41 protein-coding genes, 1 tRNA gene, 2 rRNA genes and 1 pseudogene (2 of these 45 cut by a window edge) are annotated in these 57671 nt (G+C 72.2%); 19 read left to right on the plus strand and 26 right to left on the minus strand.

Annotated features, from left to right (window positions below; all coding sequences use genetic code 11):
• Window positions 1–998: the 5' end (the start) of a glycoside hydrolase family 38 N-terminal domain-containing protein gene (locus AC3IX6_RS09070; protein WP_489369713.1), read on the minus strand. It extends 3331 nt beyond the left edge of the window; 998 of the gene's 4329 nt are visible here — the first part of the coding sequence; the start codon lies at window positions 996–998; its stop codon lies off the left edge, out of view.
• A gap of 248 nt (window positions 999–1246) precedes the next feature.
• Between AC3IX6_RS09070 and AC3IX6_RS09075 the strand changes: the two genes are divergently transcribed.
• The 3 genes from AC3IX6_RS09075 to AC3IX6_RS09085 all read left to right on the plus strand — a co-directional run bounded on the left by AC3IX6_RS09075 (window position 1247) and on the right by AC3IX6_RS09085 (window position 8032).
• Window positions 1247–2533 (plus strand): glycoside hydrolase 5 family protein, encoded by a 1287-nt coding sequence (locus AC3IX6_RS09075; RefSeq protein WP_489369714.1) that lies wholly within the window; start codon window positions 1247–1249, stop codon window positions 2531–2533.
• 370 nt (window positions 2534–2903) lie between these two features.
• Window positions 2904–4994 carry an endo-beta-N-acetylglucosaminidase gene (locus AC3IX6_RS09080; protein ID WP_489371382.1) on the plus strand — a complete coding sequence of 697 codons (2091 nt, stop codon included), beginning with the start codon at window positions 2904–2906 and terminating at the stop codon, window positions 4992–4994.
• Window positions 4994–8032 carry an alpha-mannosidase gene (locus AC3IX6_RS09085; protein ID WP_489369715.1) on the plus strand — a complete coding sequence of 1013 codons (3039 nt, stop codon included), beginning with the start codon at window positions 4994–4996 and terminating at the stop codon, window positions 8030–8032. The genes AC3IX6_RS09080 and AC3IX6_RS09085 overlap by 1 nt, the downstream gene beginning before the upstream one ends.
• A 40-nt stretch (window positions 8033–8072) precedes the next feature.
• Here AC3IX6_RS09085 and AC3IX6_RS09090 read toward each other — a convergent pair whose 3' ends face one another.
• Together AC3IX6_RS09090 and AC3IX6_RS09095 are read right to left on the minus strand one after the other, a co-directional pair.
• Complete coding sequence (locus AC3IX6_RS09090; protein WP_489369716.1) at window positions 8073–9491, minus strand: sensor histidine kinase; 1419 nt, start codon at window positions 9489–9491, stop codon at window positions 8073–8075.
• 12 nt (window positions 9492–9503) lie between these two features.
• Window positions 9504–10265 carry a response regulator transcription factor gene (locus AC3IX6_RS09095; protein ID WP_489369717.1) on the minus strand — a complete coding sequence of 254 codons (762 nt, stop codon included), beginning with the start codon at window positions 10263–10265 and terminating at the stop codon, window positions 9504–9506.
• A 284-nt stretch (window positions 10266–10549) separates the two neighbouring features.
• Between AC3IX6_RS09095 and AC3IX6_RS09100 the strand changes: the two genes are divergently transcribed.
• The 8 genes from AC3IX6_RS09100 (at window position 10550) to AC3IX6_RS09135 (ending at window position 16887) form a co-directional block, all read left to right on the plus strand.
• On the plus strand, window positions 10550–11335 hold the full coding sequence (locus tag AC3IX6_RS09100; RefSeq protein WP_266903977.1) for an amino acid ABC transporter ATP-binding protein: 786 nt from the start codon (window positions 10550–10552) through the stop codon (window positions 11333–11335).
• Window positions 11336–11438: 103 nt separating this feature from the next.
• Window positions 11439–12296, plus strand: coding sequence for a glutamate ABC transporter substrate-binding protein (locus tag AC3IX6_RS09105; RefSeq protein WP_489369718.1), 858 nt, complete (start codon window positions 11439–11441; stop codon window positions 12294–12296).
• A gap of 116 nt (window positions 12297–12412) precedes the next feature.
• Window positions 12413–13087: an amino acid ABC transporter permease gene (locus AC3IX6_RS09110; RefSeq protein ID WP_489369719.1), complete on the plus strand. Its 675-nt coding sequence runs from the start codon at window positions 12413–12415 to the stop codon at window positions 13085–13087.
• Complete coding sequence (locus AC3IX6_RS09115; RefSeq protein ID WP_489369720.1) at window positions 13084–13974, plus strand: amino acid ABC transporter permease; 891 nt, start codon at window positions 13084–13086, stop codon at window positions 13972–13974. Before AC3IX6_RS09110 ends, AC3IX6_RS09115 begins: the two co-directional genes overlap by 4 nt.
• A gap of 212 nt (window positions 13975–14186) precedes the next feature.
• Complete coding sequence (locus AC3IX6_RS09120) at window positions 14187–15770, plus strand: FAD-dependent oxidoreductase (RefSeq protein WP_489369721.1); 1584 nt, start codon at window positions 14187–14189, stop codon at window positions 15768–15770.
• 43 nt (window positions 15771–15813) lie between these two features.
• Window positions 15814–15900 (plus strand): putative leader peptide, encoded by an 87-nt coding sequence (locus AC3IX6_RS09125; protein ID WP_311318651.1) that lies wholly within the window; start codon window positions 15814–15816, stop codon window positions 15898–15900.
• Between the two features lie 70 nt (window positions 15901–15970).
• Entirely contained in the window at window positions 15971–16510 is a 540-nt protein-coding gene (locus tag AC3IX6_RS09130; protein WP_489369722.1) for a cupin domain-containing protein, read from the plus strand.
• The gene (locus AC3IX6_RS09135) at window positions 16501–16887 is read left to right on the plus strand and encodes a rhodanese-like domain-containing protein (protein ID WP_489371383.1); all 387 of its coding nucleotides are present in this window, start codon (window positions 16501–16503) and stop codon (window positions 16885–16887) included. The genes AC3IX6_RS09130 and AC3IX6_RS09135 overlap by 10 nt, the downstream gene beginning before the upstream one ends.
• Before the next feature lie 632 nt (window positions 16888–17519).
• On the opposite strand, the pseudogene AC3IX6_RS09140 reads toward AC3IX6_RS09135, so the two are convergent.
• The 3 genes and pseudogenes from AC3IX6_RS09140 to recA form a co-directional block, all read right to left on the minus strand.
• Window positions 17520–20073, minus strand: a pseudogene (locus AC3IX6_RS09140) (FtsX-like permease family protein).
• A gap of 115 nt (window positions 20074–20188) precedes the next feature.
• Window positions 20189–20851 (minus strand): recombination regulator RecX, encoded by a 663-nt coding sequence (recX, locus tag AC3IX6_RS09145; protein ID WP_489369723.1) that lies wholly within the window; start codon window positions 20849–20851, stop codon window positions 20189–20191.
• Window positions 20852–20854: 3 nt separating this feature from the next.
• The gene (recA, locus tag AC3IX6_RS09150; protein WP_489369724.1) at window positions 20855–21976 is read right to left on the minus strand and encodes a recombinase RecA; all 1122 of its coding nucleotides are present in this window, start codon (window positions 21974–21976) and stop codon (window positions 20855–20857) included.
• Window positions 21977–22160: 184 nt separating this feature from the next.
• Between recA and AC3IX6_RS09155 the strand changes: the two genes are divergently transcribed.
• Window positions 22161–22739: a 2'-5' RNA ligase family protein gene (locus AC3IX6_RS09155; RefSeq protein WP_489369725.1), complete on the plus strand. Its 579-nt coding sequence runs from the start codon at window positions 22161–22163 to the stop codon at window positions 22737–22739.
• Between the two features lie 110 nt (window positions 22740–22849).
• Window positions 22850–23608 carry a Clp protease N-terminal domain-containing protein gene (locus AC3IX6_RS09160; protein WP_489369726.1) on the plus strand — a complete coding sequence of 253 codons (759 nt, stop codon included), beginning with the start codon at window positions 22850–22852 and terminating at the stop codon, window positions 23606–23608.
• On the opposite strand, the gene AC3IX6_RS09165 is transcribed toward AC3IX6_RS09160, so the two are convergent.
• Together AC3IX6_RS09165 and AC3IX6_RS09170 are read right to left on the minus strand one after the other, a co-directional pair.
• Window positions 23562–24674, minus strand: a complete 1113-nt coding sequence (locus AC3IX6_RS09165) for an AI-2E family transporter (RefSeq protein ID WP_489369727.1) — start codon at window positions 24672–24674, stop codon at window positions 23562–23564. The two genes, AC3IX6_RS09160 and AC3IX6_RS09165, sit on opposite strands and share 47 nt — an antisense overlap.
• 313 nt (window positions 24675–24987) lie before the next feature.
• Window positions 24988–25182, minus strand: coding sequence for a DUF3046 domain-containing protein (locus AC3IX6_RS09170; protein WP_254386113.1), 195 nt, complete (start codon window positions 25180–25182; stop codon window positions 24988–24990).
• A gap of 81 nt (window positions 25183–25263) precedes the next feature.
• Here AC3IX6_RS09170 and AC3IX6_RS09175 point away from each other — a divergent pair, with 81 nt between their 5' ends.
• Window positions 25264–26262: a hypothetical protein gene (locus AC3IX6_RS09175; protein ID WP_489369728.1), complete on the plus strand. Its 999-nt coding sequence runs from the start codon at window positions 25264–25266 to the stop codon at window positions 26260–26262.
• On the opposite strand, the gene AC3IX6_RS09180 is transcribed toward AC3IX6_RS09175, so the two are convergent.
• Together AC3IX6_RS09180 and AC3IX6_RS09185 are read right to left on the minus strand one after the other, a co-directional pair.
• Complete coding sequence (locus tag AC3IX6_RS09180; RefSeq protein WP_266881444.1) at window positions 26231–26539, minus strand: AzlD domain-containing protein; 309 nt, start codon at window positions 26537–26539, stop codon at window positions 26231–26233. The two genes, AC3IX6_RS09175 and AC3IX6_RS09180, sit on opposite strands and share 32 nt — an antisense overlap.
• Window positions 26536–27273: an AzlC family ABC transporter permease gene (locus tag AC3IX6_RS09185; protein WP_489369729.1), complete on the minus strand. Its 738-nt coding sequence runs from the start codon at window positions 27271–27273 to the stop codon at window positions 26536–26538. The genes AC3IX6_RS09180 and AC3IX6_RS09185 overlap by 4 nt, the downstream gene beginning before the upstream one ends.
• Window positions 27274–27339: 66 nt before the next feature.
• Between AC3IX6_RS09185 and AC3IX6_RS09190 the strand changes: the two genes are divergently transcribed.
• Window positions 27340–28140, plus strand: coding sequence for a nucleotidyltransferase domain-containing protein (locus AC3IX6_RS09190; RefSeq protein ID WP_489369730.1), 801 nt, complete (start codon window positions 27340–27342; stop codon window positions 28138–28140).
• Here the strand turns inward: AC3IX6_RS09190 and AC3IX6_RS09195 are convergent.
• A complete protein-coding gene (locus tag AC3IX6_RS09195) occupies window positions 28137–29408 on the minus strand; it encodes a DUF2716 domain-containing protein (protein WP_489369731.1) in 1272 nt (423 codons plus the stop codon). The two genes, AC3IX6_RS09190 and AC3IX6_RS09195, sit on opposite strands and share 4 nt — an antisense overlap.
• Before the next feature lie 10 nt (window positions 29409–29418).
• Window positions 29419–30267, minus strand: coding sequence for an AraC family transcriptional regulator (locus tag AC3IX6_RS09200; RefSeq protein ID WP_489369732.1), 849 nt, complete (start codon window positions 30265–30267; stop codon window positions 29419–29421).
• Between the two features lie 80 nt (window positions 30268–30347).
• Here AC3IX6_RS09200 and AC3IX6_RS09205 point away from each other — a divergent pair, with 80 nt between their 5' ends.
• Window positions 30348–34958: an Lhr family ATP-dependent helicase gene (locus tag AC3IX6_RS09205; protein WP_489369733.1), complete on the plus strand. Its 4611-nt coding sequence runs from the start codon at window positions 30348–30350 to the stop codon at window positions 34956–34958.
• Here the strand turns inward: AC3IX6_RS09205 and AC3IX6_RS09210 are convergent, their stop codons facing one another.
• Complete coding sequence (locus AC3IX6_RS09210; protein ID WP_489369734.1) at window positions 34959–35603, minus strand: dihydrofolate reductase family protein; 645 nt, start codon at window positions 35601–35603, stop codon at window positions 34959–34961.
• A gap of 442 nt (window positions 35604–36045) precedes the next feature.
• Here AC3IX6_RS09210 and AC3IX6_RS09215 point away from each other — a divergent pair, with 442 nt between their 5' ends.
• Window positions 36046–36903 (plus strand): DNA-formamidopyrimidine glycosylase family protein, encoded by an 858-nt coding sequence (locus AC3IX6_RS09215; protein ID WP_489369735.1) that lies wholly within the window; start codon window positions 36046–36048, stop codon window positions 36901–36903.
• 36 nt (window positions 36904–36939) lie between these two features.
• Complete coding sequence (locus tag AC3IX6_RS09220; RefSeq protein WP_489369736.1) at window positions 36940–37707, plus strand: SDR family NAD(P)-dependent oxidoreductase; 768 nt, start codon at window positions 36940–36942, stop codon at window positions 37705–37707.
• Between the two features lie 801 nt (window positions 37708–38508).
• Here AC3IX6_RS09220 and AC3IX6_RS09225 read toward each other — a convergent pair.
• From AC3IX6_RS09225 to AC3IX6_RS09260, 8 genes are all read right to left on the minus strand, one after another.
• On the minus strand, window positions 38509–38886 hold the full coding sequence (locus AC3IX6_RS09225) for a helix-turn-helix domain-containing protein (RefSeq protein ID WP_274549825.1): 378 nt from the start codon (window positions 38884–38886) through the stop codon (window positions 38509–38511).
• A 109-nt stretch (window positions 38887–38995) separates the two neighbouring features.
• The gene (locus tag AC3IX6_RS09230; RefSeq protein ID WP_489371384.1) at window positions 38996–39484 is read right to left on the minus strand and encodes a CinA family protein; all 489 of its coding nucleotides are present in this window, start codon (window positions 39482–39484) and stop codon (window positions 38996–38998) included.
• 122 nt (window positions 39485–39606) lie between these two features.
• The gene (pgsA, locus tag AC3IX6_RS09235) at window positions 39607–40263 is read right to left on the minus strand and encodes a CDP-diacylglycerol--glycerol-3-phosphate 3-phosphatidyltransferase (RefSeq protein ID WP_250751772.1); all 657 of its coding nucleotides are present in this window, start codon (window positions 40261–40263) and stop codon (window positions 39607–39609) included.
• Entirely contained in the window at window positions 40260–41768 is a 1509-nt protein-coding gene (gene rimO / locus AC3IX6_RS09240; protein WP_489369737.1) for a 30S ribosomal protein S12 methylthiotransferase RimO, read from the minus strand. The genes pgsA and rimO overlap by 4 nt, the downstream gene beginning before the upstream one ends.
• 125 nt (window positions 41769–41893) lie before the next feature.
• The gene (locus AC3IX6_RS09245) at window positions 41894–42790 is read right to left on the minus strand and encodes a helix-turn-helix domain-containing protein (RefSeq protein ID WP_489369738.1); all 897 of its coding nucleotides are present in this window, start codon (window positions 42788–42790) and stop codon (window positions 41894–41896) included.
• Between the two features lie 204 nt (window positions 42791–42994).
• Window positions 42995–45802 carry an FtsK/SpoIIIE family DNA translocase gene (locus AC3IX6_RS09250; protein ID WP_489369739.1) on the minus strand — a complete coding sequence of 936 codons (2808 nt, stop codon included), beginning with the start codon at window positions 45800–45802 and terminating at the stop codon, window positions 42995–42997.
• A 246-nt stretch (window positions 45803–46048) separates the two neighbouring features.
• Window positions 46049–46735 (minus strand): response regulator, encoded by a 687-nt coding sequence (locus tag AC3IX6_RS09255; RefSeq protein WP_250751754.1) that lies wholly within the window; start codon window positions 46733–46735, stop codon window positions 46049–46051.
• 229 nt (window positions 46736–46964) lie between these two features.
• The gene (locus AC3IX6_RS09260) at window positions 46965–52475 is read right to left on the minus strand and encodes a HAMP domain-containing protein (RefSeq protein ID WP_489369740.1); all 5511 of its coding nucleotides are present in this window, start codon (window positions 52473–52475) and stop codon (window positions 46965–46967) included.
• A gap of 256 nt (window positions 52476–52731) precedes the next feature.
• Between AC3IX6_RS09260 and AC3IX6_RS09265 the strand changes: the two genes are divergently transcribed.
• Window positions 52732–55254, plus strand: a complete 2523-nt coding sequence (locus tag AC3IX6_RS09265; RefSeq protein WP_489369741.1) for a SpoIIE family protein phosphatase — start codon at window positions 52732–52734, stop codon at window positions 55252–55254.
• Between the two features lie 20 nt (window positions 55255–55274).
• On the opposite strand, the gene AC3IX6_RS09270 is transcribed toward AC3IX6_RS09265, so the two are convergent.
• From AC3IX6_RS09270 to AC3IX6_RS09290, 5 genes are all read right to left on the minus strand, one after another.
• Window positions 55275–55475: a hypothetical protein gene (locus AC3IX6_RS09270; RefSeq protein WP_489369742.1), complete on the minus strand. Its 201-nt coding sequence runs from the start codon at window positions 55473–55475 to the stop codon at window positions 55275–55277.
• 198 nt (window positions 55476–55673) lie between these two features.
• Window positions 55674–56312 carry a hypothetical protein gene (locus AC3IX6_RS09275; RefSeq protein ID WP_489369743.1) on the minus strand — a complete coding sequence of 213 codons (639 nt, stop codon included), beginning with the start codon at window positions 56310–56312 and terminating at the stop codon, window positions 55674–55676.
• A 109-nt stretch (window positions 56313–56421) separates the two neighbouring features.
• Window positions 56422–56497, minus strand: a tRNA-Thr gene (locus tag AC3IX6_RS09280).
• Window positions 56498–56502: 5 nt separating this feature from the next.
• A 5S ribosomal RNA gene (gene rrf / locus AC3IX6_RS09285) occupies window positions 56503–56620 on the minus strand.
• Window positions 56621–56694: 74 nt separating this feature from the next.
• Window positions 56695–57671: ribosomal RNA gene (locus AC3IX6_RS09290) — 23S ribosomal RNA — on the minus strand; it runs 2147 nt beyond the window's last position.

Consider the following 57671-nt stretch of genomic DNA (forward strand, 5'->3'; position numbering starts at 1 on the left):
CCCTGTCCGCCGGGGGCGATCCACTCGTACTCGGCGGGCAGCTGCATGGCGGCGGGGGCGCGCAGCTCGTCGCCCCAGGTGTCCATCATCGGGCCCCACTGGTGGTGGGGGCCGCGGGCCAGGACGGCGGAGTCGAGTCCGGCGCCGGCCATCAGGGCGGGGAAGGAGGGGTCGTGGCCGAAGACGTCGAGCTGCCAGGCGGTGCGCGGGTCGGCGCCGAGGGTGCCGCGGTGCAGGGCGAGGCCGTGGACGGCGGAGCGGATGGTGGTCTCGGCGGAGGTGAGGTTGGTGGAGGGCTCGTTGTAGGTGCCGCCGACGATCTCCACGCGGCCTTCGGCGATGAGCGCGCGCAGCTCGGCGCGTTCGGCGGGGTGGGTGTCCCAGTAGGGCTTGAGGTAGTCGACCTCGGAGAGCACGAAGCGGTACGCGGGGTCCTCGCGCGCCTGCTGGAGGTGGAGCGGGATCAGGGTGAAGGCCGGGACGCCGGTGTACTCCCAGCCGCGTTCGGCCTCGCCGGGTTTCAGCGGGGCGTCCCAGAGGGCGGTGTAGGCGGCCTGGGTGTTCCACCACATGGGGTCGTAGTGGAAGTGCGGGACCAGCCGGACGGTCCAGCCGGGTTCGGCGACGGCCAGGCCGAAGGGCAGCTCGGCGAGCGGCCGCCCGTCGGGGGTGGTGACGCGGACGGTGGCGGGCAGCACGGTCCCGGGGGCGGCGCCCGGGGTGCGGACGGCGACCTCGACGGTGGACTCCGGGACGGGCCGGGGGCCGGACCCGGCCAGATCGGCGCGGGCATCGGTGCCGGCGTAGGCCTCGGCGGCGTCGGCCCGCACGATGCGCGCGTGCGGGGTGGCGATGCCCTCGCCGTGCACCGCCACGTGCAACGGGCCGGCCGGACGGGCCCTGCGGATGCGGACCCGGACGATCTGCGAGGGGTTTTCCGGCGGGCCCGCGAAGAGGGCCGGGGTGGTGACCGTCGTGATGGTAATTCCGCTGTCCATTTCTGCACACTTCCCTGTGGGACAACACCGCTCATCAACAACTAAACCGCATTAGTGCGCTTAGCTTCGGGCGACCAGAACCCGTCTGTCAACTGGCCTGAAGCGCATAAGTACCAGAGCCTCGGAGGTCAGGACTTTCATCCCGCCAAGTCGGGACGTTCGGAGTTGATACTGCTGTTGACTTATCCCCCGCACAGGCGGCAGGTTGTGGGCATCCCGCGAATTCCCCCTGAACTCCAGGACCCTTCATGCACGACGGCAACGCCGCCCCCGCACCCGCCCGCGCCCTGCGTTTCGGCGCCAACTACACGCCGACGCGCGGCTGGTTCCACCACTGGCTCGACTTCGACCTCGACGAGGTCAAGGCCGACCTCGACTCGATCGCCGGCCTCGGCCTGGACCACGTACGGGTCTTCCCGCTGTGGCCGGTGTTCCAGCCGAACCGGACGCTGATCCGGCCGCGGGCCGTCGAGCAGCTCGTCGCGCTCGCCGACGCGGCCGCCGAGCGCGGGCTCGACGTCAACGTGGACGGGCTCCAGGGCCACCTGTCGAGCTTCGACTTCCTGCCCGCGTGGACCGGCACCTGGCACCGGCGCAACATCTTCAGCGATCCGCAGGTCGTCGCCGGGCAGGAGGAGTACCTGCGCACGCTGGCCGCCGCCCTCGCGGACCGGCCGAACTTCCTGGGCATGACGGTCGGCAACGAGATCAACCAGTTCTCCGACGATCCGCACCCCTCCCCCGACCGCATCACCCAGGAGCAGGCCGGTCGCTGGCTGGAGCGGATGCTCGCCGCCTGCGAGGCGGGCGCGCCGGGCCGCATGCACCTGCACGCGGAGTACGACGCCGCCTGGTACCAGGACGGCCACCCCTTCACCGTGGCCCAGGCGGCCCGTCTCGGCGCCGCGACCGCCGTGCACTCCTGGGTGTTCAACGGCACCGCCCAGCGCCACGGCCGGACCGGCACCGCGACCGAGCACCACGCCGCGTACCTGATCGAGCTCTCCAAGGCCTGGGCCCGCGATCCGCACCGCCCGGTCTGGCTCCAGGAGGTGGGCGCGCCCGCGCCGCTGATCCAGCCCGAGCACGCGGCCTCCTTCACCGAGGCGACCGTGGCGAACGCCCTGGACTGCCCCGGCCTGTGGGGCGTGACCTGGTGGTGCTCGCACGACGTGTCCCGGGAGCTCGCGGACTTCCCCGAGCTGGAGTACGGCCTCGGCCTGCTCACCAACGACCGCCGGACCAAGCCCGCCGGAGAGGTGATCGCCCGGATCACCGGGGAGTGGCGGGGCCGCGAGCACCGCCCGGCGGTGCGCCGGGCGGCGCTCGCCGTGGACGTCGGCGGCGCCGAGTCCGCGCCGAACCGCTCGGTGTGCGCCCCCGGCGGGGCCTTCTTCGAAGCCTGGGCGGCGCTCACCGCCCAGGGGGTGCGGCCGGCGGTGGTCCTGGCGGAGCTGGCCGGGGACGCGGAGCACCTGGCCGCCCGCGGCATCACCGAGGTACTGCACGTGTCCGACGTCCACACCGGGGCCTGACCGGGCCCACGGCGCCCGGTGGGCCCACCGGACCCCCGCCGGGCCCCGCCAACCCCCGGCCCCGCCCACGCCCGGCCCCCGCACCGCACCGCACCGCCCCACGGGCCCCCGTACCGCACCGCACCGCCCCACGGGCCCCCGTACCGCACCGCACCGCCCCACGGGCCCCCGTACCGCACCGCACCGCCCCACGGGCCCCCGTACCGCACCGCACCGCCCCACGGGCCCCGACCCGGCCCGCACCGGCCGCTACGGAGGAGAACCCCTCATGTCCGAGATCGACAACGGCGTCGACCCTCGCACCGCCCACCAGTCCGACCCCCACCGGCCCGGACCCCGCCCCGCCTCCCCGCGCCCGACCCGGCGCGGAATGCTGCTCGCCGGAGCGGGGGCCGGGGCAGCCACCCTGCTCTGCACGGCAGCCGGCCCGGCGGCGGCAGCCCCCACGGCCCCGGCACCGGCCCCGGGCACCGGCCCCGCACCGGTCGAACTCCCGGCGGGACTCGCCCCGTACGCCTCGTACTGGTTCCCCGACTCGCTGCCCGCCGGGACCCCGGGTCCCGGGATCACCTGGCGCTCCCTGATGCGGTGGACCCCGGAGTCCGACCCCGATCTGGCCCACAACACCGCCACCGTTGCGCTGGCGCCCCGCTTCACCCCGGTGCCGCCGAACACCACGGCGCGCGCCGGCCAGGCCCGTATCGCCTCGCTCGTCTCCTTCGGGAACACGGCCGGCAATCCGGCCCAGGGCTCGCCCACCGCCGACTACTACGCCCTCACCCACTGGGCGTACATCGACGAGCTGGTCTTCTGGGGCGGCTCCTCCGCCGAGGGCATCGTGCTCGCCCCGAACGCGCCCGTCACCGACGCGGCGCACCGCAACGGCGTCCGGGTGATGGGCAACGTGTTCCTGCCGCCCGTGCCCTACGGCGGCGACCTCCGGTGGACCCGCGATCTGGTCCAACAGGACTCCCTCGGCCGGTTCCCGGTCGCCGAGAAGCTGGTGGAGGTGGCGCGGGCGTACGGGTTCGACGGCTGGTTCGTCAACGCCGAGACCGAGGGCGGCGACAGCGAACTCGCCGCGCGGACGCAGCGGTTCCTGCGGGCCCTGCGCGCCGCCGGCGAACCGCACGGCCTCGGCATCACCTGGTACGACGCGATGAACTCCACCGGCGGGGTCGGCTGGCAGGGCGCGCTGAACGAGCTCAACCAGGAGTTCTACGAGGACCGCCGCGGCAGGGTCGCGGACACGATGTTCGTGGACTTCCGCTGGACCCCGGCGAAGCTCGCCGCCTCCGGCGCCCTCGCCGACCGGCTCGGCCGCAGCCGCCACGAGCTGTGGGCGGCCGTGGACACGGAGTCCAACGGCTGGAACTCCCGGGTGGACTGGGAGGCGATCGTCCCGCGCGGGAGCGAGCACATCGTCTCCTACGGCTTCTACCGGCCCGAGTGGACGCTGGGCCACCTCGCGGACCGCTCCCCCGGCGCCTTCCACCGCGCCGACGACCGGTTCTGGACGGGCGAGTCCCTGGACCCCGCCCACCCCTCCCCCGGAGACCCCTGGCGGGCCCCCGCCACCGTCGTCGCCGACCGGTCCACCGTGACCGCGCTGCCCTTCGCCTGCTCCTTCAACACCGGGCACGGGGAACGCTGGTACGAGAACGGCGAGCCCGTCTCCGACACCGGATGGAACCACCTCGGCCTCCAGGACCGGCTCCCGGGCCGCCGCTGGGCCGTGCACACCAGCGGGACCCGCCCCGAGGTCACCCTCGACTTCGCCCGCGCCTGGCGCGGCGGCTCCAGCCTCCTCGTCACCGGCGGGCTCACCGCCCCGGCCGCGATAGCCCTGCACTCGACCCGGCTGCCCCTGACCCGCTCCTGCGTCGTGGAGCTGGTGCACGCCACCGAGGCGGGCCCGGTGACGGTCGAGCTCGGCGTGGCCACCCGCGAGCCGTCCGGCCCGGGGCAGGAGATCCCGTACACCTGGCTGAAGGCGCAGACGCTCGGGACCGGGCAGGGGTGGCGCACGACCAGGGTCCGGCTGTCGGACCTGGCGGGCGAGACCGCCCACGGTCTGGCCGTACGGATCACCCGGCGCGGGAAGGAGCCGGTGCGCTGGCGGCTCGGCGCACTGACGGTGCGCGAGGCCGCCGCGCGGCCCCGCCCGGCGACTCCGGGCACACCGGCCGTGTCCGCCTCCTCCGAGCAGTCCGGCAAGGCGGCCGTCCGGCTGGCCTGGAAGCGGGCCGCCGGGCCCGTCCGCCATTACGAGGTGTCCCGCGTCCTGCCGGACGGCACCCGCCGCTTCCTCGGCGGCACCTGCGGCACGGCCCTCTTCCTGCCGGCCGTCGAGCGCGCCGGCCGGGAGAAGGCGGCCGTCTTCGACATCCGGGCCGTGGACGAGCTGTACGCCGTCTCCGCCCCCGCCCGTACCACCCTCACCTGGACTGGAGCCCTCTGATGCATGACGACCGCGCAGTGCTGGAGGGACGCCTCAAGCGGGTCCTCGACGAGCGGATCCGCCCTGCCGTGTACCCCCTGACCGCGCCGCTGACCATCGAGGCCTGGACCGCGCCGGGCCGCGAGCCGGTCCCGGTGGCCGAGGGCCTCGCGGCCCCGCACGGCCCGGCCGCCGTCGGCGACGCCTGGGGCGCGCCCTGGGACACGACCTGGTTCAAGGCGACCGGGACGGTGCCCGCGCACTGGGCGGGCCGGGAGGTGGAGGCCGTCATCGACCTCGGCTTCGACGAGCGGATGCCCGGCTTCCAGTGCGAGGCCCTGGTGTACACCCCGGAGGGTTCCCCGCTGAAGGCGATCAACCCGCGCAACCAGTGGGTCCGGGTCGCCGAGGGCCCGGTGGCGGGCGGCGAGCGGGTGGAATGGCACCTGGAGGCCGCCTCCAACCCGGTGATCCTGGACGTCGAGCCGTTCCGGCCGACGGGCCTGGGCGACCGGCACACCGCCGGGGACGAGCCGCAGTACCGCCTGACCCGCGTCGAACTGGCCGTCTTCGACCGGACGGTGTGGGAGCTGGTCATCGACCTGGAGGTGCTCGGCGAGCTGATGGCCGAACTGCCCGTGGACGGGGCCCGGCGCTGGGAGCTGCTGCGCGCGGTCGAACGCTGCCTGGACGCCCTGGACCTGCAAGCGGTGAACGCGACGGCGGGCGCCGCCCGCGCCGAGCTCACCGGGGTGCTCTCCGCGCCCGCCGACGCCTCCGCGCACCGGATCAGCGCGGTCGGACACGCGCACATCGACTCGGCGTGGCTGTGGCCGCTGCGCGAGACGGTGCGCAAGGTGGCCCGGACGACGTCGAACATGACCTCGCTGCTGGAGGGCGAGCCGGACTTCGTCTTCGCCATGTCGCAGGCGCAGCAGTACGCCTGGATCAAGGAGCACCGGCCGGAGGTGTACGCGAAGGTCAAGAAGGCGGTCGCGGAGGGCCGGTTCGTGCCGGCGGGCGGCATGTGGGTGGAGTCGGACACCAACATGCCGGGGTCGGAGGCGATGGCCCGTCAGTTCACCCACGGGAAGCGCTTCTTCCTGGAGGAGTTCGGCATCGAGAACGACGAGGCCTGGCTGCCCGACACCTTCGGCTTCGCCGCCGGGCTGCCGCAGATCATCAAGGCGGCCGGGTCCAAGCGGCTGCTGACGCAGAAGATCTCCTGGTCACAGGTGAACGCGTTCCCGCACCACACCTTCCAGTGGGAGGGCATCGACGGGACCCGGATCTTCACGCACTTCCCGCCGGTCGACACCTACAACTGCTCGGTGGACGGCCGGGAGATCGCGCACGCGGCCCGCAACTTCAAGGACAAGGGCGCGGCCCGGCACTCCCTCGCGCCGACGGGCTGGGGCGACGGCGGCGGCGGCACGACCCGGGAGATGATCGCGAAGGCCCGCCGGCTGCGGGACCTGGAGGGCTCGGCGCAGGTGGTGTGGGAGTCCCCGGCCGCCTTCTTCGACAAGGCGCAGGCCGAGTACCCGGACCCGCCCGTGTGGGTCGGCGAGCTCTACCTGGAGCTGCACCGGGCCACGCTGACCAGCCAGGCCAAGACCAAGCAGGGCAACCGGCGCAGCGAGTCCCTGCTGCGCGAGGCGGAGCTGTGGGCGGCGACCGCGGCGGTCCGCGCCGGGTTCCCGTACCCGTACGAGGAGCTGGACCGGATCTGGAAGACGGTGCTGCTCCACCAGTTCCACGACATCCTGCCCGGGTCCTCGATCGCCTGGGTGCACCGGGAGGCGGAGGCCACCTACGCGGCGCTCGCCGAGGAGCTGACCGGGATCGTCACCGCGGCCCAGCGGGCCCTGGCGGGCGACCCCGAGGGCGGCCGCGAGCTGGTCTTCAACGCCGCCCCGCACGCCCGCGCCGGGGTCCCGGCCGGGGGCAGCGCCCCGCTCGGCGTCCCGGTGGGGCAGGTCTCGGCCGGTCCGCGCGCCGGGGGCGGCTTCACCCTCGAAAACTCCCGGCTGCGGGTGGAGGTCGACGTTCGGGGCCTGGTGGTCTCCGCCTGCGACCTGGTCGCCGGCCGCGAGTCGGTGGCCCCGGGGCACGCGGCGAACCTGCTGCAGATCCACCCGGACTTCCCGAACATGTGGGACGCCTGGGACGTGGACTCCTTCTACCGGAACACGGTCACCGACCTCACCGAGGCCGACTCGGTCACCCTCACGGAGGATGCGGGTGCCGCGACGGTGACGGTGGCGCGCTCCTTCGGCTCCTCGCGGGTGGTGCAGCGCCTGACCCTGCGGGCGGGGCTGGGCCGGCTCGACATCGACACCGAGGTGGACTGGCACGAGACGGAGAAGTTCCTGAAGGCGGCCTTCCCGCTGGACGTGCACGCCGACCGGTACGCGTCCGAGACGCAGTTCGGGCACCTTTACCGCCCCACCCACACCAACACCAGCTGGGAGGCGGCCAAGTTCGAGGCCTGCCACCACCGCTTCCTGCACGTCGCGGAGCCCGGCTGGGGCGCCGCGATCGTCAACGACTCGATGTACGGGCACGATGTCACCCGCGACGTCCGGGCCGACGGCGGTACGACGACCACGGTCCGGCTGTCGCTGCTGCGGGCCCCGCGCTTCCCGGACCCGGAGACCGACCAGGGCCCGCACCGGTTCGGCTACGCGCTGGTGCCGGGCGCCTCGATCGGGGACGCGGTCCGCGAGGGCTTCGCGATCAACCTGCCCGAGCGCCGGCTGACCGGCACCCGGGAGACGGCCCCGCTGGTCCGCGTCGACAACGAGAAGGTGGCCGTCTCGGCGGTCAAACTCGCCGACGACGGCAGCGGCGACCTGGTGGTCCGGCTGTACGAGACCACGGGCGGCCGGGCCGCGGCCCGGCTGACCCTGGACTTCGAGCACACCGGCGTCCGCGCCACGGACCTGCTGGAGCGGCCGCTGGCCGAAGCCCCCGCGCTGGTGGCGGCCTCCGGCGCGCCGGCCGACGTACGGCTCGGTCCGTTCGAGCTGGTGACCCTGCGGTTCACTCGGCCCTAGGGGTTCACTCGGCCCTAGGGGTTCGCTCGGCCCCAGCGGTTCAATCGGGCAGGGCGGCGGGATCGGTGCGCGGGACGGCCACCGTCACGCGCAGCCCGTGCGGCGGGTTCTTCTCGTAGGAGAGGGACCCGCCGCCCGCCGCGAGCAGGATGCGGGAGATGGACAGGCCCAGCCCGGAGCCCTTGATGTTCTGGTGGCGTCCGCTGCGCCAGAACCGGTCACCGATCCGCTGCAGCTCCTCCTCGGTGAGCCCGGGGCCCCGGTCGGCGACCACGATCAGCACCCGGTCGCCGTCCACGGAGAGCGCCACCTCGACGTCCTCACCCTCCGGAGTGAACTTGAGGGCGTTGTCGATGACGGCGTCGAGCGCGCTGGAGAGCGCGATCGGGTCGGCCCAGCCGGTGGCGGCGGTCCGTCCCGTCCCGGTCAGCCGCACGCCCTTCTCCTCGGCGAACGGGCGCCAGGCCGTCACCCGCTCGGCGGCCAGCCCCGCGATGTCTATCAGGCTGATCTCGGCGGCGGCGTGCTCGGCCAGGGCCAGGTCGAGCAGGTCGTCCAGGACCTGGGTCAGGCGCTTTCCCTCGGTCCGTACGGAGGCGATCTCCTCGTTGCCCTCGGGCAGTTCCAGGGCGAGCAGCTCGATCCGCAGGAGCAGTGCGGCGAGCGGGTTGCGCAGCTGGTGGGAGGCGTCGGCGACGAAGGCCCGCTGCTGTTCCAGCACCTCTTCGACGTTGTCGGCCATCTCGTTGAACGAGCGGGCCAGGCGCCTGAGTTCCGGGGGGCCGCCGCCCGCCGCGACGCGGGAGTTCATCCGCCCGGTGGCGATGCCGTGGGCGGCGGCGTCCAGGGTCTGCACGGGCTTGAGCACCCAGCTGGTCAGCCGCAGGGCGGCGCCGAAGGCCACGAGCATGGCCGCGCCGAGCCCGGCGGCGATGAGCAGCCAGCCCCGCAGGATCCGGGAGCGCATCTGGTCGGTGGGCGACTCGGTGGCGACCACGGCGACCACGTCCCCGTCGAGGACGACCGGGGAGGCTACGAGGATCTTCCCGTGGATCTGCCAGGGCCACACCTGGCCGGGGTCGTGGCTGCGCCGTCCCGCGAGCGCCTCGATGAACGCGTCGCGCCCCTCGCCCCGCTCCGGCAGCTCCCACCAGCTGGGGGACCGGGCAATGGCGTTGTCGTCCCGGCGGAAGATGCCGACGCGGATCCCGTACAGGTCCTGGTAGCGGGCCAGTTCGTGCTGGAGGGTTTCGCGGCGTTCGCCGGCTCCGCCGGACTTCGAGCCCTCGGCGTCGATCACGAACTGGGCGAGCGCGGCGAAGCGGGCGCTGTCGTCGATCCGGTCGACGACCACCCGCTGCTGCTGCCCGGCCGCGAGGGCCACCGCGAGCGGGAAGCCGAGGGCGATCAGGACGCCCGCCATCAGGACGACGAGCAGCGGGAGCAGACGGGCGCGCACGACGGGTGGCCGCTAGACGGCGGGCGGGGCGGAGGCGGCGGGCGGCGCGGGCGCGGCCGGGGCGGGCGGTACGACGAGCCGGTACCCCACGCCGCGGACGGTCTCGATGAGCGCCGGCATGCGCAGCTTGGACCGCAGCGAGGCCACGTGCACCTCAAGGGTCCGGCCGGTGCCTTCCCAACTGGTGCGCCAGACCTCACTGATGATCTGCTCGCGGCGGAAGACCACGCCGGGGCGCTGCGCGAGCAGCGCCAGCAGGTCGAACTCCTTGCGGGTCAGCGCCACGTCGACGCCGTCCACGCTGACCCGGCGGGTGGAGAGCTCGATGCCGACGGTCCCGAGCCGGACCACGCCGGGCGTGCCCGCGGGGCCGGCGGCGGCGCTCTCCTCGGAGGCGCCGGTACGGCGGGCCACCGCGTGGATGCGGGCGAGCAGTTCGCCGGTGTCGTAGGGCTTGGTGACGTAGTCGTCGGCGCCCATGTTGAGCCCGTGGATGCGGGAGCGCACGTCGGCCCGCGCCGTGACCATGATGACGGGCGTGCTGGTGCGCTTGCGGATCTTGCCGCACACCTCGTAGCCGTCCTGGTCGGGCAGGCCGAGGTCGAGCAGGATCACCCCGTACGGGGAGGCCTGGGGCGGTGTTCCCGCTGCCAGCAGGGCCTGCAGGGCCTCCTCGCCGCTGCGGGCATGGGTGACCTTGAAGCCGTGCCGGGCGAGGATCGCGGACAGGGCGGCGGCGACGTGGTCGTCGTCCTCGACGAGCAGCAGTCTCATGTCGTCCCCCTCTCCATCTCTTGATCTCTTCGCGTTCGCATGGCGGACATCATGGGCCACCAAGCATCCACGCCGATGCGGACTCCCACGTCAAGACGGTTCCGGCCCGTCGGGGGTTCCGTTATGGACCCGGTACTGCCACGGCCGGTGCGGGACGCCCGCGGGTACGGAGCGTATCGGTGCGAGGCCGGATCGTTATGCTCAATTCTCCCTCAGATGTACTGACGCTGTGCGCGCCACGTCACTACTGTCCTCCCAACCGAGGAGGACGGAGCCACAAGCCGATGAGCGGAGTATCAGTGACCAAGGACGTGCGGGACGCGGCCGGTGCCGCGGACGACCTGGTCGTGCTGAGCAACGTCAACAAGCACTTCGGCGCGCTGCACGTGCTTCAGGACATCGATCTGAGCATTGCCCGCGGTGAGGTCGTCGTGGTGATCGGCCCTTCGGGGTCGGGCAAGTCCACGCTGTGCAGGACCATCAACCGCCTGGAGACGATCGATTCGGGCAGCATCACCCTCGACGGCAAGCAACTGCCGTCGGAGGGCAAGGCGCTGGCGAAGCTGCGCGCCGATGTGGGCATGGTCTTCCAGTCGTTCAACCTCTTCGCGCACAAGACGGTGCTGCAGAACGTGATGCTGGGCCAGCTCAAGGTCCGCAAGGCGGACCAGGCGGCGGCGCTGGAGAAGGCCAAGTCCCTCCTCGACCGGGTGGGTGTCGGCTCGCAGGCCGACAAGTACCCGGCGCAGCTCTCGGGCGGTCAGCAGCAGCGCGTGGCGATCGCGCGCGCCCTGGCGATGGACCCGAAGGTGATGCTCTTCGACGAGCCGACCTCGGCCCTCGACCCGGAAATGATCAATGAGGTGCTGGAGGTCATGCAGCAGCTCGCCCGGGAAGGGATGACCATGGTCGTCGTCACGCACGAGATGGGCTTCGCCCGCTCAGCCGCCAACCGGGTTGTCTTCATGGCCGACGGAAAGATCGTCGAAGAGGCCACGCCCGAGCAGTTCTTCAGCAACCCGCGGAGCGACCGCGCCAAGGACTTCCTCTCGAAGATCCTGCACCACTGACCTTCGCATCTGGTAGTGATCCGGTGACGGATCGTCGTCCAGCACGTACGTCTCACGTCTCACTTCACTGCTGTCTCACGTCTCACTTCGAGGGAAGTCCACCATGAAGCTCTCCAAGGTCGGCGCGGCCGCCGCCATCGCCGTTGCTCTCGCCCTGACCGCGACCGCCTGTGGCAGCGGCGACGACACCAAGCCCGGCAGCGACGCCGGCGCGTCGGGCGGGGCCAAGAAGGACAAGATCGTCATCGGCATCAAGTTCGACCAGCCGGGTGTGGGCCTCAAGACCCCCGACGGCAAGTTCACGGGCTTCGACGTGGACGTGGCGACGTACGTGGCCAAGGAGCTCGGCTACGCGCCCGACCAGATCGAGTTCAAGCAGGCCGTCAGCGCCGAGCGCGAGAACCTGATCTCCAACGGTGACGTGAAGCTGGTCGTGGCGAGCTACTCGATCAACGACAAGCGCAAGGAGAAGGTCGACTTCGCCGGCCCGTACTTCCTCGCGCACCAGGACCTGCTGGTCCGCGCCGACGACACCTCGATCACCAAGGCCGAGGACCTCAACAAGAAGAAGCTCTGCTCGGTCACCGGCTCCACGTCGGCGCAGAACGTCAAGACCAAGCTGGCCCCCGAGGCGGACCTTCAGCAGCTGGGCGGCTACTCCGAGTGCCTGACCGGCCTGGAGAACAAGGCCGTCGACGCCCTGACCACGGACAACGTGATCCTGGCCGGCTACGCCGCGCAGGACAAGAACAAGGGCAAGTTCAAGCTGGTCGGGCTGAGCCTGAGCAACGAGAACTACGGCATCGGTCTGAAGAAGGGCGACAAGGAGCTCCAGACCAAGGTCAACGCCGCCATCAAGAAGATGGAGGCGGACGGCGCCTGGGAAGCCGCCATCAAGAAGAACTTCGGTCCGTCCGGCTACAAGAACGAGCCGGCTCCCGCGGTCACCGAAGGCAGCTGACCCGGCGGCCGGTCCGCCGGCCGATCCATCGGTGAGGTCCGTCGCCGCCCGCCTGCCGCGGGCGGCGCCGTGCCCCACCGGCCAACCTGGCCATCCTGGGGAGAGCGCAGGCCATCGTGTTCGATTTTCTTGATTCCGGGCAGTACGACGTGCTCGGAGCCTTCTGGGTGACGGTTCAGCTCACCCTCTACTCGGCCGTCGGGTCCCTGATCTGGGGCACCGTGCTGGCCGGGATGCGGGTCAGTCCGGTCCCGCTGATGCGGGGCTTCGCCACCACGTACGTCAACGTGGTCCGCAACACCCCGCTGACCGTGCTGATCATCGGCTGTTCGCTGGGCCTCAACCAGACCCTCGGCGTCACGCTCGGCGGCGGCACCTTCAAGGACATCGGTTTCCGGCTCGCGGTCCTCGGGTTCATCGCCTACACCGGCACCTTCGTCTGTGAGGCGATCCGATCGGGCATCAACACGGTCCCGGTCGGCCAGGCCGAGGCCTCCCGTGCCCTGGGCATGAGCTTCCTCCAGACGCTCACCCTGATCGTGCTCCCCCAGGCCTTCCGCGCGGTCGTCGCACCGCTCGCCAACGTACTGATCGCCCTCACCAAGAACACCACGGTGGCAGCGGCGATCGGCGTGGCCGAGGCGGCGCTGCTGATGAAGGAGATGGTCGAGAACGAGCCCCAGGACCTCTTCGCCGTCTTCGGCGTCTTCGCCCTCGGATTCGTCCTTCTGACCCTGCCCACCGGCCTGCTCCTGGGCTGGGTGGCCAAGCGCGTGGCGGTGAAGCGATGACCTCGGTGCTGTACGACGCCCCCGGCCCCCGGGCCAAGGCCCGCAACTGGATCTACAGCGGCATCTTCCTCGTGGCGGCCGCCGCCGTCGCATGGTGGGTGTTGTCCGCCCTGGCGGACAAGAACCAGCTCGAAGCCGACAAGTGGAGCCCCTTCTTCACCGACGGCCAGATCTGGACGACGTTCCTGCTCCCCGGCCTCGGCGAGACCCTGCGGGCCGGCGCCATCGCCATGGTGATCGCCCTGCCGCTGGGCGCCCTGCTCGGCATCGGCCGACTCTCCGACCACGCGTGGGTACGCAGCGCCGTGGGCACCTGGGTCGAGTTCTTCCGGGCCATCCCGGTCCTGATGCTGATGCTCTTCGGCTCCGCCTTCTACGTGCAGTACACAGGCGTCGACTCCGAGATCAGGCCGCTGTACGCGGTGATCACCGGGCTGGTCCTGTACAACTCCGCGGTCATCGGCGAGATCGTCCGGGCCGGCGTCGAGTCGCTGCCGAGGGGTCAGACCGACGCCGCCAAGGCGATCGGCATGCGCAAGGGCCAGGTCATGTCCTACGTCCTGCTCCCGCAGGCGGTCACCGCGATGCTGCCGGCGCTGGTCAGCCAACTCGTGGTGGTCCTCAAGGACACCGCGATCGGCGGTGCGGTACTGGGCCTCGCCGAGCTGCTGTCCACCTACCGGCAGATCTCGGCGAACTACAGCAACACCATCCCGACCCTGGTCGTGATCGCGGCGATCTACATCGTGGTGAACTTCGCCCTCACCACCTTCGCCTCCTGGATGGAGGGCCGGCTGCGCAAGTCGAAGCGGACCACGGACGCGATCGTCCCGGTCAGCCAGTTCGACGCGGGCCAGAACGCGGGCGGCGCCGGCGGCGCCGCCTGACCGGACCGCCGGCGGAACATCGGACATGCGCTCGAACCCGCGTCCGGCATCCGGCCTGACAGCCGGTCAGTACACTGGCGGGACACGTGTGGTGCGACGGAACTCATCCGTCGCACCACTCGGCATTGTCCGGCCCGGCGTCACTTGACGCAGGCACCTCCAGTGGGTTGCATACGTTCTGTGATCACATACCGGACACCGGGAGCCACATCATGGACCCGGTGATCGTCGTCGGCGCGGGGCCCGTCGGGCTGTCCCTGTCCCTCGCCCTGGCCGGCCAGGGCGTGCCCTGCGTCGTGCTCGACGAGGGATCCGGCAAGGAAGAACCCCGCCCCGCCCGCACCGTCGCCCTGCACGCCGACACCGCCGCCATGGTGCACCGGCTGGGCTGTACGACGCTGCGCGACGAGGGTGCGTACTTCACCGCCTGGCGCACCATGCGGCGCGGGCGCGAATCCCAGCGGATCACCTTCGAGGACGGTCCGGCCCCGATCCACCTGCCCCAGCACGCCCTGACCCGCGGACTGCGCGACGCCGCCGCCGCGCACCCCATGATCCAGCTCGTCACCGAGAGCAAACTCGACGCCCTGGAGCAGGACGGCCGCGGGGTCACCGCCCACACCCGGGGAGCCGAGACCACGTGGTGGCGCGGGAGCCACCTGGTCGGCTGCGACGGGGCCCGCTCCACCGTGCGCAAGCTGCTCGGCATCCGCTTCCCCGGCCGCACCGCCGTCGAACGGCACGCCGTGGCCGCCCTGCGCACCGAACTGCCCTGGCCCGGTGAAGCGTTGCTGGACCGAAGCCCGCCCGAAGAGGTCACCGCACGGCCGCTGGCCGACGGGGCGTACCGGCTGGACTGGCTGCTCCCCGCGCGCGGGGACCTCGTCACCCCCGACGCGCTGGTGACCCTCATCCGCGACAGCCTCGCACTGTGGTGCGGGGGCACGACACCCCCGTACGAGCTCCTCGACACCGGGGTCCACACCCTGCACCACCGGCTCGCCCGGCGCTGGCGCGACGGCCGCTGCTTCCTCGCCGGGGACGCCGCGCACCTGCTCGGCGCGCTCGGCACCCAGGGCGTGGAGGAAGGCCTCCGGGACGCCGAGAACCTCGCCTGGAAGCTCTCCGTCGCCTGGCACCAGGGGGCCTCCGAAGCCCTCCTCGACAGTTACGAGGCCGAGCGCCGCAGGGCGGTGGCCGCCCGGCTGCGCGCCGCCGACCAGGCCATGCCCGCGCTGCGGGCCGGGGGCGGTCTGCGCACCTACCTCCCCGGAGCCTCGCGCGCCGCCGAACTGCTGCTGACCGACGGCCATTTGGGGCGCGGCCCGCTCGGCGCGGAGCCGGTGTACGCCCCGCCCGTGGCCGTCCACGACGTGCCCACCGCCACCGAGCCGGGCGGGGCCGTCGCGAACGTCCCGGTGACCGCCCCCGACGGCTCGACGGTGCCGCTGCGCGACCAGCTGGGGCGGGGCCGGCTCCTCGTGGTCCTCGTCGCCCCGGGCACCGGGGTCTGGGACCGGCGGCACTGGCTGGGCGCCGGCCTGATGCCCCGCCTCGCGGCGGCCGTCTCCGCGCTGCCGGTCCGGACGGAGCTGCTCGTGGCGGACGGCTACCCCGGGGCGGCGGCCCACACCGTGCTCCTCGTACGACCGGACGGGCATCTCGCGGCCACCTTCGCCGGGGTCGACCCGGCCGGGCTGTACGAGGCCGCGGACGCGGTCCGGCACGGAGCTCCGGACGCCGCACCGGCCCCGGCCCCCAGGGCCCTGCCCGCCGCCGCACCCGTGATCGATTGATGATCGATTGACCCTCCGGCCGAGTCGTGCTTCACTCGCGGACATGACCGGCAACGACGTACGCCTGTGGCGGAGGGTCCATATGGACCTGCTCCGCTACGCGGGCTGCGTGTGTCGCCCTTCCTGCTGATTCGCCTTCCCCCGCGCGCCCCCATGTGTGTGCCGCGCACTCTCGCGAACCCTCAGGACGGTCATCCTCCATGTCTGCACCCACGCACGCCCCGGCGGCGGCTCCGGTTTCCGCCCCGGCCCTCTCGGCGGCGGACCTCCTCGCCTTCACCCTGCGCATCGCCTCCGACCCCGAACTGATCGCCTCCCTCCCCCTCGACCCCGAGGGCCGGACGTGGATCCGGCTCGACGGCCCGGGCGGCAGCGAGGCCTGGCTGATCGGCTGGCCGCCCGGCACCGGAACCGGCTGGCACGACCACGCCGAGTCGCGGGGCGCGTTCACCACCGCGCGCGGACACCTCACGGAGAACTCCCTGACGGTCCGCCTCCCCTCCGAGGGCTGGCAGTCCCTGTCCCTGGCCCCCGACGTGGACCGCACGCGCCGGCTGGGCGCGGGCACCGGGCGGGCCTTCGGCGAGCACCACGTGCACGAGGTGCTCAACGAGTCCGCGAGCGAGCACGCGATCTCCGTCCACGCGTACTACCCGCCGCTGCCCCTGATCCGCCGCTACAGCCGCACCGGCCCGGTGCTCACGCTGGAGCAGGTCGAGCGTCCGGCGGACTGGCAGTGAGCGGCATCGACGCCCTCGTCGACCGGCTGCGGACCACGTACACCCGGGTGGACGCGGCCCAGGCGCACGCGGAGTCCCTGACCGGGGCCCTGCTGGTCGACATCCGGTACCAGGCCCTGCGCGAGCGGGACGGACTGATCCCGGGCGCGCTGGTGGTCGAGCGCAACGAACTGGAATGGCGCCTCGACCCCGAAGGCTCCCACCGCCTCCCGGAGGCGGTGGACCACGACGTCCGCATCATCGTCATCTGCAACGAGGGCTACGCCTCCACCCTTGCGGCGGCCTCCCTCCACGCCCTGTCCCTCCCCCGCGCGACGGACCTCACGGGCGGCTTCCAGGCCTGGAAGGCCGCCGGCCTCCCCGTAGTTCCTTCTTGACGCGGAGCACCCCTTCTCGACGCGAGGCACCCCTTCTCGACGCGAGGCACCCCTCCTCGACGCGAGGCACCCCTCCTCGACGCGAGGCACCCCTCCTCGACGCGAGGCTCGCACCGCTGCGCGGGCTTCGCCCCGCTGCGCCGGACTCCGTCCGGCGGTGGCCGGTCCGCGTGCCCGCCACCGCTGTTCCGGCGCGGGCCAGGTGGGCGGGTGCGGCTGGGTGGGCCCTGCGGGGCGGGGTCCCCTACCCGCCCTTCGCCCGTTCCCCGGGACTCCGCCCCGGACCCCTGCTCCTCGAACTCCGGAGGGGCTGGGCGCATCCAGCCTCGCCGGCGTTCGAGGCGCGGGGTCCGGGCATTCCAGCCGTCCGAGGACCGGGGTCCGGGGCGGAGCCCCAAGGCTTTTCAGCCCGTCCGGCGTTTGAGGACCGGGGTCCGGGCAGCGCCCGGGGAACGGTGGAAGGGCGGGTAGGGGAGCTCCGCCCCGCGCAGCGGCAACGGCCGCAGCCGGGACCCAGCACCGCGCAGGCGTCCGGGCCGACGCGGCCGCCTCCAGCCCCGCCGGCGCCTGAGGCGCGAGGGGCCGGGGGCTGGTCCCACGGGCACCACGGGCCCGGGGCGTAGCCACGAGGGTTAGCTCTTGGCGGCCGCGAGGTCCACCGGCCGGGGCCGCATCGCCACCCGGCCGGCGAGGCCCGTGGCGGACAGCGCCATCAGCCCGGCCGCACCCACGACCACCCCGAACACCAGCGGCAGCACCACCGCTGCCGCCGACCCCGTCATGCCCACGCTGAACGCGGTGAGTACCGCCAGCGCGATCCCCGACCCGAGCACCACCCCCATCAGGAGCACCGCCAGCGCCTCCACCCGCAGCATCCCCCGCACCTGCCGCCGCGTCGCCCCCGCGAGCCTCAGCATCGCGAACTCCCGCAGCCTCTCCCCCGTGGACATCGCCAGCGTGTTGGCCACCGCGATCGCGGTGAAGGCCAGGACGAGTCCCATGGCCAGCAGGTTGATCTCCGACCCGGCCGCCTGCCGCTCCGCCCGCGCGCCGTCCGCTTCGGCCGCCGACAGCACGGCCACGCCCGGGTACTCCCGTACCGCCGAGGCGAGCGCCTCCCGCGCCGCCGGCCCCGCGACCAGCACGCTCGAAGCCAGCGGGTCATCGACGTGCGCGGCCACCAGGCCGTGCGGCAGCGTCACGTCCCCGAACCCCAGCCCCCGCGCGTACACCGCGGACACGGTCAGGGTGACCGGCGTTCCGTCGCCCAGCGTCAGCGAGAGCGGGCTGCCCTGCTTCAGGCCCAGCTGGTCGGCGGCCAGTTCGCTCACCGCGACGCTCCGCTCCCCGAATCCCGTCAGGCTCCCGGCCGTCACTCCCGGGTTCCAGGTCCGGTCGAGCCCGGCCGGGGTCACGCCCTGCGCCGCGTACTTCGTCAGCCCGACCCGGATCGACGTGTGCACGATCTCGGTGGCCGCGAGGACCCCGGGGGTCCGGCGGATCCGCTCGGCGGCGGCGCCGGGAACCCCCGGCCCCCTTCCCTGGAGCACCCACTCGGCCCGTACTCCCTCACGGGCCTGCGCCCGGGCGGCGTCGCCGAGCGTCGGAGTGACGAAGAGCACGGTGCAGGCCATCCCGATCAGCAGGGTGAGCGGGGTGACCGCGGAGGCCATCCGGGTCGCGTTGCCGCGCAGGTTGGCGGTGGCCAGACGGCCGCCCGGACCGGCCAGCCGCAGCGGCCCGGCGAGCAGCGCGGCCGCGCCCTTGACGATCAGCGGGCCCAGCAGTGAGACGGCTCCGGCGAGCACCACGACGGCGAGGAAGGTGACCGGAGTCGAAGCCGGCTCGGTGCGCAGCCTGCCGAGTACGGCGACCAGCACCACCCCGGCCGCCAGCAGCAGCGCCCCGGCGGCGAGCCGGGCCCACGCGGGCCTGCTCTGCTCGACGGCGGCCTCGGCCAGTGCTTCGGCGGGGCGGACGCGGGCCACCCGGCGTGCGGTGATCCGGGCCGCGGCCCACGCTCCGAGCAGGCTCGCGCCGACGGCGGCGATCATCGGGAAGATCCCGGCGGTGCGCTCCAGGGTCACCGGGACGACCCCCGCGTCGACGAACCGGCCGTGCAGCCAGGCGGCCAGCGGCAGCCCGGCGAGGGCTCCGGCGATTCCGGCGGCGAGCCCCACGAGCAGCGCCTCACGGCCGATCATGCCCCGCAGCTGCTTGGGGGTGGCGGCGATGGCGCGGAGCAGGGCGAGCTCGCGGTGGCGCTGCTGGATCGACAGGGAGAAGGTGCCGACGACCACGAGGACCGCGACGAGCAGCGAGGTGCCGCCCATCGCGCCGCCCATGGAGACCAGCTTGATCCGGGCACCGGCCGCGTCGAGGAATTCCACGGGGCCCCGCCCGTCGCCGGTGGCCACCTGCGCGGTGGTGCCCTGGAGCGCCTGGCCGATCCGTTCGGCCAGCTCGCCGGCGTCCGCTCCGGCCCGGGGCAGTACCCCGATGGCGCTGACCCGGCCGTCGCGGGCGGCGAGCCGCTGCGCCTCGGCGTCGCCGAAGAACAGGGCGCTCTGGTGCGCGAGGCTCCCGCCGGAGGCGGCCGCGGCCGCGATCCCGTCTGACCGTATAGGTCTTGGGCGCACCGGTGGACTGCACGGTGAGCTCGGAGCCGGGCTTCAGGGCAGCGCGGGCCGCGAGTCCGCGGTCGACGACGACCTCGTCACCGCCCTGGGGGGCGCGGCCCTCGGCGAGCGTGAAGGGGGTGAGCGCGGCCGAGCTCCAGGCGTGGCCGTACGAGGGCTTCGCACCGTCTCCGCCCGGGCCGCCCTCGGTGAGCGGTACGGCCTGGAAGGTGAGCTCGGGGACGGCGCGCTCGACTCCGGGCACCGCGCGGACCGTGTCCACGGCGGCGGCCGGCAGCCAGGCCCGTTCGGCGACGGGCTTGGCCTTGTGCTTCGTTTTGGACTTGCCCTTCTTCTCCTTGACCGTCGTCGCGTGGACGTTCTGGTCGGCGGAGACGACCACCGGGGCGCCCGCGTAGCGCTCGGTGGCGATCGTCCCGCGGAGCCCCGTCTCGAGGAGGGTTCCGCAGGCGGTGACGAGGGCCGCCGCGCACAACAGGGCGAGGAAGGCTCCGAGGAAACCTGCTTTGCGGTCCCTGACGGTCTGGAGTGCGTAGCGCAGCATCATGGGGAAAACTCTGCCGCCGCGGCCGCCGCGGGACATTGGAGCGCCCCGGCGTCCTCCGCCGGGGGCTAACCCCACCCCACGCGGTACCGGCGCGCCGCTCCGCCCCGGCCCTGTGTCACCCCGTCAGATCGTCGGCGTCCTCGCCCTCCGCCTCCAGCGCGCGGCGGACCACCCGCAGGGCCATGCCCTCGGGGTACCCCTTGCGGGCGAGCATTCCGGCGAGGCGCCGGATCCGCTTGTCCCGCTCCAGGCCCCGGGTCGCGCGGAGCTTGCGCTCCACGAGCTCCCGGGCGGTCTCCTCCTCCTGGTCGGAGTCCAGCTGTTCCAGGGCCTCCTGTACGAGGGTGGGGGCCACCCCCTTGGTACGGAGCTCCTGCGCGAGCGCCCGGCGGGCCAGCCCCCGGCCCCGGTGCCGGGACTCGACCCAGGCCCCGGCGAACGCGGCGTCGTCGATCAGGCCCACCTCCTCGAACCGGGAGAGGACCTGCTCCGACACCTCCTCGGGGATGTCGCGCTTGGCCAGGGCGTCCGCGAGCTGCCGCCGGGTCCGCGGCATCCCGGTGAGCAGGCGCAGACAGATCGCCCGCGCCTGCTCCTCGGGACTCTGGGGCGGCAGTTCCCGGCGGTCCTCCCGGCCTGCACGCCCCTCGTGGCCCTCGTGGCCCTCCGTGCGACGGCCTCCCCGGCCGCCGCCCTCGCGGCGGCCCCGGCGACTGCCCTCGCGGCGGTCCCCGGCGCCGTCCGCGCCGTCAGCGCCGCCCCTTGCCTGCTCCCACACGGGTCAGCTCTTGGCGACGGCGGCCTTGACCGCGGTCTTGGCCTTCGACGCGGGAGCGGGCACGGCCGCGGTCTCGGCGGACGCGTCCGCGCCGGCCTCGGCCGTGGCGGCAGCCGCAGCGGTGTCCTTGCGGATACCGACGCCCAGCTTCTCCTTGATCTTCCGCTCGATCTCGTCGGACAGGGCGGGGTTGTCGCAGAGGAACTTCCGCGCGTTCTCCTTGCCCTGGCCCAGCTGGTCGCCCTCGTACGTGTACCAGGCGCCGGCCTTGCGGACGAAGCCGTGCTCCACGCCCATGTCGATCAGGCCGCCCTCGCGGCTGATGCCGTGGCCGTAGAGGATGTCGAACTCGGCCTGCTTGAAGGGCGGCGCGACCTTGTTCTTGACGACCTTGACGCGGGTGCGGTTGCCGACCGCGTCCGTGCCGTCCTTGAGGGTCTCGATGCGACGGATGTCGAGGCGCACGGAGGCGTAGAACTTCAGCGCGCGGCCACCGGTGGTGGTCTCCGGCGAGCCGAACATCACACCGATCTTCTCGCGGAGCTGGTTGATGAAGATCGCGGTGGTCTTGGACTGGTTGAGCGCACCGGTGATCTTCCGGAGGGCCTGGCTCATCAGACGGGCCTGGAGACCCACGTGCGAGTCGCCCATCTCGCCCTCGATCTCCGCGCGCGGCACGAGGGCCGCGACGGAGTCGATGACGATGAGGTCCAGCGCACCGGAGCGGACCAGCATGTCCACGATCTCCAGCGCCTGCTCACCGGTGTCCGGCTGGGACAGGATGAGGTTGTCGGTGTCGACGCCGAGGGCCTTGGCGTACTCGGGGTCGAGCGCGTGCTCGGCGTCGATGAAGGCCACGGTGCCGCCGGCCTTCTGCGCGTTGGCCACGGCGTGCAGCGTCAGGGTCGTCTTACCGGAGGACTCCGGCCCGTACACCTCGATCACACGGCCGCGCGGCAGCCCGCCGACGCCGAGCGCGATGTCCAGCGCGGTCGATCCGGTGGGGATGACCTCGATGGGGTCGTTCGGCTTGTCGCCGAGCCGCATCACGGCACCCTTGCCGAACTGCCGTTCAATCTGTGCGAGCGCGGCGTCGAGAGCCTTCTCGCGGTCGTTGCCTGCCATGGGTTCCACCCGATTTGCTTGAGTCGATCGCTTCACGCCATTGACGCTAACGCCTGCCACTGACAACGCGGTCCCACGTCCGTTTTGGCTGTGGATAACCAATAAGAATGCGTGTTCGATTTCCCTGTCAAGCGCGCCACGCCGGACCCGTCCGCCCCACCGGCGGCTGGCATGATCCACTCCCATGACGGACACCTCGGCGGACACCTCGGGCGGCGCCACCTCCAGCATGTTCCCCGCCGGCCGCACCGCGCTCATCGTGCGGATATCCGAAGCGGAACCCGTCGTCCGGGTCTGGCGGGACCGGATCGACCCCGCGGCCCGGGCCGGGGCCGGGGTGCCGGCGCACGTGAGCGTGCTCTACCCGTTCCTCCCGGAGAGCCTGATCGACGCCTCGGTCCACGCCGGGATCGCCGCGGCACTGAGCCCCCACCACGCCTTCGACCTGCGCTTCGAGCGGACCGGCCGGTTCCCCGGGATGCTCTACCTCGCCCCGGAGCCGGACGCCCCGCTGCGCCGGCTGACCCGCGCGGTCACCGAGCGCTGGCCGGACGTCCGGCCCTACGGCGGCCGCTACCCGGACCCGGTCCCGCACCTCACGGTGGCCCAGCGGGCCCCGGAGGCGGAACTGGACGCCGCCGAGGCGGACCTGAGCACCCGGCTCCCCCTCACCACCCGCGTCCGCGCCGTCGACCTGGTGGCCTACGACGGGACGGCCTGGCGGGAGCGCGCGAGCTTCACGCTGCGGGAGCCCGGAGCGTGACACGGCCGGAGCGTGACACGACCGGCGAGTGACACGACCGGGAAGCGGCGCCCCGGAGAGTGACAACCCAGGGTTGACACTCCTCCGACTGTCAACCTAGGGTTGCATTCATGACGAACCCTTCGGTGGAACCCGTTCGCATGACCAATCCGGTACGCCTCGACGACCTCATCGAGGCCATCAAGAAGGTCCACACCGACACCCTGGAGCAGCTCAGCGGCGCAGTCGTGGCCGCCGAAGCCCTCGGGGACGTCGCGGACCACCTCATCGGCCACTTCGTCGACCAGGCCCGCCGCTCCGGCGCCTCCTGGACCGACATCGGCCGCAGCATGGGCGTCACCCGCCAGGCCGCCCAGAAGCGCTTCGTCCCCAAGCCCGACAAGGCCGGGGAGGGCGCGGACGTCGACGCCGCACAGGGCTTCGGCCGGTTCACGCCCCGCGCCCGCAACGTCGTCGTCACCGCCCAGAACGAGGCCCGCGCGGCCGGCAACACCGAGATCGCCACCGCCCACCTGATCCTCGGTCTGCTCGCCGACACCGAGTCCCTCGCCTGGCTCGTCCTGCGGGCGCAGGGAGCATCCCCGGAGGGCGTGCGCGCCGCCGCGACCGCGGTCCTGCCCGCGCCCGTCGCCGAGGTCCCCGAGCTCGTGCCCTTCGACGCCGCCGCGAAGAAGGCGCTCGAGCTGACCTTCCGCGAAGCCCTGCGGCTGGGCCACGGCTACGTGGGCACCGAGCACATCCTGCTCGCCCTCCTCGAACTCGAGGACGGCGAAGGCGTGCTCTCCTCCCTCGGCATCGACAAGGCCGCCACCGAGGCGGCCGTCACCGAAGCCCTGGAATCCGTACTCGGCGCCTCCGGGGCGGAGTAGCGCTCCCTGCGGAGGCGCTCCCCCCGGAGGCGTCCTCCCCCGTCACCGCGTACCGCTTCACGTACGCGCCGAGGAAGGCCTGCATCGTGGCGACGGCCGGGATCGCGATGAGCGCCCCGACCGCGCCCAGCAGGGCGGTGCCCGCGATGACCGATCCGAAGGCCACCGCCGGGTGGATGTCCACCGTCTTCGACGTCAGCTTCGGCTGGAGCACGTAGTTCTCGAACTGCTGGTACACCACCACGAATCCGAGGACGTACAGCGCGTACCAGGGGTTGACCGTGAAGGCGAGCAGCATCGGCAGCGCACCCGCCAGGTAGGTGCCGATGGTGGGGATGAACTGCGACACCAGCCCCACCCACACCGCGAGCGCGGGCGCGTACGGCACGCCCAGCACCGCGAGGACGATGTAGTGCGCGATCCCGGAGATCAGCGCCATCAGCCCGCGCGAGTAGAGGTATCCGCCCGTCTTGGTGACGGCGATCTCCCATGCCCGCAGCACCTCCGCCTGCTTCTTCGGAGGCAGTACGGAGCACAGCGCGCGGCGCAGTCGCGGCCCGTCGGCGGCGAAGTAGAAGGAGAACAGACCGATCGTCAGCAGCTTGAACAGTCCGCCGAGCACGGTGGCGGACACGTCGAGCACGCCGCTCGCGCTGTTCTGCACGTACTTCTGCAGCCAGTCGGAGTGCAGCAGGCTGTCCTGGATGTCCAGCCGGGACAGGTCCGTGTGGAAGGTGTCGTTGATCGAGCCGATCAGCGAGTCGAGGTAGCCGGGGAAGCCCTCCACCAGCTCGACGATCTGCGCGGCGAGGACCGAGCCGAGCAGGACGACGAATCCGACGGCCGTGACGAACACCCCGAGGAACACCAGGAAGGTGGCGAGCCCGCGGCGCATGCCGCGGGCCGCCATCCGGGCCACGGCCGGTTCTATCGCGAGCGCGAGGAAGAACGCGATCAGGATGTTGACGAGCAGCCCGATGAGCTGGTGGAAGGCCCAGCTGCCGAGCTGGAAACAGGCCACCAGGGCCAGTACGAGGAGCACGGCGCGCGGCAGCCAGCGCGGCATCCGGGCCTCCGCCGCAGCCGCTGCCGGTCCCCCGGCGGAGGCGGGCGGCGAGGGAAGGACCGCGCCGGGAGCAGGCCCCCCATCGCCCGTTACGGGGCCTGCGGCCGGCGGATCCGCCGGTGCCTGCGGGCCGGCCGGCGGCGCGCTCCGGGGGTCTTCGTGCCGGTCGGTCGTCTCATCACTGGCTGCCACGCCGACCAGTCTGTCCCACCGGCGCCGCGAACCACGAAGCGGTCGCCGCGGCCCCCCACCGGCCGACCGGTTCGGCCGGACGCCGGTCCCCCGGCCGAACCGGCCGGCCGGACGCACCGCGCTAGCGCAGCGAGGCGGGCACGTCCACCGCCGAACACACCGCGCGCCACACGTCCTTGGTCTCCCAGCCCGCGTCCAGCGCCTCGTGGACCGTACGTCCCCCGAGCTCCGTCATGACGTGGTCCCGCGCGAAGGAGTCCGCGTAGCCCGCACCGAAGTGCTCGGCCATCCGCTCCCAGAAAATCGTCAACCGCATGCCTCCAGTATCCCGCCCCGGAGAGTGCACCCTCCCCGTTCGGGCCACTTCGGCGCAGCCCGGGCCCCTACGGTTCCTGGCATGCCTGGAGACGAAGCCCGCGCCCCGGCGGCGACGACCGCAATCACCGCGCCGAGCGCGCCGACGGCGACGAGCGCGCCGGCCCGCGCCGAGCGGTTCATCTGGCTCACGGCCCGCGTGCTGGAGCAGCGGCGGTTCGCGTTCCACTTCCTCGGCGGGGACGCGGACCCGGTCGATGCCGCCCTCGGCGCCTACCTCGGCGGCGACGGCGGGTACGGCCACGCCCTCGACCCGGATCTGCGCGGCCCGCTGAGCCACCCTCTGCACACCGCCCACGCCCTGCGCGTCCTGGACGGCCTGGGCCGCTGCGCCGGACAGCGCATCGAGCGGCTGTGCGCCCACCTGATCCGGGTCTCCACCCCCGACGGGGCGCTACCGGCGACCGCTCCGGCCTCCGGCGGCTACCCGGCGGCCCCCTACCACCCGCTGCACGACGATCCCCCGGGCGACCTGCTGGCCACCGGCCCCGTCGTGGGGATCCTGCACCGCAACCGGGTGTGGCACGCGTGGCTGTTCCGGGCGACGGACTTCTGCTGGGACCGGGTGGAGAACCTGCGCCACTGGCACCCCTACGAAGTCCGGAGCGCGGTGGCCTTCCTGGACGGGGTGCCCGACCGGGCCCGGGCCTCGGCGGCCGCCGACCGGCTGGGGCGCCTCGTCCGCGAGCAGCGGCTCGTCGTACTGGACCCCGCGCGGCAGGACGCGTACCCGCCGGTCCCCGGCCACGGCCCGGACGAGCACCTGTACCCGTACGACTTCGCCCACCGCCCGGAGTCCCTCGCCCGCGGCTGGTTCACGGACGCGGAGCTGTACGGCTCGCTGCGCTTCCTGGCCGGCCTGCAGCAGCCGGACGGCGGCTGGCCGGTGACCTGCGGCGCGTGGGCGCCGGGCAGCTCGCTGGAGCGGCGCCCGATCGCCACGCTGGAGGCGCTGCTGACCCTGCGCGCGTACGGCCGCCTCCCGGGCCCTAGCCTCCCAGGGCCCGCAGCCCCGCGGTGACGGCGACGGCCGCCGCTACCACGACGAGGAACGGGGCCCGCAGCAGCAGCGCGACCGCGGCGGCGGCGAGCCCGGCGGCGCGGGCGTCGAGCACGAGCTCCTGCCCGGTGGCGAAGGTCTGCTGCGCGGTGAGCGCGGCGAGCAGCGCGACCGGCAGCAGCGCGGCGAGCTTGCGCACCGCGGGCCGCTCCAGGGCTCCGGCGGGGACGAGCAGCCCGGCGAGCTTCACGGCGTAGCAGCCGACGACGGTGATCCCGATGGCGATCCAGACGTTCACGGCCGGCGTCCCTTCATCCACAGCACGATCGGCGCGGCCAGCGCCGCGATCAGCACGGGCACCCCGGCGGGCAGTACGGGCAGCAGGCCCAGCCCGAGGACGAGGGCGAGCCCGGCGACGGCCCGCTCGGTGCCGGTCCTCAGCATCGGCGCGAGCAGCGCGAGGAACACGGCGGGCCCGGCGGCGTCCAGTCCCCACGCCCGGGTGTCCCCGATGGCCTCGGCGCCGAGCGCGCCGAGCAGGGTGGTGAGGTTCCACAGGACGTAGAGGCTCAGCCCGGTCACGGTGAACCCGAGCCGGGCGGACTTCCGGTCGGGCTGGGCCAGGGCCACGGCGGTGGTCTCGTCGATCACCCAGTGCGCGGCGAACGGGCGCACGCCCTTGGGCAGCGCGAGCAGCTGGGACAGCCGCAGCCCGTAGAAGGCGTTGCGGGTCCCGAGGAAGAAGGCCCCGGCGGCGGCCGTGAACGGATTCCCGCCGGCGGCCAGGGCTCCGACCAGCGCGAACTGCGAGGCCCCGGTGAACACCAGCAGGCTCAGCACGCAGGCCTGGAGGGTGCTGACCCCGGACCCGGCGGCGGTCACGCCGAAGGCGAAGCCGGACAGCCCGACCGCCACTCCGACGCCGAGCGCGTCCCGCACCACGGCGGCGCGCGGCTTGTCCGCCGCGGGCACCCCGCCGGGAGCCGCCGCCCCGCCGCGGACCTCTCGGTCGGGTCCTTCTTGTATGGCCATCCTCTGTTCTCCCACGCCCCGAAACTACGTGGGCCGCGCCGTCCCGGTCTTGTACGTTCTTGCACCATGCACGAAGTGATCAAGGAAATGGCACAGCAGCTGGCGGAGGTGCCCGGCGTACGCGGAGTCATGCTCGGCGGCAGCCGGGCCCGCGGCGAGCACCGCCCCGAATCGGACTGGGACCTCGGCGTCTACTACCGCGGCCCCCTCGACCTCGCCGCGCTGGGCGCGCTGGCCGGACCGGACGTGGAGGTGGCCGGGCCGGGCGGCTGGGGACCCTGGGTCAACGGCGGAGCCTGGCTGAGCGTGGACGGCGTGGCGGTGGACTGGATCCTGCGCGACCTGGACCGGGTCGAGCGGGTGTGGCAGGACTGCCGCGAGGGCCGCTACGAGGTGGGCGTGCAGCCGGGACACCCGCTCGGCTTCTGGTCCCCCTGCTACCCGGGCGAGGTGGCCCTGGGCCAGGTCCTCGCGGACCCGGCCGGCGAGCTGACCGCCCTGCGCGCCTCGGTCTCGGCCTACCCGGAGCCGCTCCGGGACGCCCTGCTGGCCGGGGCCTGGGAGGCGGAGTTCCTCGCCGCGGGCGCCGCGAAGGGCGCGGCCCGCGCGGACGCCCTGTACGTCTCCCTGTGCCTGTCCAAGGCCTTCGGCCTCCTCGTCCAGGCCCTGTACGCGGCGGACCGCCGCTGGTGCCTCAACGAGAAGGGTGCCCTGGCCGCCGCCGAGCTCCTCCCCTCGGCGCCGCCCGCCTTCGGCGACCGCGTCCGCACCCTGCTGGGCGCGCAGGGCACGACCCCGGAGTCCCTGACGGCCACGGTGACGGAGGCCCGAGCCCTGATCGAGGAGACCCGCGCGGGGCTGGCCTAGCTAGGGGGTGTCCGCCGCCTCAGGGGCTCACCGAGCAACCCGGTGAGCTCCGCCTCGACGGCGGCGAGCAGTCCGGTGCCCCAGACGCACAGGGTCTGCTCCCACGGGTGGCCGAAGGTGCCGAAGCGCAGGCCGGGGTGGAGGTTGAGGTAGTAGTCGCCGTCCGGATAGACCGCCCCGGGCCAGGCCGGCTCGCCCGGTCCACCCACCCGGTGGGGATCGAATACGTAGCCCGTGTGCTGCCAGTCGAGCCAGACCAGCAGCTCCCCGGGGCGCGTGAGTGCCGTCAGCGCACGGTTGACGATCGCATCGGGGACGTCGAGTGCTTCTCCCTCGATGTCCAGCGCTTCGAGGGACCAGGTGACGGACGGAACCGGTTCGTCGATCCCGGGAAACCGGTGCGTGCTCGGACGGAAGCCGAACTCCTCCTCGAGGCGGGACCAAAGCCCGCTCTCGACCGTATCCCCGGTCTCCCGGACCGGTCGGGTCCGGGCCGGGTTTCCGCCCGGATGCCACCGGTGGGTGCGCACGGTCGTGAGTTCCTCGAACCCGGCGGCGGTGAGCGCGGTCCGCAGTTCCCCGTCGGCCTCGGCCACGCAGTACGGCGCCTCGCACCCCATCAGGAACGGCTGCGCGGCGAGCGGGGCGAAGGCCGGCACCAGTTCGGGGTACGGCCCGGTCAGTCCGCCGATCTCGACGAAATCGGAGTCCGCGAAGCGGCCCGCCCACCCGACGGCCGTCATGCGACCGCGGTCGAACAGCGCGACCGTGTCCCCCCGGCCGCTGGGGCCGTAAGCGGCCCATCCGTCGGCCTCCACCTCCGCCAGCGCCCTCGCGTGCGGGCCACCGGCCGAGGCCAGGTCCCGGGCCCCCGCCCCGGAGCCGACCGACCGCACCCGGCCACCGCTCCGCATGCGCGCGAGCCCCGCGAACTCCGCCACCATCAGCGACCGCTCCGGATCCGCCGTGAACCCGGCCGCCTCCAGTTCCTCGGCCAGGCCCGGCGGATCGGCCCCGTACACCTTCCACTCCACCGGCTCGCTCCGCGCGGCGAAGGCCTCCTGCTGCCGCCGCACCAGATCCGCGAGCTCCCCGCGCCCGATGTGCGTCAGCGGCCGGTGGCCAACCGTGCCGTGCGTGCCGTAGTGGGTCCGTACGAGGGGCCCGTCCCGCTCCACCACCGAGCCCGGCGGCGGCCACTCGGGCACCCGCCCCCGCACCTGCTGCGCGTACGCGCCCCACACCCTGGCCTGCCCCAACCGGTCCATGATCCGGACCCTAACCGGCCGCCCGCCCCCGCCGGTACGCGCCCGGCGGCACCCCCACGATGCGGGTGAAGTGCCGGTTCAGGTGCGGCTGGTCGGTGAAGCCGACGGTGACGGCCGCCTCCGCCGGCGGGATCCCCGCGTCGAGCAGCCGCCGCGCCCGCCGGACCCGGGCATCGGTCAGCCAGGTGTGCGGGGGCATGCCGTACCGGTCCCGGAAGGCCCGCAGCAGGGCGAAGGGGCTCGTGCCCAGCTCCGCCGCGAGCTGCTCCAGGGACGGCGGCTCCGCCATCCGTTCCTCCAGTACGGCCCGGGCCCGCTCCGCGTCGGCGGCCCCCGCGCGGCCCGCCGTCCGGGCGGGCAGCGGCCCGGCGTGCCGGGTCAGCATCCGGGCCACCACCCCGCGCAGCAGCGTGTCGGCGGCCAGCGCGTTGCCGGCCTCGGCGGCCCGGTGGACCTCGGTGATGGCCCGGGAGGCCTGCGGGTCGGCGACCATGTCGGCGGTGAAGCCGGGGGTCCCGCGCAGGGTCCCGATCTCGGTGGCGACCTCGGCGATCAGCGCCCGGGAGGGGTAGAGGGTGGCGTAGGCCCAGCCCTCGGGGACCCCGGCGCGGGCGGTGTGCGGGACCTCGGGGTTGATCAGGACCACGCTGCCGGGCCCGGCGCGCAGGGTGTCCCCCGGCAGGCCGATCTCCTCGACGCCGCCGGTGACGGCCGCGATGACGTACCCGTCGTGGGCGTGGCGCGGAAAGGTGTGGCGCACGTAGTGGGCGCGCAGGAGGTCCAGCCCGGGCAGTTCCGCGTACTGCCAGTGCCGCGCCCACTCCCGGCGGCCCTCGTCCGCTCCCGTGCCGCTCCCCATCCCCCCATTCTGCGCCCGGTCCGGCCGGGGTGTTTCCACAGGTCCGGCCGGTTGTCAGTGGGCGGGTGCACGATGGGGGCATGTCCGGTACCGCGCTCGACTCGTTCTCCCCCGCGACCCGTTCCTGGTTCACGGGGGCCTTCGTCTCGCCCACCTCCGCCCAGGAAGGCGCCTGGCGGGCCATCGGGGCGGGCTCGGACGTGCTGGTGGTGGCCCCCACCGGCTCCGGCAAGACCCTGGCCGCCTTCCTCGCCGCCCTCGACCAGCTCGCCTCGACCCCGCCCCCGGCGGAGACGAAGAAGCGCTGCCGGGTGCTGTACATCTCGCCCCTGAAGGCCCTGGCGGTGGACGTGGAGCGCAATCTCCGCAGCCCGCTGACCGGTATCCGGCAGGAATCGGTGCGCCTGGGCCTGCCCGAGCCCGAGATCCGGGTCGGCATCCGCTCCGGCGACACCCCGCCGGCCGAGCGGCGGGCGCTGGTGACCCGGCCGCCGGACATCCTGATCACCACGCCCGAGTCGCTGTTCCTGATGCTGACCTCGGCGGCCCGCGAGGCCCTGGCCGGGATCGAGACGGTGATCCTGGACGAGGTGCACGCGGTCGCCGGGACCAAGCGCGGAGCCCATCTCGCGCTGTCCCTGGAGCGGTTGGACGAGCTGCTGCCCCGTCCCGCCCGCCGGATCGGCCTGTCGGCGACGGTCCGCCCGGTGGAGGAGGTGGCCCGCTACCTCGCTCCGCGCGGCAAGGTGGAGATCGTCCAGCCGCCCTCGACCAAGGAGTTCGACCTGTCGGTGGTCGTCCCGGTCCAGGACATGGGCGAGTTGGGCGGCTCCCCCGCCACCGAGGGCAAGGAGGGCGGTGACAAGCCCTCCATCTGGCCGCATGTGGAGGAGCGGATCGCCGATCTGGTCCAGGCCCACCGGTCCACCATCGTGTTCGCCAACTCCCGCCGCCTCGCCGAGCGCCTGTGCAACCGGCTCAACGAGATCGCGTACGAGCGGGCCACCGGCGGCCCGCTGCCCGAGGGCCCGCCCCCGGCCGAGATCATGGCCCAGTCGGGCGCCGCCCAGGGTGCCCCGCCGCTGCTGGCCCGCGCCCACCACGGCTCGGTCTCCAAGGAGCAGCGGGCGCTGGTGGAGGAGGACTTGAAGGCGGGCCGGCTGCCCGCCGTGGTCGCCACCTCCAGTCTGGAGCTCGGCATCGACATGGGCGCGGTGGACCTCGTCATCCAGGTGGAGTCCCCGCCGTCGGTGGCCTCCGGGCTGCAGCGGGTGGGCCGGGCCGGGCACCAAGTGGGCGCGGTCTCCACCGGAGTCGTCTTCCCCAAGTACCGGGGCGACCTCGTCCAGGCGGCCGTGGTCACCGAGCGGATGCGCACGGGCTCGATCGAATCCCTGCGGATCCCCTCCAACCCGCTGGACGTCCTCGCCCAGCAGCTCGTCGCGATGACCGCGATGGACACCTGGCAGCTGGACGACCTGCTCGCCCTGGTGCGCCGGGCGGCCCCCTTCGCGGCGCTGCCCGACTCGGCGTTCACGGCGGTGCTGGACATGCTGGCCGGCCGCTATCCGTCGGACGCGTTCGCCGAGCTCAGACCACGCGTCGTCTGGGACCGCGTCGCCGGTACGATCACCGGCCGGCCCGGCGCCCAGCGCCTCGCCGTCACCTCCGGCGGGACCATCCCGGACCGCGGGCTCTTCGGCGTCTTCCTGGCCGGCTCCGACCCCAAGAAGGGCGGCGGCCGGGTCGGCGAGCTCGACGAGGAGATGGTCTACGAGTCCCGCATCGGCGACGTCTTCACCCTCGGCACCACCTCCTGGCGGATCGTGGACATCACCCGCGACCGCGTCCTGGTCACCCCCGCCCCCGGGGTCCCGGGGCGCCTCCCGTTCTGGAAGGGCGACCAGCTGGGCCGTCCGCTGGAGCTGGGCCGCGCGGTCGGCGCCTTCCTGCGCGAGCTCGGCGGCCTCACCGCAGAGGACGCCCGGCTGCGCCTGCTGGCGGCGGGCCTGGACGCCTGGGCCGCCGAGAACGTCCTGTCCTACCTCGCCGAGCAGCGCGAGGCCTGCGGCCACGTACCGGACGACCGGACCATCGTCGTCGAGCGGTTCCGCGACGAGCTCGGCGACTGGCGGGTCGTCGTCCACTCCCCCTTCGGCGCCCAGGTCCACGCCCCCTGGGCGCTGGCGCTCGGCGCCCGTCTCTCCGAGCGGTACGGGATGGACGCGCAGGTCATGCACGCCGACGACGGCATCGTGCTCCGCCTCCCGGACGCGGACCTGCTGAACATGGACCTGGACCTGGACCTGCTGGACCACGACCCGGCACGAGGGTCCTCCTCCGCCTCCTTCGACTTCGACGACGAGAAGCCCCCGCTCGGCGCGGCGGACGTGGCCTTCGACCACGGCGACATCCAGCAGATCGTCACCGACCAGGTGGGCGGCTCCGCCCTGTTCGCCTCCCGCTTCCGCGAGTGCGCGGCCCGCGCCCTGCTGCTCCCGCGCCGCAATCCCGGCAAGCGCACCCCCCTGTGGCAGCAGCGCCAGCGCGCCTCCCAACTGCTCCAGGTGGCCTCCGAGTTCGGTTCGTTCCCGATCGTGCTGGAAGCCGTACGGGAATGCCTGCAGGACGTCTTCGACGTGCCGGGCCTGACCGAGCTGATGGGCGACATCGAGGCGCGCCGGGTCCGCCTCGTCGAGGTCACGACGCCCGAGCCCTCCCCCTTCGCCCGCTCCCTCCTCTTCGGGTACGTCGCCCAGTTCCTCTACGAGGGCGACTCGCCGCTCGCCGAGCGCAGGGCGGCCGCGCTGTCGCTGGACTCCCGGCTGCTGGCCGAGCTGCTCGGCCAGGCCGAGCTCCGCGAACTGCTCGACGCGGAGGTGCTGACGGAGCTGGAGCGGGAGCTCCAGTGGCTGACCGAGGACCGGCGGGCCAAGGACGCCGAGTCGGTGGCCGACCTGCTGCGCCTGCTGGGCCCCCTCACCCCGGCGGACCTGGCCGCCCGCGGCGCGGAACCGCAGTGGGCGCAGTCCCTCGCCGCCTCCCGCCGGGCGATCCGGGTCCGGATCGCCGGCGAGGACCACTGGGCGGCCATCGAGGACGCCGGCCGGCTGCGCGACGCGCTGGGCACGGCGCTCCCCGTGGGCGTCCCGGAGGCGTTCACCGAGCCGGTGAAGGACCCCCTCGGCGACCTCCTGGCCCGGTACGCCCGTACCCACGGCCCCTTCACCACGGTCACCGCCGCCGCCCGCTTCGGGCTGGGCACGGCCGTGACGGACGGCGCACTGCACCGGCTCGCGGCGGCCGGCCGGGTGGTGCAGGGCGAGTTCCACCCGGCGGGCATCGGCCAGGAATGGTGCGACGCCACCGTTCTCCGCAGGCTACGGCGCCGCTCCCTCGCCGCGCTGCGCCAGGAGTTGGAGCCGGTCCCTCCCGCCTCCCTCGCCACCTTCCTCCCGCAGTGGCAGCACCTGGGCGGAGCCCTGCGCGGCATCGACGGGCTGGCCCGCGCGATCGAACAGCTCCAGGGCGCCGCGGTTCCCGCCTCCGCCCTCGAACGCCTGATCCTCCCCTCCCGCGTGGCGGGCTACTCCCCGACCCTCCTGGACGAGCTCACCACCACCGGCGAGGTCGTCTGGGCCGGGGCGGGCGCCCTGCCGGGCAAGGACGGCTGGGTCTCCCTCTACCTCGCGGAGGCGGCCCCCCTGCTCCTCCCCCCGCCGCACCCCCTGGAGCTCACCCCGCTCCACGAAGCGGTCCTCTCCGCCCTCTCCGGCGGCTACGGCCTGTTCTTCCGCCAGCTCACCGACCGGGCCCGCGCCCAGTACCCGGACGCCTCGGACGCGGACCTCTCCTCCGCCGTCTGGGACCTGGCGTGGTCGGGCCGCCTGACCAACGACACCCTGGCCCCCCTGCGCTCCCTCCTCGGCTCGGGCCGCACGGCGGGCGCCACCGCCCACCGCGCCCGCCGTACGATCCCCCGCGGCCGCTACGGCACCCTCACCGGCCCTTCCTCCCGTACGGGACCGCCCACGGTGTCGGGCCGCTGGTCCCTGCTCCCGGTCCACGCCCCGGACCCGACCCACCGCGCCCACGCCCTGGCCCGCACCCTGCTGGACCGCCACGGGGTGGTGACCCGGGGCGCGGTGGCGGCGGAAGGCGTGGAAGGCGGCTTCAGCGCGGTCTACCGCATCCTCTCCGCCTTCGAGGACAGCGGCCAGGCGCGCAGGGGCTACGTGGTCGAAGGCCTGGGCGCGGCCCAGTTCGCCATGGACGGCGCGGTCGACCGCCTCCGCGCCGCCGAGCGCACCCCGCCGCCTCTCGCCGCGGTGGTCCTCGCCGCCGCCGACCCGGCCAACGCCTACGGCGCCGCCCTCCCCTGGCCGGAGCCCCCCACCGGCTCCACCCACAAGCCGGGCCGCAAGGCGGGCTCCCTGGTGGTCCTGGTCGACGGCGAGCTCACCCTCTACCTGGAGCGCGGCGGCAAAACCCTCCTCGCCTGGCCCGACCCGGAAGACCCCCGCCTCACAGCCGCCCTCACGGCCCTCACCACGGCCTCCCGCAACGGCACCCTCCCCACCCTCACGGTGGAACGCATCAACGCCGCCCCCTCCCTCACCTCCCCCTACGCCCCACCCACAGAAGCCTCCGGCTTCCACGCCACCCCCCAGGGCCTCCGCCTGCGCCACTGATCACTTTCGCCAGAACAGGTGGTGGGTCACCCCGCTCGGGCTGGGCACGACGTCCAGGTGGAACCGGTCGAGGAGCTCGTCCGGGGACTCCCAGAGCCGTAGTCCGGACCCGAGCTTCACCGGCGAGACCGCCACGTGCAGGGTGTCGACGAGGTCGGCGTCGAGGAACTGCCTGATGGTGGTGACCCCGCCGCCGAGTCGGACGTCCTTCCCCCGCGCCGCCTCCCGGGCCTGAGCGAGGACCGCGGCAGGGTCTGCGTCGACGAAGTGGAACGTGGTGTCGGAGAGCGTGAACGAAGGTCGCTCGTGGTGGGTCATGACGAACACCGGAGAGTGGAACGGGGGCTCGTCACCCCACCAGCCCTGCCACTCATGGTCCTGCCAGGGCCCGCGCACGGGCCCGAACTTGTTGCGGCCCATGATCTCGGCGCCGATGTTGTGTGCGAAGTCCCGCGTGAAGTAGTCGTCGAGGCCCCGGCTGCCACCGGGGTCGGTGCGCATCGGCCAGCTCGCGGTGGCGCCGCACCAGGAGAACAGCCTCCCGGGATCGACATGACCGAACGGCCTCTCCAGGGTCTGGTCCTCACCGGCACCGATCCCGTCACTCGAGACGTTGAAGTTCTGGACCCTCAGCAGCTGAGCCACGTGCGTTCCTCCTGTGATCGCGATACCAGTGGTGAGAGGTGAGACTCTCCGAACCGGGCAAACTCATCGCTGCCTCCGCAGCATCGAGACAAACACTGCCGCTCGAGGATCCCCCAAGCCACCGGGCCAAGGCCCGGAGCCCGCAACGGGGCCCGGAACCGGGGCACCCGAGGCGGAGCCCAGAACCGGGTCCAGAACCCGAGTCCGGAACCGGGGCACCCGGGGCAGAGCCCAGAACCGGGTCCAGAACCCGAGTCCGGAACCGGGGCACCCGGGGCAGAGCCCAGAACCGGGGTCCGGGGCGAAGCCCCGGGGAACGGAGGAAGGGCGGGGCGGGGAGCATCCACCACGCCGCGGCGCCCCGCCCGGCCGCACCCCGCCGGCCCGCCCGGCCCGCCCGGCCCGACGGCCCGCCGGCCCGCCCCCGCAGGAGAATGGACGCATGCCCGAAGGAGACTCCGTCTACCGCGCCGCGGCCCGGCTCCGCGAAGCCCTCGCGGGCAGGGAACTCACCCGCTCCGACCTCCGCGTCCCCCGCTTCGCCACCGCAGACCTCACCGGCTTCACCACCCTCGCCGTCGTCCCCCGGGGCAAGCACCTCCTCATCCGCTTCGGCCAATCGGCACCCACCGAAGACACCGGCCCAGGGGCCACCCACCCCCTCCTCACCCTCCACACCCACCTCCGCATGGACGGCACCTGGCGCATCCTCCCCAGCCCCAGCCCCAGCCCCGGCCCCGGAACCCGCACCCCACCCCGCCCACCCGGCCCCGCCCACGAAATCCGCGTCATCCTCGGCACCACCACCCACACCGCCGTCGGCTACCGCCTCCCCGTCGTCGAACTGCTCCGCACCGCCGACGAACACCGCGTCGTCGGCCACCTCGGCCCCGACCTCCTAGGTCCCGACTGGGACGAGGAGGTCGCCGCCGCGAACCTCCTCGCCGCCCCCGCCCGCCCCCTGGGCGAAGCCCTCCTCGACCAGCGCAACCTGGCCGGCATCGGCAACATCTACAAGGCCGAGCTCTGCTTCCTCGCCCAGGTCACCCCCTGGACCCCGGTGGGCGATCTGCCGCCCGGCAACCTCCCCCGCCTCGCCGCCGCCGCGCACCGGCTCCTCGACGCGAACAAGGCCCGCCACCGCAACACCACCGGCAGCCGCCGCCCCGGCCAGGACCTGTTCGTCTACGGCCGCGCCCACCGCCCCTGCCTGCGCTGCGGCACCCCCGTCCGCGAGGCTCCCCAGGACGACCGCCCCACGTACTGGTGTCCCCGTTGCCAATCCGGCCCGACGCCTTAGTTGACGCCCCGTCAGATCCGGTCGTACCGTCCCCGCATGCCTACACCCAGCGCGTACGAACTCACCGGCCGCACCGCTCTGATCACCGGCGCCGCCAGCGGCATCGGCCGGGCCACCGCCGTACTCCTCGCCGAGGCCGGAGCCGCCGTGCACTGCGCGGACCGCGATGCCCAGGGCCTCGACGAGACCGTCGAGCTCGTCACCAAGGCCGGCGGCCGGGCCACCGCCCACCCCCTCGACGTGACCGACCGTGCCGCGATCAGGGCGGCGATATCGCAGGCCGGCCCGCTCGACATCACCGCCGCGATCGCCGGGATCATGCACAGCAGCAGCGTCCTGGAGACGTCCGACGAGGACCTGGACCGGGTCCTGGAAATCAACTTCAAGGGGGTGCTGCGCACCTGCCAGGAGGCGGCCCGCGCCATGATCGCGGCCGGCCGGCCCGGTTCGATCATCACCATGGCCTCCGGCGCCGTGGACGCCGCCCAGCCCGGCCTGCTCTGCTACAGCGCTGCCAAGGCCGCCGTCGTGCAGCTGACCAAGACCCTCGCCACCGAGGCCGGCCCGCACGGCATCCGCGTCAACGCCGTCGCGCCCGGCTGGATCCGCACCCCGATGACCGGCCGGCACAGCCCCGAGGTCCAGGAGCAGACCGAGGCGATGATGACGCGGATGTCCCCGCTGCGCCGCGTGGGCGAGCCCGAGGACATAGCCCAGGCAGTGCTCTACCTCGCCTCGGACGCCTCGTCCTTCATGACGGGCCAGATCCTTCGCCCGAACGGAGGAGTCTCCATGCCCTGGTAACCCACCACCCCGGAACCACCCACCACCCGGACACCCGGGCCTCAGCCACCCGAACACTCGACACCCCGGCCCAGGCCACCCGGCCCCGGCCACCCGACCCGAAATCCATCACGGGTCACGCGTCACCCAATGACCAGCCCCAGCTCACCAAGCCCCCGACGACCCCGACGACCCCGCCCCTGGCTCCCCGCCCCCCGGCGGCACCACGCCCGGCTCCCCGGAAGCCACAGACCCCGCAGCAGCCCGCTCCCCGCCGTTGCCGGCGACTCCGCCGCCACCCCCGGCTCCGCCCCCGCCCCCACGACCACCCGCGGCACCACACCCATCCGCCGCACCACGCCCACCCGCCGCCCCACGGCGACGACGGCCACCCACCGGCCCCGGCACACAGTGCACGGGCAGCAACCCCAGCCCCCACCCGCCGACAGCGACCGCCCCCTCCACCGGCCCGGCCTCGGCCGGTGCCAGCACGAGCCGCAGCACGGCCCACCACCACAGGACGCCCACCGACAGCGCGAGGGCCAGACCCACGGGTATACCCAGCAACCGCCGCACGGCCACCTCCAGGGGCCGGAGACCCGAACGGGCCCATCCTCCCGCACCCCGCCCGCACCCGCACCCCCTCGCGCCGACGCCGGAACGCCACCCGCGCGCCCACCGGAGCCACTTCCGCACCCTGAACGGCAAGGAGCCCCGGCCGGCACCCAAGGGCACCGGCCGGGGCTCCGGCCACACTCATACGCTCAGCACACACGCACGCACACGTACACTCGCGCGCGCAGGCCTTCGCTCACGCACGCATCACGCGGCTACGACGTTCACCGCTTCCACGGGTGCCTTGATGGTCACCCGTTCCGGTCCCGTGACCGAGGCCACGGATACCGAATTGAGCATCGGGCGGACCGGTGCGGACACCGGTTCGCTCGCCGCGGCGGACTGGGCCAGCTCGGCGAGCGAAAGCTCGTCGCTGACTTCCCGCATCAGCTCTGACATCCGTACGTCAAGCGCGTCGCAGATCGCGGAGAGCAGCTCGGAAGATGCCTCCTTCTGCCCCCGCTCCACCTCGGAGAGATAGCCGAGCGAAACTCGGGCGGACGAGGAGACTTCGCGCAGAGTACGGCCCTGGCGCTGGCGCTGCCGACGCAGCACGTCACCCAGCAGGCGACGGAGCAGAATCATCGGTGGCTCCCTCCTCTGACCGTGTAGCCGTAACCTTCACGCCCCACCGTACCGCCTCGCGCGGCGGCCGTGCGGGGAGCGATGTCGTGTTCACTCAGGGCTGCAAACATCAAATCCCCCCGTCCTGTTCCGTATCCTGCCCCCGCAGATTCTCGCGGAGTTCGCTCGCGAGCAGCTCGAGCACTGTCCGTGCACTCTCCCTACGGATTTCCGCGCGGGAGCCTTTCAACCTCAGCCGGGCCGTTTTCCTGCCCCCGGGACCCGCGACGGCGATGAAAACGGTGCCCACCGGCTGCCCGTCCTGCGGTTCGGGACCGGCCACTCCGGTGGTCGCGATGCCCCAGGAGGCGCCGAGCACACGCCGCACTCCGGCCGCCATCTCCTCCGCGACCTGCGGGTTCACCGCGCCTTCGGCCTCGAGGAGCCCGGCGTCCACGCCCAGCACCTGGTGCTTCAGCTCGGTCGCGTAGGCCGTGACCGACCCGCGGAAGGACTTGGAGGCTCCCGGCACGGCCGTGAGCTCCGCGGCCACCATGCCGCCGGTCAGCGACTCCGCAACCGCAACCGTACCGTTACTCTCCGCGAGGAGTCGCAACACATCGGCCGCAACCGCCCCACTGTCCTCAGCACCTCCTGCGGCGCCTTCGGCATTCCGCGCGGCTTCACCGGCCACCGAAGAACCGCCCGTCTCTTGCAGCACCGCGTCATCCCCCGGCAGGTTCACCGCGCGGCACGCTCCGCGGCGAGACCCTTGCGCCGGAGCACGACGGCCTGGCGGATGTAGTCCAAACCGGTGACGACGGTCAGGACGACGGCGACCGCCATCACCCAGAACCGCAGCGTCGCCAGCGGCCCGGTCAGCGCGAGCACGTACATGCCCACGGCCGTGCCCTGGGCCAGGGTCTTCAGCTTCCCGCCCCGGCTCGCCGGAATCACTCCGTACCTGATGACCCAGAAACGCATGAGCGTGATCCCGAGTTCCCGGCCGAGGATCACCCCGGTGACCCACCAGGGCAGATCGCCGAGCCAGGACAGACACACCAATGCCGACCCCATGATCGCCTTGTCGGCGATGGGGTCGGCGATCTTCCCGAAGTCGGTGACCAGGTTGTACGTACGGGCCAGATGCCCGTCGAAGATGTCGGTGATCATGGCGACGGCGAACGCCGCCCACGCCAGAGCCCGCCAGACGGGGTCATAGCCCCCGTCGGCGAGCAGCAGCATCACGAATCCCGGCACCAGGACCAGCCGGATCATCGTCAGGATGTTGGCGATGTTCCACAGGCTGGCCTGATTGACCGCCGCGGCGCCCAGCTTCGCGCCGGGCGCGGGCCGGCGGCCGGTCCCGCCCGCCGCAGATGCCGGGGCTCCGGTCATCCGGCCGCCTCCTCAAGATCCATGCCCAGGGGCTCCGCCACGAGGTCCACACCCAGGGTGCCGACCACCTTCGCGGTGACGATACGCCCCGGGACCAGGCCCGCGCCGTCCGTGAAGACGACCTGGCCGTCGGTCTCGGGTGCCTGGTGGGCGGCGCGCCCGTAGGCACCCTCGCCGTCCTCGGCCTCGTCGATCGGGACGACCGTCTCGACGAGCACCTCCAGCGTCTCCCCGATCCGCTCCTCCGCGCGCTGCGAGGTGAGCTCCTCGGCGAGGCGCTGCATGTGGGCGAGGCGCTCGGCGATGGTGTCGGCGTCCAGCTTGTCCTCGTACGTGACGGCCTCGGTGCCGTCCTCGTCGGAGTAGCCGAAGACGCCGATGGCGTCGAGCCGCGCGCTGGTCAGGAAGCGCTCCAGCTCGGCGAAGTCCGACTCCTTCTCGCCGGGGAAGCCGACGATGAAGTTGGACCGGACGCCGGCCGTCGGGGCCTTGCTGCGGATGGTGTCCAGCAGTTCCAGGAACCGGTCGGTGTCACCGAAGCGGCGCATGGCGCGCAGCACGTCGGGGGCCGAGTGCTGGAAGGAGAGGTCGAAGTACGGGACGACCTTGGGGGTCGAGGTGAGTACGTCGATCAGGCCGGGCCGCATCTCGGCGGGCTGGAGGTAGCTGACGCGGACGCGCTCGATGCCGTCCACCTCGGCCAGCTCGGGCAGCAGGGTCTCCAGCAGGCGGATGTCGCCCAGGTCCTTGCCGTACGAGGTGTTGTTCTCGGAGACCAGCATGATCTCCTTGACGCCCTGCTCCGCGAGCCAGCGCGTCTCGCCCAGCACGTCGCTGGGGCGGCGGGAGATGAAGGAGCCGCGGAAGGACGGGATGGCGCAGAAGGAGCAGCGCCGGTCGCAGCCCGAGGCGAGCTTGACCGAGGCGACCGGGCTCTTGTCCAGGCGGCGGCGCAGGGGCGCACGCGGACCGGAGGCGGGCGCGACGCCCTCCGGAAGGTCCTCGGGGGCGGCTGCCGACTCCTCGACGGGCGTCGACTGGGCGTGCCCCGGGAGCGCCACGTCGGCGTCCTGGCGCTGCGCCGGGCTGATCGGCAGCAGCTTGCGCCGGTCGCGCGGGGTGTGCGAGGCGTGGACGCCGCCGTTGAGGATGGTCTGGAGGCGGTCGGAGATGTCGGCGTAGTCGTCGAAGCCGAGTACTCCGTCGGCCTCGGGGAGCGCTTCGGCAAGTTCCTTGCCGTAGCGCTCGGCCATACAGCCGACGGCTACGACGGCCTGCGTGCGGCCGTGATCCTTGAGATCGTTGGCCTCCAGCAGGGCGTCTACGGAGTCCTTCTTGGCGGCTTCGACAAAGCCGCAGGTGTTGACGACGGCTACGTCCGCATCGGCGGCGTCCTCGACGAGCTCCCAGCCATCCGCCGCCAAGCGGCCTGCGAGCTCCTCCGAGTCCACCTCGTTACGGGCGCAGCCAAGAGTGACAAGGGCGACGGTACGGCGTTCGGGCATGGACTCAAGACTACTTCGTCCCGGCGCCGGCCCCCGCCTCCCGTCCCGGACGACAAGATCCCCGGGGTGCGGCGCGGCACCCCGGGGATCCGGAACGTTCTATTCCCTGCTGGTCAGCCTGCTGATCAGCCCGCTTGGGCCTGGCCCTGACGCGGGTCGTCCTTGGTGTATGTGAGACGTTCCACCTGTCCGGGCTGGAACTCGTCCTTGATCTCCTTGCCGTTCACGAAGAGCGTCACGACCCCGGCATCGCCGAGCACCAGGTCGATGGACTCCTTGTCCGTGAACGTCTTCGACTGACCCTCTTCGAGGGTGCCGTCGAAGAGGAGCCGGCCACTGTGGTCCTTGGCCGAGATCCAGCTCTCGCCGTCGTTGGCCGTCAGGACGACCGTGACGAGGTCCTTGGGCGCGGCGGCGATGGCGCTGTCCGAGGGCTCCGGCTTGGGAGCCGTCGGCGCCGGCGGCGCCTGGACCGAGGGCTTGGACGCGTTGGGGGTGGGTGCGGGCTTCGGCGCGGCGGAACCCTCCGCCACCGGCCGCTTGGTCTTGTCGTCGGCGCCGCCGAAGGCCGTGAAGCCGACGAAGCCGATCACGGCGACGATGGCGGCGACCATGGCGGCGGTCCAGTTGGGCCGCTGCCGTTCGGGGCGGATCCGCTCGGCTTCGAACATCGGCGCGGCGGGGGTGGGTGCCGGCCGGCCGCCGTGGGCCGCGTCATAGCTGTCGATCAGGGGTTCCGGATCGAGTCGTACGGCACGGGCGAGCGTACGGATGTGGCCGCGGGCATAGACATCGCCGCCGCAGCGCGTGAAATCGTCGGATTCGATCGCGTGCACGATCGGAATGCGCACGCGGGTGGTGGAACTGACCTCGTCGACAGTCAGCCCGGCGGCGATCCGGGCCTTCTTGAGGGCCGTCCCGATGGACGGCTCTTCGACGGAACGTTCGACGAGGCGGTCCTCGGACCGGTCGTCGGTCGAAGGCCGCTCTTCTTCGGGGGAGTTGGCGTTGCCGATGGACACGAGGGCGCCTTTCGAGCGTGTAGCCACCTGCTGGAAGTCCAGTCTAGGGGGGTGACGAAAGGGTGGAGCAACCGGAGGGGCGCCTCCCTACGCCATACGAATGGCCAAGGGGCTCCCGCCCGGTGCGGCGACCCGGAACGGACCGCCACCTCCCTCAACTAGACACGCGACCGGGGGAAACGGTTGCCCCCGATCCTTTGCCCATTACTCGGGAGTCTCCCCCCGGATCACCGCGAGCACGCCGTCCAGCTCGTCGGCCTTCAGCAGGACGTCGCGCGCCTTCGACCCCTCGCTCGGTCCGACGATCCCCCGCGACTCCATGAGGTCCATCAGCCGCCCGGCCTTCGCGAACCCGACCCGCAGCTTGCGCTGGAGCATCGAGGTGGACCCGAACTGTGTGGAGACCACCAGCTCGGCCGCCTGGCACAGCAGGTCCAGGTCGTCGCCGATCTCCTCGTCGATCTCCTTCTTCTGCTTCTGCCCGACGGTCACGTCGTTGCGGAAGACGGGAGCCATCTGGTCCTTGCAGTGCTGCACGATCCCGGCGATCTCGTCCTCGGTGACGAAGGCGCCCTGGAGGCGCACCGGCTTGTTCGCGCCCATCGGCAGGAACAGCCCGTCGCCCTTGCCGATGAGCTTCTCGGCACCCGGCTGGTCGAGGATGACCCGGCTGTCGGCGAGCGAGGAGGTGGCGAAGGCCAGCCGCGAGGGCACGTTCGCCTTGATCAGACCGGTCACCACGTCCACCGAGGGCCGCTGGGTCGCGAGCACCAGGTGGATGCCGGCCGCGCGGGCCAGCTGGGTGATGCGGACGATCGAGTCCTCGACGTCGCGCGGAGCCACCATCATCAGGTCGGCGAGCTCGTCGACGATCACCAGCAGGTACGGGTACGGGCTGAGCTCCCGCTCGCTGCCCGGCGGCAGTTTGATCTTGCCGTCGCGGATCGCCTTGTTGAAGTCGTCGATGTGCCGGTATCCGAAGGCCGCCAGGTCGTCGTAGCGCAGGTCCATCTCGCGCACGACCCACTGGAGGGCCTCGGCGGCCCGCTTGGGGTTGGTGATGATCGGCGTGATCAGGTGCGGGATGCCCTCGTACGCCGTCAGCTCCACGCGCTTGGGGTCCACGAGCACCATCCGGACGTCCTCCGGGGTGGCCCGCACCATGACCGAGGTGATCAGGCAGTTGATGCAGGAGGACTTTCCGGAACCGGTGGCTCCGGCGACCAGGACGTGCGGCATCTTCGCCAGGTTGGCCATGACGTAGCCGCCCTCGACGTCCTTGCCGAGCGCCACCAGCATCGGGTGGTCGTCCTCGGCGGCGTCCGCCAGCCGCAGGACGTCCCCCAGGTTGACCATCTCGCGGTCGGTGTTCGGGATCTCGATGCCGACCGCCGACTTGCCCGGGATCGGGCTGATGATGCGCACGTCGGGCGAGGCCACGGCGTAGGCGATGTTCTTCGCCAGCGCCGTGATCCGCTCGACCTTCACGGCCGGGCCGAGCTCCACCTCGTAGCGGGTCACCGTCGGGCCCCGGGTGAAACCGGTGACCTTCGCGTCGACCTTGAACTCCATGAACACGTTCGTCAGCGAGGCCACGACCGCGTCGTTCGCGGCGCTGCGGGTCTTGCCCGGCCCGCCCTTCTCCAGCAGGTCCAGCGAGGGCAGGGAGTACGTGATGTCCCCGCGCAGCTGGAGCTGCTCCGCGCGGGGCGGCAGCGCCTGGGTCTCGGGCGGGGCCTTGGTCAGGTCGGGAACCGACAGCGTCCCGGAGGCCGCCGCGGTGGTGTCGTGCGGCGGGGCCGCGGCATCGGCGGACTTCTCCTCCCGGGCGGCCTTCTCCTCGCGGGACGGCCCCTCCTCCCGGGCCGCCGGGACCGGAGCGGTGATCTCCGTACCTTCGCGCTCCACCGAGATGCCCTGGGTGAGGTCGGCGACCAGCGGGGAGGGCGGCATCCCGCCGTACACCACCCCGTCCAGCGCCGCGGCGGCCGCCGCGGCCACGTCGACGGCGTCCATCCCGCGGTCCATGGCCGGCCGGCCCGCGGCCCGCCGGGGGCGCCGCCGCCGGGCGAGCGCCTCCTCCTCGGCGGCCTCCGCCGGGTCTCCGGACCCGGCAGCGCCGGAACGGGCCCGCCACTGCTCGGCGTCATGCCGGTCCTGCCGGTCCGCGGCGGCCGAGGCCGCGCCCGCGGAGTCCCCGTACTCGTCGTCATATTCGTTCGGAGCGATGACCCCGAGGCGGATCCCCGCGCTGCGCAGCCGCTGCGGGATCGCGTTGACGGGGGTGGCGGTGACCACCAGCAGCCCGAACACGGTGAGCAGCACCAGCATCGGCACGGCCAGCGGCGCGCCCATGGTGAAGATCAGCGGCTTCGAGGCGCCCCAGCCGATCAGCCCGCCGGCGTTCTGCATGGCGGTGGTGCCCTCGTCGCGCCCGGGGGCTCCGCAGGCGATGTGCACCAGCCCCAGGACGCCGATGACCAGCGCCGAGAGCCCGATGCCGATGCGGCCGTTGGCGTCGGCCTGTTCGGGATGGCGGATGAAACGTACCGCCATGACGCCGAGCAGGACCGGCACGAGCAGGTCGAGCCGCCCGAAGGCGCCGGTGACCAGCATGGTCACCAGGTCTCCGACGGGCCCGCTCAGGTTCGACCAGGTCCCGGCGGCGACGATCAGCGCGAGCGCGAGCAGCAGCAGGGCGAGGCCGTCCTTGCGGTGGGCCGGGTCGAGGTTCTTCGCCCCCTGGCCGATGCCGCGGAAGATCGCGCCGACCGCGTGCGCGATGCCGAGCCAGAAGGCGCGCACCAGCCGCAGCACTCCCCCGGTGGGGGACGGCGCGGGCTTCGGCGCGACCTTCTTGACGGGGCCGCGCTTGGCGGCGGGAGCCGCCTTCTTGGCGGGCGGCTTGCGCGCTGGGGCAGCCTTCTTCGCCGGCGCCGTCGTACGGCCGGTGCGGCCCTTCGCGGTGCCCGCCGTGCTCTGGGAACCCTTACCGGACGTACTTGAGGCCATGCGCCCGAGGTTACCGGTGCGCGCGCCGGTGGACACGCGTGCCCACCCCTTCACCCGTTCGTGTCGTTCCGGGTCTGGAGTGGGAGACGCCATCGGGCTCGGCCCGTACCGGCGGCCCGCCCTGACGCTCCGCCAGACCTGACGGCCCGCCAAGCGGGCCCGCACGCACCCCTCCCGGGTCGCGAGCGGCCTCCGCGGCCGGGAACCCCAGCCGCACGACTCAGCCGTACGACTCAGCCGTACGACTCAGCCGTGCGCGGGCAGTACGGGAGCCCCGCCGCCGGTCCCCGGCTCCAGCGCGTCGAGCGCCCGGCGCAGCCCGGTGAGCTTGCGCTCCAGGTGCGCCGCGGTGGCCACCACCGAGGGATCGGCCGCTTCTTCACCGAGCTGCTTGGTCAGCGCCTCCGCCTGCTCCTCCACGGCGGCGAGCCGCGCGGAGAGCTCGGCCAGCAGGCCGGCCGTCTCCTTGGAACCGTCCACCGCGCCGTTGGAGCCGCCGCCCTCCAGCTGGAGCCTCAGCAGCGCCGCCTGCTCGCGCAGTTGGCAGTTCTTCGTATACAGCTCGACGAACACCGAGACCTTGGCCCGCAGCACCCACGGGTCGAAGGGCTTGGAGATGTAGTCCACCGCGCCCGCCGCGTACCCGCGGAAGGTGTGGTGCGGACCGTGGTTGATCGCCGTGAGGAAGATGATCGGGATGTCCCGGGTCCGCTCCCGCCGCTTGATGTGCGCGGCCGTCTCGAACCCGTCCATGCCCGGCATCTGCACGTCGAGCAGGATGACCGCGAAGTCGTCCGTCAGCAGCGCCTTGAGCGCTTCCTCCCCCGACGACGCCCGGACCAGTGTCTGATCGAGCGCGGAGAGGATGGCCTCCAGCGCCAGCAGATTCTCCGGCCGGTCGTCGACCAGGAGGATCTTGGCCTTCTGCACCATGCCCTGTCCTCCTCGCCCCGGCATGGGGCCTCCCCGGCTCCTGGCTCCGGCCTGTGCGCCGGGCCCCGCCCCAGAGGACGGCATCCTTGCGCCGTCCGTCCTTGTGCCGGTCATCGTAGCCCCAGTCCCGAGATCGCCACACCCTGTCACCAAGATGTCACAGCGCACGAAGCGGAAACGTGGTGGAAGGGCAGAAGGTTCCCTCGGGAGTCCCCCTCCGCCCGCCCGGTCACGCCCCGGCCCCGCGCATGTGCCCTTCCATGACCGACAGTAGGTAGTCGGGCTCGACCGGCTTGGTCACGTAGTCCGAGGCACCGGACTCGATCGCCTTCTCCCGGTCGCCCTTCATGGCCTTCGCCGTCAGCGCGATGATCGGCAGCCCCTCGAACTGGGGCATCCGCCGGATCGCCGAGGTCGTCGCGTACCCGTCCATCTCCGGCATCATGATGTCCATCAGCACGAGCGCCACGTCGTCGTGCTGCTCCAGGACCTCGATGCCCTCCCGGCCGTTCTCCGCGTACAGCACCGCCAGACCGTGCTGCTCCAGCACGCTGGTCAGCGCGAAGACGTTGCGCACGTCGTCGTCCACGATCAGCACCCGCTCGCCGTGGAAGTCGTACGTCCGCGGCGCCTGGGGCAGCGGCTCCTCCACGGACCACGCGTCCGCGTCGCCCTGCCCGGGCACCTCCGCCCGCAGCGGCGGCTCGGCCATCGCCTTGCGGCGCCGCCGGAACAGCGCGGAGGACCCCTGCCCGACCGGTTCCCCGGCCCGCGGCAGCGCCATCGGCGTCAGGGGTCCTACGGGGCCCTGCGCCACCGGCGCCGCCGGCAGTTCGGGCCGGACCTCCTCGGCGGCCGGACGGCGGTACAGCTCCCCGCGCGCCCCGCCGGGCGTCGGCGGCGCGTACCCCTGCGGGGGCAGCTCGCTCGGGTGCAGCGGCAGGTACAGCGTGAAGGTCGACCCGCGCCCGGGCTCGCTCGCCGCGTGGATCTCCCCGCCCAGCAGCCGGGCGATCTCCCGGCTGATGGAGAGGCCCAGGCCGGTGCCGCCGTACTTGCGGCTCGTGGTCCCGTCGGCCTGCTTGAACGCCTCGAAGATCACCAGCATCTTGCTCGCGGCGATCCCGATCCCGGTGTCCGTCACCGAGAAGGCGATCAGGTCGGCGTCGGCCTCGCGCAGCGAACCGGCCTCCAGGAGCTGCTCGCGGATCGCGATGGGCACATCGGTCCCGGCGGGCCGGATGACCAGCTCCACCGCCCCGGTGTCGGTGAACTTCACCGCGTTCGACAGCAGGTTGCGCAGCACCTGGAGCAGCCGCTGCTCGTCGGTGTGCAGGGTGGCGGGGAGCTCCGGGGAGACCCGTACCGAGAAGTCGAGCCCCTTCTCCGCGGTCAGCGGCCGGAAAGTGGCCTCCACGTAGTCGACGAGCTGGACCAGCGCGATCCGCGTCGGGGAGACGTCCATCTTCCCGGCCTCGACCTTCGACAGGTCGAGGATGTCGTTGATCAGCTGGAGCAGGTCGGAGCCGGCCCCGTGGATGGTCTCGGCGAACTCCACCTGCTTGGGCGAGAGGTTCTCGTCCGCGTTGTCGGCGAGCAGCTTGGCCAGGATCAGCAGGGAGTTGAGCGGGGTCCGCAGCTCGTGGGACATGTTCGCCAGGAACTCGCTCTTGTACCGCATCGAGACCGCGAGCTGCTCGGCGCGCTCCTCCAGGACCTGCCGGGCCTCCTCGATCTCGGTGTTCTTCACCTCGATGTCCCGGTTCTGCTGGGCCAGCAGCTCGGCCTTCTCCTCCAGCTCGGCGTTGGCCGCCTGGAGGGCCTTCTGCCGGTTCTCCAGCTCGTCGGAGCGCTCGCGCAGCTGCTCGGTCATCTCCTGCGACTGCTTGAGCAGCATCTCCGTCTTGGAGTTGACGGAGATGGTGTTGACGCTCGTACCGATCATCTCGGCGATCTGGCTGAGGAAGTCCTTCTGGATCTGCGTGAAGGGCTGGAAGGAAGCCAGCTCGATGACGCCGAGCACCTTCCCCTCGAAGAGCACCGGCAGCACGATCACGTGCGCGGGCGGGGCCTCGCCGAGCCCCGAGGAGATCTTCAGGTAGCCGGGCGGGGTGTTCTCGATGAGCACCATCCGCTTCTCCTCGGCGACCATCCCGATCAGTCCCTCCCCCGGCCGGAAGGAGATGGGCATCTGCCCGCCGGCGTACGCGTAACTCCCGCGCATCCGCAGCTCGTACGAGCCGTCCGCGCCCCCGTCGGTCCCGATCTCGGTGGTGCCCCCGGTCGGCAACGCCAGGAAGAACGCCCCGTGCTGCGCGGAGACCACCGGGGTCAGCTCGCTCATGATCAGCGAGGCCACGTCGTCCAGCTCGCGGCGGCCCTGCATCAGGGCGGAGATGCGGGCGAGGTTGCCCTTGAGCCAGTCCTGCTCCTTGTTGGCCAAGGTGGTGTCGCGCAGGTTGGCGATCATCGTGTTGAGGTTGTCCTGGAGGACCTGGATCTCGCCGGCGGCGTCCACGTCGATCTTCAGGTTGAGGTCGCCGCGCGTCACCGCGGTGGCCACGGCCGCGATGGCACGCACCTGCCGGGTGAGGTTCCCGGCCATCTCGTTCACGGACTCGGTCAGGTCCCGCCAGGTGCCGTCCACGTCCCGGACCCGCGCCTGGCCTCCGAGGATGCCCTCGGTCCCCACCTCGCGGGCCACGCGGGTCACCTGGTCGGCGAAGGAGGAGAGCTGGTCGACCATCGTGTTGATCGTGGTCTTGAGCTCCAGGATCTCCCCGCGCGCGTCGATGTCGATCTTCTTGGTCATGTCGCCCTTGGCGATGGCGGTCGTGACCATGGCGATCTGCCGCACCTGGCCGGTGAGGTTGGAGGCCATGAAGTTCACCGAGTCGGTGAGGTCCTTCCAGGTCCCGGAGACCCCGGGCACGTGCGCCTGGCCGCCGAGGCGGCCCTCCGTACCCACCTCGCGGGCCACGCGCGTGACCTCGTCGGCGAAGGAGGACAGGGTCTTGACCATCGTGTTGACGGTGTCGGCGAGCTGCGCGACCTCGCCGCGCGCCTCGACGGTGACCGTCTTGGTCAGGTCGCCGTTGGCCACCGCCGTCGACACCTGCGCGATCCCGCGCACCTGGGCCGTCAGATTGCCGGCCATGGTGTTGACGTTGTCGCTGAGGTCCTTCCAGATGCCGGTGACCCCGCGCACCCGGGCCTGACCGCCCAGGATGCCCTCGGTACCGACCTCGCGGGCCACCCGCGTCACCTGCTCGGCGAAGGAGGACAGCTGGTCCACCATCGTGTTCACGGTGGTGACGAGCTCCAGGATCTCGCCCTTGGCATCGACGGTGATCTTCTTGGAGAGGTCTCCCATGGCGACCGCCGTGGTCACCTCGGCGATGTTGCGCACCTGCGAGGTCAGGTTGTTCGCCATGAAGTTGACGGACTGGGTGAGGTCCTTCCAGGTGCCGGAGACACCCTTCACCTCCGCCTGGCCGCCCAGGATGCCCTCGGTGCCCACCTCCCGGGCCACCCGGGTCACCTGCTCCGCGAAGTTCGAGAGCTGGTCCACCATCGTGTTGAGGGTGTTCTTCAGCTCCAGGATCTCGCCCCGGGCATCGACCTCGATCTTCTGCGACAGGTCGCCGCGCGCCACCGCGGTGGCCACCTGCGCGATGTTGCGGACCTGCGAGGTCAGGTTCCCGGCCATGCCGTTCACCGAGTCCGTCAGGTCGCGCCACACGCCGGCCACACCGGGCACCTGCGCCTGACCGCCGAGCCGGCCCTCCGTACCCACGTCCCGGGCCACCCGGGTCACCTGCTCCGCGAAGGCCGAGAGCTGGTCGACCATCGTGTTGATGGTGTTCTTCAGCTCCAGGATCTCGCCGCGGGCGTCCACGTCGATCTTCTGGGAGAGGTCGCCGCGGGCCACCGCCGTGGTCACCTGGGCGATCTGGCGCACCTGGGAGGTCAGGTTCCCGGCCATGAAGTTGACGGAGTCGGTGAGCTCCTTCCAGGTGCCGGACACCCCCTCGACCCGCGCCTGGCCGCCGAGCCGGCCCTCCGTGCCCACGTCCCGCGCCATCCGCGTGACCTGGTCGGCGAAGGAGGACAGCTGGTCCACCATCGTGTTCACGGTGTTCTTCAGCTGGAGCATCTCGCCGGAGACGTCGACCGTGACCTTCTGCGACAGGTCGCCGTTGGCCACCGCCGTCGTCACCTGGGCGATGTTGCGGACCTGCCCCGTGAGGTTGCGGAAGGCGGTGTTCACCGAGTCGGTGAGGTCCTTCCACGTCCCGGCCGCGCCCGGCACCTGCGCCTGCCCGCCCAGTTCGCCTTCGACGCCGACCTCACGGGCCACCCGCGTCACTTCGGCACCGAAGGACTGGAGCTGGTCGACCATCGTGTTGACGGTGTTCTTCAGCTCCAGCATCTCGCCGGCCACGTTCACGGTGACCTTCTGCGACAGGTCGCCGTTGGCCACCGCCGTCGTCACCTGGGCGATGTCGCGCACCTGGGTGGTGAGGTTGCGGAAGACCGTGTTCACCGAGTCGGTGAGGTCCTTCCACGTCCCGGCCGCGCCCGGCACCTGCGCCTGCCCGCCGAGCAGGCCCTTCGCACCGACCTCGCTGGCCACGCGCGTGACCTCGTCCGCGAAGGTCCGTAGGGTCTCTGTCATCTGGTTGATCGTTTCGGCCAGCTGCGCGACCTCGCCGCGCGCGCTGACCCGGACCTTCTGCGACAGGTCGCCGTTGGCCACCGCCGTCGTCACCTGGGCGATGCCGCGCACCTGGGCCGTGAGGTTGCCGGCCATGGTGTTGACGGAGTCGGTCAGGTCCTTCCACACGCCCGCGACCCCGGGCACCTTCGCCTGGCCGCCGAGCTCACCCTCCGTACCCACCTCACGGGCCACGCGGGTCACCTCGGAGGAGAACGAGGAGAGCTGGTCCACCATCGTGTTGACGGTGTTCTTCAGCTGCAGCATCTCGCCGGCCACGTGCACCGTGACCTTGCGCGACAGATCGCCCTTGGCCACGGCCGTCGTCACGAGAGCAATGTCACGCACCTGGGCGGTGAGCCGGTACGCCATCGTGTTGACGGAGTCGGTCAGATCCTTCCAGGATCCGGACATTCCGCGCACCTGCGCCTGGCCGCCGAGCTTGCCCTCGGTACCGACCTCCAGCGCCACCCGCGTCACCTCGTCGGTGAACGCGGAGAGCTGGTCGACCAGGTTGTTGACCGTCCGCCCGACCTTCAGGAACTCCCCGCGCAGCGGGTGCCCGGCACCCTCCGCGGCCTGGGTCCGCAGGTCCATGCGCTGGTCGAGATCACCCTCGGCGACCGCCGACAGCACCCGGCCCACCTCGGACACCGGCCGGGCAAGGTCGTCCACCAGCTGGTTCGAGGCGTCGATCGCGGCCGCCCAGGAGCCCTCGCAGGCACCTGTTTCCAGCCGTTCGCTGAGCTTGCCCTCGCGGCCGACCATCCTCCGCACCCGGGACAGCTCCCCGGTCAGGTGGAGATTGCGGTCGGCGACCTCGTTGTAGACGGCGGCGATCTCCGCCATCACCCCGTCGCCGGACACCGTCAGCCTCTTGCGGAAGTTGCCGTCCCGCATCGACACCAAAGCCGTGAGCAGCCTGTTCAGGGCCGCGGTATCGACTTCCGTCGTCACGCCCCGCCGGGAGCGCCCTCCCTTCGGGCGCGTTCCCGTACGCCGCACCGCCGCGCCAGCCTCCACCGTGTCCCTCCCGAAAGGGTCGACCACTGTTCCACCGGGCATCTTGTTCATCAGACTGCGTCCACTTACGCCGTGCCCACTTATCTACCCGACTCCAAGCCCGCCCAGTGTTTCACCCCGGCCGAACCCGGCCATAACACTCCGGCACCATCGCACACCGGCCGCACCCTGCGGGTGGATTCCCAGACGACGGCACCATGGCGACCGTGAAGGTAAGTAACCTGGCATCCGTTGTCCACCGCGTCGAAGGAGACTTGTGATCACGGCACGGGCGGCTGCCAGTTTCGATCCACAGGGGCGTTCCGTCGCTGCTGCCCGCGCATTCGTCCGCGACACCCTCCAGGGCTGGGGTTTCGCGGACATCGTCGACGACGCGGTGGTCCTCACCAGCGAGCTCGTCACCAACGCCGTGGTCCACGCCGGCACCCGGGCCGAGGTCCTGTGCCTGCGCACCGAGGACGGCGTACGCGTCGAGGTCGCCGACCGCTACCCGGAACGCGAACTCCCGCTCCAGCACCCCGGCGAGCGCCCGTACGCCGATCCCGACCGCGAGAACGGCCGCGGGCTCATGCTCTGCGCCGCCCTCGCCACCCGCTGGGGCGTCGAGTACACGGCCACGCACAAGCACGTGTGGTTCCGGCTCGACATGCCGGACCGTCCGGTCGGTACCCGCTCCGCGGGACCCGTCGTCCCCGACCAGCTCCTCCCGCTGGCCGACAGCCGGGTCCGCGTCGCCGTCCTCCAGATCGACTCCGCCGGGACCATCTCCGCCTGGAACGAGGACGCCGAGATCATCTTCGGCCACCTCGCCTCGAAGGCGGTCGGCCGCCCGCTCGCCGAGCTCGCCGCCTGGCCGCAGACCCCCGGCACCGGTACCGGCATCGCCGAGGCCCTGCGCCTGTCCCGCTGGGAGGGCAGCTACGGCATCCGCGGCGCCGACGGCCGCGTCATCCCCATCTACGCCTCCCACCTGCGGGTCCGCGATGCCCACGGCGAGCCCTCCATCGTCTGCCTGCTCGTGCACGACGACGAGCGGGCCCTGCTGCAGAGCCCCGTACGGGTCCCCATGGACGGCGGCCAGCTGACCGAGTCCCGTCCCACGGACCCCTTCGAGATCTTCATCGGCTCCCCCGCCCCCGACGACCTCGACGGCCTCCTCCAGCGCACCGTGGAACGCGCCCGCGACCTCCTCGACGCCGACTCCGCCTTCCTCCTCCTCGCCACCGACGACGAGACCGAGCTCGAAGTCCGCGCCACCACCGGCCTGCCCTCCACCCGCCAGCGCTTCGCCCGCGTCCCGGTCGAAGCCGGCACCAACCGGTACGGCAGCGCCCGCATGCCCGCCGTCCACGAGGATCTCATCGTCGTCCCCGGTGCGGTACCCCTCCTGGAAGCCACCGGCATGCGCTCCGCGATCACCGTCCCCCTCAAGGTCGAAGGCCGCCTCACCGGCTCCCTCGGAGTCGCCTCCGAGATCCCCGGCCGCTACTCCAACGACGACGCCCTGCGCCTGCAGTTCGCCGCGGACCGCATCGCCCTCGCCGTGGAATCGGCCCGCCTCGGCGAGCTCGAACGACTGCGCCGCGGCTCCCTCTCCTTCCTCGTCGAGGCCTCCGACCTGCTCGCCGGCACCCTCGACCGGGACCAGACCCTGGCCCTCATGGCCCAGATGACCGTCCCCACCCTCGCCACCTGGTGCGCCGTCTACACCATCGCCGACCAGGCCTCCGACCCGTTCCTCTCCTACGTCCTGCACGAGGACGAAGAACGCATCGACGGCCTCAAGGCCCTGCTCGCCCAGGTCAGCCCGCCCGAGCCCGTCCGCGAATCCGGCGCCCGTCCCTGGCCCGAGACCTCCGTGGCGGTCGGCGGCGAGACCGTGGTCCTCCCGCTCCTCGCCCGCAACCGCGTCATCGGCATGCTGACCCTCGGCAAACCCTCCGAGGAGCACTTCCGGCAGGAGATCCTCGAACTCGCCGAGGACCTCTCCCGCCGCGCCGCGCTCGCCCTGGACAACGCCCGCCTGTACTCCGAGCGCACCGCCATCAGCCGCTCGCTCCAGCGCAGCCTGCTGCCGCCCGGCTCCCCCACGATCCCCGGCATCGAGGTCGAGGTCATCTACCGAGCGGCCGGCGAGGGCAACGAGGTGGGCGGCGACTTCTACGACGTCTTCCCGATCCGCCCCGGCGTCTACGGCTTCGCCATCGGCGACGTCTGCGGCACGGGCCCGGAGGCGGCCGCCGTCACCGGCCTGGCGCGCCACGCCCTGCGCCTCCTGGCCCGCGAGGGCCTGGGCGGCCCGGCCGTACTGGAACGCCTCAACGCGGCCATCCTCGACGAGGGCGACCGCAGCCGCTTCCTCACCCTCCTGTACGGCGAGCTGCACCCGCAGCCCGACGGCGGCGCCCACATGAAGGTCGTCTGCGCGGGCCACCCGCTGCCGCTGCGCCTGCGCCCGAACGGCGAGGTGACCTCCGCCGCCGACCCGCAGCCCCTCCTCGGCGTCCTCGACGACCTGGACCTCTACGAGCAGACCCTCACCCTGGACCCCGGCGACGTCCTCCTCTGTGTGACCGACGGAGTCACCGAACGCCGCGAGGGCACCCGCATGCTCGGCGACGACGGCCTCGCCGAGGTCCTCACCACCTGTACGGGTCTCACCGCCGGCGCCGTCGCCTCCCGCGTCCTGCGCGCGGTGGAACGCTTCGCCGCCGAACCGGCCTCCGACGACATGGCCATCCTCGCCTTCCGCATCCCCCGGCAGCGCGACGGCGACTGAGCACCGTCGCGCCACTGGCCTTACCGGCGGGGCCCCGCCACCAGGATCATGAACGACGGGGCCGCCATTTCCCCGGTCCAGGGGGCACGGCCCGTCTCGACGACCGATTCACGGCCGGTATCGGCACGGGACGGGGCCATGGGCGTGGACGGGGAGGCTCCGTCGCCGGCCAGGGCCGTCTTGAACGTGTGGGCGAGGTGTCGGATCCGTTCGGTACTCATGAGCGTTCCTCCCGTGGATCGAGGGCCTTGGAACTCCTTCTGATCCCATTGCGCCCCGAGCCCCGCCCCTGGTCACGGCCCGAAGATTCGGGGCTTGACGGGAGGCCCAGGACCCCCCTCACACACAGAAGGGCCCCTGCCACCAGGCAGAGGCCCTTCCACGCCGTCCCTCAGAGGCCGTCCCTCAGACGTCATCCCTCAGACGTCATCCCGACGCGTCAGCGCGATCCCGAGCACGTCCCGCACGTACCGCTCGACGAACTCGGGCAGCCAAGGATCACCGGCCATCCGCTCGAAGACCTTCACCAGACGATCGTCCGGCTGGTCGGTCAGCAGGACGATCCGCCAGGTATTGAGCGGCTGCTCGTCCGTACCCGCGACCCCGTGCTGTACGTGGAACAGTGGCTGGCGGTCATCCGCGTGCAGGGGAGCCCCGTCCACGTCGGCGAAGGTCTCCCGGCCGAGGAAGGTGACCACCTGCCGGTCGTGGTTCAGGTACGTCTCCTCGAGCACGAGCCCGTACGCGTCCGGCTCGAGCCACAGCCTCTGCCGCGACTGCCTGACGAACTCGGCCCCCAGCTCCGCACCCGTCCGCCCCGGCACCCAGGCGGAGGCAGAGCCCTCCTTGATGACGTACGGAATGAAGGCACCCGGATTGCCGGCCTTCCGGATCTCCATGTCCCAGATCCCCGCCCGGTCCAGGGCCACCGGTTCTGCGGCGACGTACCGCTCCCCCAGGATCCGGTTCACGTCCACGGCCGGCAGAACCGCCCGGGTGTACCTCTCGTCGGCCCAGGCCTGCTCGAACTCGGCCTCGGCCGGAGTCTGATCCGACATCACGCATCCCTCCCCATGAACAACATCCTCAAGATCAATCCGAAGGATACGCAGGGAACAATCAGGGAACGCAAAAAGGCCCCCGCCAATGGCGGGGGCCTTCTCGTTTTGGAGCCCTTTAACGGAATCGAACCGTTGACCTTCTCCTTACCATGGAGACGCTCTACCGACTGAGCTAAAAGGGCGGGTTGTTCGGCGGCGTCCTACTCTCCCACAGGGTCCCCCCTGCAGTACCATCGGCGCTGAAAGGCTTAGCTTCCGGGTTCGGAATGTAAACCGGGCGTTTCCCTAACGCTATGACCACCGAAACACTATGAAGTTAACCAACCGGATATGAACACAGTTCGTTACTTCAGAACTAACACAGTGGACGCGAGCAACTGAGGACAAGCCCTCGGCCTATTAGTACCAGTCAGCTCCACCCGTTACCGGGCTTCCACATCTGGCCTATCAACCCAGTCGTCTACTGGGAGCCTTACCCTCTCAAGGAGGTGGGAATACTCATCTTGAAGCAGGCTTCCCGCTTAGATGCTTTCAGCGGTTATCCCTCCCGAACGTAGCCAACCAGCCATGCCCTTGGCAGGACAACTGGCACACCAGAGGTTCGTCCGTCCCGGTCCTCTCGTACTAGGGACAGCCCTTCTCAATATTCCTACGCGCACAGCGGATAGGGACCGAACTGTCTCACGACGTTCTAAACCCAGCTCGCGTACCGCTTTAATGGGCGAACAGCCCAACCCTTGGGACCGACTCCAGCCCCAGGATGCGACGAGCCGACATCGAGGTGCCAAACCATCCCGTCGATATGGACTCTTGGGGAAGATCAGCCTGTTATCCCCGGGGTACCTTTTATCCGTTGAGCGACGGCGCTTCCACAAGCCACCGCCGGATCACTAGTCCCGACTTTCGTCCCTGCTCGACCCGTCGGTCTCACAGTCAAGCTCCCTTGTGCACTTACACTCAACACCTGATTGCCAACCAGGCTGAGGGAACCTTTGGGCGCCTCCGTTACTTTTTGGGAGGCAACCGCCCCAGTTAAACTACCCATCAGACACTGTCCCTGATCCGGATCACGGACCGAGGTTAGACATCCAGCACGACCAGAGTGGTATTTCAACGACGACTCCACAACCACTGGCGTGGCTGCTTCAAAGTCTCCCACCTATCCTACACAAGCCGAACCGAACACCAATATCAAACTATAGTAAAGGTCCCGGGGTCTTTCCGTCCTGCTGCGCGAAACGAGCATCTTTACTCGTAGTGCAATTTCACCGGGCCTATGGTTGAGACAGTCGAGAAGTCGTTACGCCATTCGTGCAGGTCGGAACTTACCCGACAAGGAATTTCGCTACCTTAGGA

The sequence above is a fragment of the Streptomyces sp. GL_141 genome (assembly GCF_057834385.1).

Bases quoted from the DNA above. Each gene is read 5' to 3' on its own strand.
- AC3IX6_RS09075 (WP_489369714.1), top strand. From the start codon at position 1,247: ATGCACGACGGCAACGCCGCCCCCGCACCCGCCCGCGCCCTGCGTTTC.
- AC3IX6_RS09080 (WP_489371382.1), top strand. From the start codon at position 2,904: ATGCTGCTCGCCGGAGCGGGGGCCGGGGCAGCCACCCTGCTCTGCACG.
- AC3IX6_RS09085 (WP_489369715.1), top strand. From the start codon at position 4,994: ATGCATGACGACCGCGCAGTGCTGGAGGGACGCCTCAAGCGGGTCCTC.
- AC3IX6_RS09095 (WP_489369717.1), bottom strand. From the start codon at position 10,265: ATGAGACTGCTGCTCGTCGAGGACGACGACCACGTCGCCGCCGCCCTG.
- AC3IX6_RS09100 (WP_266903977.1), top strand. From the start codon at position 10,550: ATGAGCGGAGTATCAGTGACCAAGGACGTGCGGGACGCGGCCGGTGCC.
- AC3IX6_RS09105 (WP_489369718.1), top strand. From the start codon at position 11,439: ATGAAGCTCTCCAAGGTCGGCGCGGCCGCCGCCATCGCCGTTGCTCTC.
- AC3IX6_RS09115 (WP_489369720.1), top strand. From the start codon at position 13,084: ATGACCTCGGTGCTGTACGACGCCCCCGGCCCCCGGGCCAAGGCCCGC.
- AC3IX6_RS09120 (WP_489369721.1), top strand. From the start codon at position 14,187: ATGGACCCGGTGATCGTCGTCGGCGCGGGGCCCGTCGGGCTGTCCCTG.
- AC3IX6_RS09125 (WP_311318651.1), top strand. From the start codon at position 15,814: ATGACCGGCAACGACGTACGCCTGTGGCGGAGGGTCCATATGGACCTG.
- AC3IX6_RS09130 (WP_489369722.1), top strand. From the start codon at position 15,971: ATGTCTGCACCCACGCACGCCCCGGCGGCGGCTCCGGTTTCCGCCCCG.
- recA (WP_489369724.1), bottom strand. From the start codon at position 21,976: ATGGCAGGCAACGACCGCGAGAAGGCTCTCGACGCCGCGCTCGCACAG.
- AC3IX6_RS09155 (WP_489369725.1), top strand. From the start codon at position 22,161: ATGACGGACACCTCGGCGGACACCTCGGGCGGCGCCACCTCCAGCATG.
- AC3IX6_RS09160 (WP_489369726.1), top strand. From the start codon at position 22,850: ATGACGAACCCTTCGGTGGAACCCGTTCGCATGACCAATCCGGTACGC.
- AC3IX6_RS09165 (WP_489369727.1), bottom strand. From the start codon at position 24,674: ATGCCGCGCTGGCTGCCGCGCGCCGTGCTCCTCGTACTGGCCCTGGTG.
- AC3IX6_RS09170 (WP_254386113.1), bottom strand. From the start codon at position 25,182: ATGCGGTTGACGATTTTCTGGGAGCGGATGGCCGAGCACTTCGGTGCG.
- AC3IX6_RS09175 (WP_489369728.1), top strand. From the start codon at position 25,264: ATGCCTGGAGACGAAGCCCGCGCCCCGGCGGCGACGACCGCAATCACC.
- AC3IX6_RS09185 (WP_489369729.1), bottom strand. From the start codon at position 27,273: ATGGCCATACAAGAAGGACCCGACCGAGAGGTCCGCGGCGGGGCGGCG.
- AC3IX6_RS09190 (WP_489369730.1), top strand. From the start codon at position 27,340: ATGCACGAAGTGATCAAGGAAATGGCACAGCAGCTGGCGGAGGTGCCC.
- AC3IX6_RS09195 (WP_489369731.1), bottom strand. From the start codon at position 29,408: ATGGACCGGTTGGGGCAGGCCAGGGTGTGGGGCGCGTACGCGCAGCAG.
- AC3IX6_RS09200 (WP_489369732.1), bottom strand. From the start codon at position 30,267: ATGGGGAGCGGCACGGGAGCGGACGAGGGCCGCCGGGAGTGGGCGCGG.
- AC3IX6_RS09205 (WP_489369733.1), top strand. From the start codon at position 30,348: ATGTCCGGTACCGCGCTCGACTCGTTCTCCCCCGCGACCCGTTCCTGG.
- AC3IX6_RS09215 (WP_489369735.1), top strand. From the start codon at position 36,046: ATGCCCGAAGGAGACTCCGTCTACCGCGCCGCGGCCCGGCTCCGCGAA.
- AC3IX6_RS09220 (WP_489369736.1), top strand. From the start codon at position 36,940: ATGCCTACACCCAGCGCGTACGAACTCACCGGCCGCACCGCTCTGATC.
- AC3IX6_RS09225 (WP_274549825.1), bottom strand. From the start codon at position 38,886: ATGATTCTGCTCCGTCGCCTGCTGGGTGACGTGCTGCGTCGGCAGCGC.
- pgsA (WP_250751772.1), bottom strand. From the start codon at position 40,263: ATGACCGGAGCCCCGGCATCTGCGGCGGGCGGGACCGGCCGCCGGCCC.
- rimO (WP_489369737.1), bottom strand. From the start codon at position 41,768: ATGCCCGAACGCCGTACCGTCGCCCTTGTCACTCTTGGCTGCGCCCGT.
- AC3IX6_RS09250 (WP_489369739.1), bottom strand. From the start codon at position 45,802: ATGGCCTCAAGTACGTCCGGTAAGGGTTCCCAGAGCACGGCGGGCACC.
- AC3IX6_RS09255 (WP_250751754.1), bottom strand. From the start codon at position 46,735: ATGGTGCAGAAGGCCAAGATCCTCCTGGTCGACGACCGGCCGGAGAAT.
- AC3IX6_RS09270 (WP_489369742.1), bottom strand. From the start codon at position 55,475: ATGAGTACCGAACGGATCCGACACCTCGCCCACACGTTCAAGACGGCC.
- AC3IX6_RS09275 (WP_489369743.1), bottom strand. From the start codon at position 56,312: ATGTCGGATCAGACTCCGGCCGAGGCCGAGTTCGAGCAGGCCTGGGCC.